Origin of the sequence: Rothia sp. HMSC068E02, assembly GCF_001813565.1 — a bacterium.
Lineage (GTDB): Bacteria > Actinomycetota > Actinomycetes > Actinomycetales > Micrococcaceae > Rothia.
The window spans coordinates 1-57,671 of the sequence record NZ_KV812862.1 but is presented as its reverse complement, the minus strand read 5'-3'; the positions used below and the strand labels follow the sequence as shown (position 1 = coordinate 57,671).

Genomic DNA, 57,671 nt, shown 5'->3' with positions numbered 1-57,671 from the left:
CTCGTCGACGGCATCGACATGGCACGCGGCGCAAAGGTCTCCGGCGCACGCTTCTACTTCCTCAAGGGCCAGGTAGCACGCCTCGAACAGGCACTCATGTGGATGGCGCTCGACCTCGCAACCGAGCACGGCTTCACCATGATGACCACCCCCACCCTGGTACGCCCCGAAATCATGAACGGCACCGGCTTCAACGTCAAGCACGACGACGAAATCTACCGCCTCGAACGCGACGACCTGTACCTGGTCGGCACCTCCGAGGTGGCGCTCGCCGGCTACCACACCGACGAAATTCTCGACTTTGAGAAGGGTGCGAAGAAGTACCTGGGCTGGTCCTCCTGCTACCGCCGCGAGGCAGGCTCCGCAGGTAAGGACACCCGCGGCATCATTCGCGTGCACCAGTTCAACAAGGCTGAAATGTTCGTCTACTGCCCCGTCGAGCAGGCAGAAGAGATGCACGCAAAGCTGCTGTCCCTCGAAGAGGAAATGCTGCAGCGCTGCGGCCTCGCATACCGCGTAATCGACACCGCCGCAGGCGACCTGGGCACCTCCGCAGCCCGCAAGTTCGACTGCGAGGCGTGGGTCCCCACCCAGGGCACCTACCGCGAGCTGACCTCCACCTCGAACTGCACCACCTACCAGGCGCGCCGTCTGAACATCCGCGAGCGCACCCCGGATACCGTGGATGAGGCAGGCAACGTGCGTAAGGGCCGCACCCGCTCCGTAGCGACCCTGAACGGCACCCTGGCGACGACTCGCTGGGTGGTTGCCATCCTGGAGACTCACCAGCAGGCTGACGGCTCTGTACGTATTCCTGAGGCTCTTCGCCCCTACATGGGCGGCGCTGAGGTCATCCCGGCTATCGCTGAATAAGGGATGCCTGCTGGAGTGAGTCTCCACTCCGGCGGGGGATTTGGTGCCTCGCGCGCTCGGAATCCCCCACCTCCGTCCCACCAGCAGGCTGATGGTTCTGTTGTGATTCCTGAGGCTCTTCGCCCGTATATGGGTGGCGCCGAGGTTATCCCGGCAGTCGCTGCTGAGTAATCTCACAACCAGCTGAAAAACCCGCTCACCGCGTAAACGGTGGGCGGGTTTTTGCGTATCCTGGTAGTCTAAGAACTATGCCTCTTTACCGTAAACTCCTTGGTGTTTCTGCGGCGGCGGCGCTGACCGCCTCCGCCACTGGTGCCCGCAAGAAGGCGCGCCGACGCGCTATCGAACTGGGTGCGCCCTTCGGCGTTCTGCCGACCCTGCCTACCGGCCCCAGTCGTCGCGTGGGCGTGGTGTACAACCCGAGCAAGCCCGGCGTTGCGGTGGCTATTGAGATTCTGGAACGTATCCTCGCGGCGAACGGCCACCCGAAGGCGCTGGTGCGCACCACCCGCGTGGACGAGCCCGGCTCAGAGGCCGCCCGCGAGCTGATTGCCGAGGGCGTTGACCTGCTGATTGCCGCAGGTGGTGACGGCACGGTGCGTGCCGTGGCGGCGGCGCTGGCGCATCACGAGGGGCCCAAGCCGCGCCTGGGTATTCTGCCGATGGGCACCGGCAACCTGCTGGCGCGCAACCTGTACATCCCGGTGAGTGACGTGGCGGCGTGCGTGAATATTGCGCTCAACGGCGCGGGTCAGGACGTTGACGCGATTGAGATGACGACTACGGGCACCACCGGCGAAGAAACCGAACACACGTTCTTTGTGATGAGTGGTGCCGGCTTCGACGCGCTCGTCATGAACGACACGAACGAGGAGATTAAGGCGAAGTTCGGCTGGGTGGCGTATGTGCAGTCCGGCATGAAGCATATGCTGGGCAGGTCGCATCCGGTGCGCATCAGCGTGGACGGTGGGGAGCCCCGCATCCTGCCCATGCGTTCGGTGCTGGTTGCGAATTGCGGTCGCCTGCAGGGCGGTATTCGCCTGGCGGATATGACGGATGTGCACGACGGCAAGCTTGAGGTGATTGTGGCGTCCCCGCGTGACCTGGTGGAGTGGGGCCTGCTGATGGCGAAGGTTACGCGCCGTACGATTCTGGGTTCGCCGCGCATTGAGCTACCGGTGATTCGCCACCTGGTGGGGTCCGAGGTGGTGCTGGAGTTCCCGGAGGGTGCGCAGCCGGTTGAGGTGGATGGCGACCCGGCGCCGTCAGCGTATCGCATTAGTGCGCGCGTGCTACCTGCCGCCGTGGAGGTGGCGGTCCACCCCGAGGTGCTCTAGCCGGGGTGGCGAAAGGGGGGAGCACCCCAAATCGTCTATATATGACATGGATTATGAAAGAAATCGCGGATTTTTTCACTATTTCCTGAAAATCAGGAGGATAATGAAAAAAACCGCGATTTTTTACACCATCAAGGAGGGCACAGGTGAACACCACCGGCACAAGGTACCGCACCCTCAAAAGCATCTTCCACGAACGCGGCAAAGCCGCCGCACAAACCGAACTGCAGGCACGCCGCAACGGCCACTCCACCTACCTCCTCAACGAATTCACGGTAGGGGAGCACCCCCTGTTCTACCTGGCAGACCGCACCGCGCTCGCATCCTTCGAACGCATCATGCGCCGTGAACGGCACATCGAACAGCTGAGCTCCCAACTGCCCAGCATCGCCATGCAAAGCTACCTACTCGACCTGGCAGTACGCAGCATCGTGGCGTCCGACCGTATCGAAGGTGTGCACACCACACGCCAGCTCATCTCTGAGGCGCTCACCTCCGGCGACAGCGAGGACCCCCGCGCTAAGCGCGCCGTCGAATTCGTGAACCTCCTCAAAGACCTGGGGGCAGGCCGCCCACCCTCCACGGTTGAGCAGGTGCGCAGCCTCTACGACACGCTACTCGAAGGGCACCTCGCGGAAGAAGACCGCCCAGACGGGGCTCTATTCCGCACCAAACCCGTGGTTATTCACGACAACACCCGCGAAATTCACCGCGCCCCCGACAGTGAAGCAACCATCATCGCCAACGTGCAGGCGGCGCTCAACCACGCCCTCAACCCGAACGTGCCGGCGCTATTCTCCGCAATCGCCACGCATTTCATGGTGGAGTACACGCACCCTTTCTACGACGGCAACGGCCGCCTGGGCAGGTACCTGCTGGTAGCCCACCTGGGGCAGACGCTCACCCGGCTGACGACCCTCACCCTGCCGAGCACGCTCAACATTCAGAAGAGCCGCTACTACAAGGCGTTTAGCGCGGCGGAAGAACCCCTCAACTACGGTGAGGTGACCGGTTTTCTGCATGTTTTTCTGGGGCTGATCGAGCAGGCTCAGGAGCACCTGGTAGACGAACTGGAGTCACGCGACCGTGCGTGGCGTGCCCTTGGCAGGCGTATCGCTGAGCTGGAGGGCAACCGCACCTGGACGGGTGGCACCCCCGGGCTGACTTCGAAGAAGTTTGATGATGTTCTGCGGCTGCTGTACCTGCTGGGGCAGGTGCAGATTTTCCGTGCGCCAGTCGCCCCCACTTCGAGCGAGTTGCAGGAGGCGCTGGGGGTTACGGCGCCGACTCTGCGCGATAGGCTCAAACTGCTGCAGGGGCTTGGGTTTGTTGAGGGTGTGAAGGCTGGCCGCACGATGCGCTGGTCCCTCACCGAGGCGGGAACCGCCCTGCTGGGCCTGCCCGCCGTTGATGACGACGAAGAATAGCCCGCGAGCATAAGAAGCAGGGGAGGGGCCGCACCAGAATGTATCCCGCCTATAACTGGCAGAATCGTGGAATCCATCTTTGCAGTAGCGGAACGGGCCGGTTGCAGACATAAGTATCGGTATGTGGTAATCCATCTGCTCACGCCACCATTGTGTAAGGCTCCTGTAGTCGCCGTGTGATTCATCCCATGTCTGCTACATTAGGGTCAGGCGACATAATGCTTCCGGGTGCTTCCACCACTCAGAACACCAGAAAGTATTCTGGATATCTATTTTGCGGTTTAACGAGGCCGTACACCTGAACTCGAATACCGAATGACTGGAAATGTAATGGTGATTAATCACAAGCGACGGGGCGAAGCACAGAGCGCTCCTAGCCTGCATCTGAGAGACATGCCCATCGAGCACTTGTATGTACGCTATCAAAGGATAGCGCGGAACCTGCCGAGACGGATCCGCTGGCTTGCTTTGGTATTCGCGCCAACGAGCACGAGTTTCACCGTCTTCACCGCTGGCCTACTGAATGTTGCAGGGGCTCTGATGATTACGGCAGGTATCGGCCAGGTAACGTCAGGTGAGAGGACCCCAGGCAGTGCTATTTGGTTACTCATCTTCGCTTTCCTGGCTGAAAGCCTAGGGTACTGGGTGAAGGAACGCCAAGAGCTTATTCTCACGATCGCGGTTCGACAGCTCACATACCGCCGTTTCCGGGACATCTTTAGTAGGTCATCCCATCCGCCGGAAGCTCACGGGCATGTTCTCACATACCCAGGACAGATCAGCCAGTTTGCCTTCGTTGTTGATTTCGCCGTTTCAACCGTTCAGATTATTGCCTTTCTCGCGGCTTCGCTCGCGCTATATGGTGCAAGCGGCGCCATCGCTACGTTGCTCATCACTGGATTGGTATTCGTCAGCGTCCGTCTCATCAACTTGGTGGGCCGACTATGGGAACAGTACGTCGCTCTAGAGGGAGAGCGTAGGCAGTGGATCCAGCGTGTAGCAAACGCGTTGCCTCGAGGGCGAAGCATCCCCAGCTGGGGTACCGCCCTGGACAAGGTCGCTAGCATCCGAAACACCGAAGAGCAGCTTCTGCGCAGACGGGTCCCGTTGCAGGTCCTGAATGGATTCCTTGAACGGGGAGCACTAACTGCGGTGCTCGCTGTGGTTGCGGTTCTCGGCGCGTGGTTCTGGCCATCCGCTCATTTCGGTGTTGGAATTATTTTGGCTGCCCGCTACCTGTACGCAGCGGTGCAGAACAACATCGTAAACTATCGGGTTATTCGGCTCGCTGTGCCAATGATGCGTGAGCTCGACAAGCTCGAGTCGTCTCCAAATTGCACGGTTAAACAGCAGGACTTGGTGGGGCAGCCTTCAAATTCTAGAGAGGTGCTTGCATCTACGTCTGAGCGCGCTGAAGCATTGCGCACATCCGTGACCACCCCCGATTCTGCTTTCGTACCACGCAACCCGGAAGTGTCCCATTCGGTGTTGTCAGCGTGGCGAGCTTCTGCTTCGCCACATCAGGTATCCCGGTTCACTAGCCTCGCTTTAGGTATGGGGCTCACTGAGGATGTGATCGGGCGGTTCTGGCAAGACGCAACAACCTTGTCGTCAGGAGAGAGACACCGTGCTGCTGTCGCTATCGTTTTGGCAGACAAACCGGACTGGCTAATTTTGGACGATACGTTCGCAGCGCTTGATCCTGTAACACGAGAAGTGGTTGCCGAGAGGATCTTAGAGTGCGTGCCAACGTGCACACTTCTGGCAAGCTCGGAGGAGTACGTACCGAGTGCCTTCACCTCCGGCAATGATGCGAGGGTAGACCCTCTTGAGTTGCAGGCTCATAGCCCCGGGGCAGCTAAGGAGGCAGATGCTGGTTCGACGGATGTGAGCGAGGGACAGGACCTTCCTGACCCTGAGCCGAAGCGTGCCACATTCCGACGATCGGCCCTGTTGTTGTTTGGACCGCATTTGGTGTGGATTACGTGTGGCGCCCTACTCTTGAGCGGATCCGAAGTTGCTTTTGCATTGACGATTGCTCACAGTGATGGGCTGTCTGCTCAGGTTGCTGGAGTGTCAGCTGCTTGCGCACTGGCAGCAATTGTTGGGTCCGTCATGTTCTTTGGCCCGCTCTACTGGGCTCCCATCGCTAGGCTGAGCGATTTGCACGACCGGATTATACGGAGGCTCGATCGATTCGCTAGTCCTAGAACAAGCGGTGCGGTCATGGGGCGGATGGGTGAAGACTTCTCCGACCTTCAGATGTCGGTGCCTAGCGCCCTGGGTTCGGTATTTATGGTCATTCTACAGACCTTTATGCTCATCGGAGGCGCAGTGGCTGGCGCCCCGCTGTTCATAATCGTTGTGTTGGCGGTAGCACCCCTAGCGATGCTTGCTATGCGTCAGGGTTCAAAGTGGATTCTCCCTGCCTCGACGACGGCTGCCAATCGCCGAGGTGACTTCATCGGGGTGGTTGGTGCCCAGGCTGGCTTACACGCTGCGCCCGTCAGTGCAGGGCTGCGTCGGGCTGGAGAAGAAGCCTACGCTCATTCGGAGGCTGCATACGTCAGCAGCTCGATTCAGTTGGCGAACGCCTACGCACTGCGTACGGGACTCATTCAGTTGCTTGTGTTGTCACTGAATGTTTCTGCAGCGGTATTGGCACTGATGGTCGAAGGATCGAACTCAGTGGTTGCTCCCGCGGTCGTAATATATTTTGCAGTAACTCTGTCATCTGGCATCCAATCTACGGTGGAGACGCTGCAACAGGTTGGTGTAGTCAGCTTGACTGCGGAGCGTGTTCGGATGCTTGAAGAGTACCGGGCCGACCGTTCTTATCCGCCCGTGCGGTCTGCTGACCTGGCTCTGCTTGAGAGCGTTCTTGACTCTGGGTGTTCTATGGTTGCCTTGATTGGACCAACTGGCGCGGGGAAGTCCGTCATGCTTGATGCTCTATACCGCCGGTATCCCCAAGGCGAAGTGGTAATCGTACCAGATATCGATCCGTTCGCATCTGAAGCATCGAATTCGAGCGGGCTCATGCTTGCGCGTTCCGTGTTACGTGAAGGCGCTGCCCGGCTTGTGTTGCTTGATGAGACCTTGAAGAGTCTCACTCCGTCAGAGGAGCGCACTGAGCTCGAATCGATGGCGTGCGCTATCGAGGGCAGTGACAAGCAGGTTGTGATTGTCCTTCACTCGCGCTCTAACCTTGATCGTTTCAAAGAAGTGGTGAATTTAGATGCGTGAGCTGACCCAAGTACTACGTTTTTCTCCAAGAACTATCGAGGACGAAATGCGAATCTATAGGGCCAAACCTATAGCCTGGACCGATTCGTCGGTGGCAGTTCTGAACGAGTACGGCGCCACACTGTGCACACCCGCCCCTCCTGCCCCCGATAATGCCCCGATACTGCCCGCGACAAAAACCCCCGTTAAAAACGCGGTCGGGGCCGTCTCGCACGCAGGCTCGAAAAGTGCGAGAATGGAGCAGAAAAGAAAACTACGAAAGAAGATACTTTCATGCTTATTCTCGTTGTGAACGCCGGTTCTTCCTCCCTGAAGTACCAGGTGCGTGACACCTCCCTGCCCGAGGCAGAGCAGATGCTGACCTCCGGCCTCGTCGAAAACATCGGCACCGACGTGCCCAACCACGAGGTCGCATTCGACATCATGTCCGAGAAGCTCGAGCCCGTCCTGGCAGGCCGTGAGCTGCAGGCAGTCGGCCACCGCGTGGTGCAGGGTGCAGAGAAGTTCACCCACCCCGCCCTGCTCACCGAGGAAGTTGTCCAGCAGATCGACGACCTCTCCCCGCTGGCACCGCTGCACAACCCCGCACACGCTCAGGGCATGCGCGCAGCAATGCACAAGTGGCCCTCCCTGCCGCAGGTTGCAATCTTCGACACCGCGTTCCACTCCACCATGCCCGAAGAAGCATGGCGCTACGCAATCCCCTACGACCTGGCTGACAAGTACAGCATCCGCCGCTACGGCTTCCACGGCACCAGCCACGAGTACGTCTCCCACGTTGCAGCTGACATGCTCGGCATTGCACGCGACGAGTTCAACGGCATCGTTGCTCACCTCGGTAACGGCGCGTCCGTGACCGCTGTGAAGGGCGGCAAGTCCGTCGACACCTCCATGGGCTACACCCCGCTGGCTGGCCTGATCATGGGTACCCGCTCCGGCGACATTGACCCCTCGGCACTGACCACCATCCTGTCCCGTGAAGGCATTGACGGTGAACGCCTGGACACCATCCTGAACAAGGAGTCCGGTCTGCTCGCACTGGCTGGCTCCAACGACATGCGTAAGGTCGTTGAGGCTGCACAGTCCGGCGACGAGCGTGCACAGCTCGCACTGGACATGACCTCCTACCGCCTGATGAAGTACATTGGCGGCTACAACCTGGTTGTTGGCGGCGCGCAGGCGCTGATCTTCACCGCTGGTATCGGTGAGAACTCCGGCGACTTCCGCAAGCTGGTCCTGGACCGCCTCGGTGCTCTCGGTATCAAGTACAACGAGGAGGAGAACGCTAAGCGTTCCCCCGAGCCGCGCGTGATTTCCACCGAGGATTCCGCTATCAAGGTGCTGGTCATCCCCACCAACGAGGAGAAGGCTATCGCTGAGGCTACCGAGGAACTCGTCAAGAGCCTCTAAGCCCCACGCACCCCGCCGTGTAGGCGGCTCAGCGTAAAGTAATCCGCCGTGGTACCCATTCCGTATGGGTGTCGCGGCGGATTTCTTATGCCCGCAAGGCGGTGCGCCCCGGGGTCTCTGCGCTGTGTGCCCCGGCGCTGTGTATTCCGATGCCGTGGCGTACCGTAGCGTCGCGAATGGGCATTCTATGAGAAAAAGCGCATTCACATTCACTAGTAAGTGCCCAAAAACGATAGAGTGGAATCAGATAACACTCGATACGAAGCGGACGAGACATGACTCAACCCCCTGAAAACCACCAGCAGCCCGGCGGACAGTTCAACGCCCAGCCCGGCCAGCAGGCATTCCACGCCCCCGGTGAGCCCCTCCCGCAGGACCTCTCCGCCGGCTGGCTCCCCGAAGACGAGCGCCAGAAGCCGGTCAGTCCCCTGCCCCAGCCGAAGCTCTTCGCCTACCAGTCGATGCTGCCGCCGAAGGTGCTGCACGCGCTGCGTCACCCCTCCGAAATTCCGTGGCTGGTCGCCGCCTACGCGGTCACCGCGGTCGGCTACATTGTGCTGTTCATGGCGCTGGCTGACCTGTTCAGCTCGATGATGCGTTACGTCTTCAGCTCAACCGGTGAAGGCTCGGTTCGAGTACCTTCCGGTAGCACCTCCGCAAGCCTGGAAGACCTGATTTTCCAGACGGTTGGTCTGCTCATCCTGGGCCCGATTGCCATCTTCATTGTTCGTGCAATCTACTACGCGCAGCAGCGTGTTCGCGGTGTGCGCATCACCCCGACCCAGTTCCCTGAGGCGTACCAGATGCTCGCCGAAGCAGCTGAGGCGGCAGGCCTGCGCCGCGTGCCGGATGCGTACGTCATCCTCGGTAACGGCGTGATGAACGCTTTCGCGGCAGGTCACGGCTTCCGCCGCTACATCTGCCTGTACTCTGACCTGTTCGAGATCGGCGGTAAGTCCCGTGACCCGCAGGCGCTGCGCTTCATCATTGGCCACGAGGTGGGCCACATCGCCGCAGGTCACGTCGGTTATTTCCGTCTGATTTTCACCACGCTGTTCAACCAGATTCCGGTGCTGTCGAGTGCGCTGTCCCGCTCGCAGGAGTACACCGCCGACAACTTCGGCTACCGCTTCTGCCCCGAGGGTGCTGAGGGTGCTGTCAAGGTGCTTGCGGCAGGTAAGTACCTGAACAAGCAGGTCAACTTCGATGAGCTTGCCGACCGTGCCGTCACCGACCGCGGCCTTGCCGTCTGGTACGTGAACCTCCTGGCAAGCCACCCCATCCTCACCTGGCGTGCGCATGCGCTGCGTGACCGCACCCAGCCCGGCCGCCTGTTCTGGCGCCCGACTGAGAACCCGGTCAAGGACGCCGCACCGCGCGTTCCTGTCCTGATTCCGGCGGCGGAGCCGGTGCACATGTGGCCCGACCCGATTCAGTCCACCGAGTTCATGCGTGAACACCAGGATGTTTGGGCTGACCACACCCTGGAAACCGTGGATGTGTACTCCAAGCCCGAGAACGCCCCCGAGTTTGATGCGAACTCTACGCTGTTTGCTGGCTGGCTCACCGAGCAGGCTCGTGCCTTCCACGGTCAGCGTTGGGATGCGTACGCTGCCGCCGGTGGCGTGCCGGCACCGGGTGCTCCCGGTGGCCCGCAGATGCCCGCACCGGGTCAGCCCGCACCTAATCAGCCTGCCTACGGTCAGCAGCCCGGCTTCGGTCAGCCTGCCGCAGGTCAGAATGGTGCGGCCCAGAACGGTGCAGGCCAGCCCGCCCCTGAGCAGTCCTCTAATGGTCAGCCTAACGGACAGTCTTCTAATGGCCAGTCTGCTCCTGAGCAGTACGGTTACGGCCAGTACGGTAGCGGCTCCTCTGAGGGTGGCTCGTACGGTTATGGCTTCGACGGCGATAAGAAGTAGCTAGTAGCCGCCCGGGCGCTCTCTAAGCGCCTCATCTGGGCCGCACAGCTCAATAACCTTCACGAACCCGTCGGGGTGCCTAGGCGCTCCGGTGGGTTCGGTTGTTAACCGCCTCCTCACAGGCTCGCAGTAGGTTGCTACAGCCGCCCGTAACCTTCACCTCCGCCCCGCCCTGTAGCTGAGATGTACCCGGCACCCCGGCACCTTCACATAGGCGCAGGTCTAGAATGGACAGCATGCTTTCATCACTTCGCTCCATCAAACTCGACCCGCTGCTGACCATGCTCATTAGCGCGGTCATCCTCGCAATTATTGTGCCGGCGCGCGGCGACTTCGCCGAATGGTTCAGCACCGGAACGAAGTTCGCGGTCGCCCTGCTGTTCTACCTGTACGGCGCTCGCCTCTCCACCGCGGAGGCTATTCGCGGCCTGACCCACTGGCGTCTGCACCTGATGATTCTGAGCTGCACGTTCGTGCTGTTCCCCCTGGTCGGTTTGGCGCTTTCACCGCTACGTCTTGTGCTCGGTGATGGGTTGTACATGGGCATTCTGTTCTTGACCTTTGTGCCCTCGACCGTGCAGGCGTCGATTGCGTTCACCTCGATTGCCGGCGGTAACGTGGCGGCGGCGATTGTGAGCGCCTCGCTCTCTTCGATTGTGGGTGTGGTGGCGACCCCGCTGCTCGCCATGATGCTGATGAACACGGGCCATATTGAGTTCTCCGGAACGGTCTTCCTGGACATTGCCATTCAGCTGTTCCTGCCGTTTGTGCTCGGTCAGCTGACGCGCCGCTGGGTGGGGGAGTTCGCCAAGAAGCCGACCACCAAGTGGTTGGATAAGTTCTCGGTCATGATGATTGTGTATTCGGCGTTCTCTGCCTCGGTGGTGCAGGGTGTGTGGACGCGCGTGGCGTGGTGGCAGATTGTGCTGCTGGTTGTGCTCATGGCGATTATTGTGGTGTTCATGCTGTGGCTGACCGACCAGCTGGCTAAGCGCCTGGGGTTCAACCGTGCCGACCGCATTACGATTCAGTTCTGCGGTTCGAAGAAGTCGCTGGCGGCTGGCCTGCCGATGGCGATCATTATTTTTGGTGCGGGCTCGCTGGGTCTGATGATGCTGCCAATCATGATTTTCCATCAGGTTCAGTTGATGATTTGTACCTGGCTTGCGGGCCGCTATGCGCGCTTGGATGTGGTGGGTGCCGCCTCCGCGAAGGAAGTTCAGTAGGGGCTTGAACCCTATCTGCCGGGGTGCTCGGCGGGTGCTATTGGGGGCCTCTGAGCCTGTGAGATAAGCCTCTGATGAGGGGTTTTAATGGGTTCTTTGGGACTGGATGACCTGTCTATGAAGTGATATAGCGCGCATTCATCGAAAAACTCTCTGACTAGTGCATTTGTGTGCAAAATATGGTATTTGTACTGGTCAGTTGGTTTTCTGTGGGTTATGTGCACTCTATTGCATCAAAGTGACCGGCGAGACAATCAACACTATCGGGTGTTGAGCGGCGAAAAAGCCCCAATTTTGCCCTAGAATATTTTGTCGATGGGTTAGACAGATTTGCATCCTGTATGCAAGAATTTATGACTCATGTGGGAATGGTTGAGATTCACTCCCTCACACCGCCCACGAGCATTGATGCAGCGGATTCACTCCCCGCCCGCATCCCACACCGGAAGAGACTCACTCCCTCAACCGGAAGGAAGCTCAAAACCATTTATTCACTCAAACACAACTGGATACACTCAGCTTAATGACGCGCTTAGATTCTATCTATGCGCTAATCGCTGTCTGTATCCGCCAAGAAAGAGGACACTCCATGGCTACCATCATGAGCGTGAACGTATGCGATTCCAAGTACAACGCTGACCCCACCGGCGTACGAGACTCCACTAGTGCTATCCAGAAGGCTATCGATGATGTTGCTGCGCAGGGCGGCGGCTCTGTGGAGATTCCCGGCGGCATGTACCGCGTCTCCTACCCCTTCATCGAAATGAAGCACCGCGTCGAGATCTTCGGCCACGGTCAGGCAACCCGAATCGTCGCTTTCACCGACAAGGGTATTCCCTCCACCAAGAACGGTAGCTACGAATGCACCGGCGTTTTCCACACCGGTAGCTACACCACCCCCATGAGCGGTGGCACCAACCAGAACAAGCCCATGCGTATGGGCGTGCGTGACCTGTTCATCCGCACCAACAAGTACAACCTGCCGCTGGACTCCAAGAGCAACCAGATTTTCCTGGAGAAGCACACCCAGCCCGTCGACAACGTTGCAGGCGTCATCTTCCACACCCGCATTGCGGACGCTAACCCCGGTGAGCCGGACGCAGTGCCCACCCTGTCCAACATCGAAATCTGGGACACCGCCATTGGCGTTGCGATCCTGGGCCTGGACGACCAGGGCATGAAGATTGACAAGCTGCGCATCCGTCAGACCCTGCGTCAGGGCCTGCTGGTCGGTAAGCCCGTCGGCCACCCGCTGCGCCCCCGTGAGGGTGACACCCCCGGTGCGGCAGATAACAAGTTCTCCATGATTGACGTTTCTGACGCAAACATGAGCTTCGGCACCTACGCGGGCATCGAGATTTACACTTCTCAGTCCAAGTTCGAGGCGTCCACCAGCTGGTTCAACAAGCGTAACCAGGGTAAGAACGCCCTGTACGAAGTGAAGACCCGCCACGTGGGTGCAGGCTGGTTCATTCAGGGCACCCGCAACATGTTCATTGGCTGCACCGCCCAGGAGAACGCCGGTCACGGCTGGCTCGTGGAGTGGGGCAACAACCAGTTCATTGGCTGCCTGGGCGAGTCCTCCAGCTTCCAGGATGCTGTTACCGGCGCTGCTCGAGGCGACGAGGCAGCGAACTGGTACATTGGCCGTAACGCACGCGGTAGCCGCTTCGTGGCTCCTCGCTCGCACAACCCTTACAGCTGGGCGAAGGCTTCCCTGTACGGCTTCTACATTGAGAACAACATTCGCGATATGCACATTACGACTGCGTCCGCGAAGGATGACCGTATTGGTGATAACAACATGGTTGGCCGCCGCGTTCACGTGACCGGCGCTATGGGCGATAATGTGCTCATCGAGGTGGACCACATCCGCCACGCAACCTTCGCGCCGAAGCAGCTGGAGAAGCGCGGCAACGGCGTGTTCATGGGCTAACCCTCAAGGGTTAGGCTCTGCGAGCTGAGGCTCGTGATCACAAAATCTTAAAACGTATACGCCTGAGGGGCGGGGAGTAATCCCCGCCCCTCGGCGTTTAAACACCTCATGAGAAAATTTTTTAGTTAGATAGTGTCGTGATACACACTCAAATATATTACACTTAAGTGCATGAGCCCAGCCTGGCGTACAACCAGACTGGACTTATCTGTATTTGGACTGGTCACGGAAGGCAACACGGTCTGAAGCAGTAAAAATGTTGGCAGTATCCACTGTTTAGGTTCCGTGCGAGCATCGTTGATTGCATGACCGCAGGCGCATTGAGCGCTCAGGCATAACTTGGCAATCACCAATAGTTTCTAGTTAACACACGATGAAGGGTGTGACATATATGCTTCTTGACGCGCACGATATTACCTACGCGTACGGGGCTGGGAAACCCGCCCTCACCGACGTTCATCTCCAAGTTTCTTCCGGAGAAATTCATGGATTGATTGGACCTAACGGCTCTGGAAAATCCACGCTCATGAAACTGATAAGTAACCTCCTGCACTCCAAGAAGGGTGATATTCAGATCAGCGGTCATGAGCACCAGAGCCTTGCTGCTCGCACCTCCTTGATGTACCTGGCAAGTAACGACTATCTACCGGAATTCCTGACCGGTATGGAGTACCTGCGTTTTATCCACTCTCTGTACAAGGAGAAAGTGGATGAGAATGCTGTGGCGGAGTACTTTAAGCGTTACCAGATGACAGGTCGACAGCATGATCTGATGGAAGACTACTCCCACGGCATGCGCAAGAAAACTCAGCTCATTGCAGCGTTGCTATTGCGTCGACCGCTTACTCTCATTGATGAGACGCTTAACGGAATCGACATCGATGCAATTTACACCTTTGAACGAGATATGCGCACATTACGCGATGAAGGGTGCGGAATCCTGCTGTGTAGCCATGATTTCACGCTTCTAGAAAGGTGCGCAGACCGTGTTACCTTCCTCCACCGCGGCGTAGCGCTCGAGGATGACGCTACCGACGTTCTTCTAGAGCGCTATGGAACTCTCGATGCTATGGTCCGAAAAACTGTGGATGAAATCGAGGGGGACCTATGAGGTTCAGCGCGGTATATCAGCTCGTTCACTTCTATTTCCTCTTCCTGCGCCGCCGTGTTTTAGGAAGGGGAGTTCTGGCAAATCGACCAATTCGTTACGGCGCATTTTTTGGTGTCTTAGCGCTATACGCAGGATATGTTCTGCTGAGTATCAGCGTTGTTAGGCAAACATTTAATAACCCGGAAATAATAGCGCCGATTCTGGAAGGAATGGGTATCTCATCTATTTTTTGGGTTGCCGCATTTTACACAATTGTGCGAATCCTATTCCTGAAAGCAGATGAGCTAACAGAACTTACGTACACTCTTCCCGCGACCAATAAAGAACGTCTGATTGCGAGTGTTGTATTCGAGATGCTTCTTGTCGGAACAGCTACTATTGCTCTTTCAAGTGCGCTGGCTATTGCTTGTAGCATTGTCGTGGGGTGGAAAGCTGCGGAGCTCTTCCTCTTTGGTGTTGTGTCACCGGCTCTTGTTACTTACCTGATTCTGCTAGTAATTCATTTGGGAGTAGAGCAACTCCTTGCCCTCGTGGGAATGGCACGTTTGCGCGGTCTTGTGATTCCTGCTCTTCTTGCAGGTCTTATGGCTGTTGCATTTAGCCTGATGCGCGACCAGAGCATCGAATACATGCGGATTCGTTTGCTCGAAGATACGGCCCCATGGGTGCCACAGCTGGCGTTTCTCCGTATTGAGGAAGCTATCGGAGGGCCGCTAGGAGCAGCGGGTGCTGTACTCGCCTTGCTAGGAGTATGTGGACTGCTACTAGCTCTAGCTATAGCAATTGCGCCGAAGGACTACACTCCGCTCAGGAGCTACTTCCTTGCTCTGCCTGGAAGCCTTGCTAACACGCGATTTGGCGCTTTGGTGCTGATGCAGTTCCGTAGCTTCGAGAACCAGTTTGTGCTGGTATCTGCTGTGGTGGCAGCTTTCGCAATTCCTTGGAAGAGCTGGAATGCGCCTCCGGCGTACATTATGCTCCCGGCTTTCTTGGGAATCTACGCGTATGCATCTTCTGAACCCCTGCGTCGCCTTACTCCGTTCCGCCAATCGGCAGGTGTGTTTTACCTTCAGCTGATCGGTTCGCAGGCAACTATCATGCTTGCGCTAGGTGCAGTTCTTGGAACAGTTTATCTAGCGCAAGGAGGTCAGCTATCAGATATCCTGACCGTTTTTGGGTTTGGGCTGGTATCTATCGTCATGACTAATCTTGTGGGTATTATCTTCCCGCCTGAAAAGGGAAATCCATTCTCTGTGGTTATTGGTGTGATTCTTCTGCTCTCGGTGGTGGCAACTTTTGCTTTGGGCCTGAATATGTTTGGGCTCCCAACGGAGGTTAACGTGACCATCATTGCGGTGCTTCTTGGATTCGCCGTGTTCTTTAGTGTCTTGGGAATTTCCCGTAATGAAAAAGGAGTGCGCCATGAAATGGTTCACCTATAGTATTTATTCGCTTGCTACTGCTGCAGTAGTCACCGTATTGGTAGTCGCCGGAAGTACCATCTATACGCTCTTTAGCTTGGGCGAGAATAGTCCTATGGGAGAGGCGTTCTTTGGCGCGATGCTCTTGGAGTCAATTGCACTCCCGGGCGGGGGAGTTCGCATGCAAATGAGCATGGTAAATCCTGCACCTGTCGTAGTGACGCTCATTCTCTTGACTCTCTTTATCTTTGCTGTGGTTGTGGCGTATAACCGACCGTCGGCACGCCGTGCTCAGTCTGAAAAATAACCCGCTACAGGACCAGCAATAACGTTTGAGGGGCGGGGATTACTCCCCGCCCCTCGGCGTTTAACCCGCACCCAAAACGGCCGAAAAACTGTAGAAAAACGGGGTAGGGGAGCAGGCATCACAGTGCCCGGTCATCGCCTCCACACGCCCAATGCGGTACCCTTGAGCAGAAGGCAGGTCTGCCGGTGCACAGACTCGCACACGCCAACACACCCGCAGAAATGCGCCCAACACACCGCACCACACAAACTCAACACTGCACCCACGCAGCACCGTATTCACCGCATACTGCCGTATTCACTCAATTCACTCACCACGCCGCCTTCAGCACCGAACGCGGTATCCATCGAAAGAATTGAGCCCCTCATGCCCGATACGCCCATGAGCATCAACGCCATCAACTACGGCGCAGACCCCACCGGTGCCAAAGACTCCACCGTAGCCATCCAGCGTGCCGTCGACGCTGTCGCCGCACGCGGCGGCGGATCCGTAGAACTACCCCGCGGCATCTACCGCGTCTCCTACCCCTTCATCGACATCAAGCACCGCGTCGAAATCTTCGGCTACGGCTCCTCAACCGTCGTCATCGCGCACTCCGACCGCGCCATCCCCACCACCGCCAACGGCCACACCGAATACACCGGCGTGTTCCACGTCGGCAGCTACACCACCCCCGTCTACGGCAACTACAACGCCAACAAGCCCATGCGTATGGGCGTACGCAACCTGCACATCCGCACCAACGCCGCAAATACCCCCATCAGTAGCTACCCGCTCGATGCGCACACTGCCCCGCTGAATAACGTCGCCGGCGTCATCTTCCACACCCACCTGACCGGCGACCTGCTCAACGAACCGGACATCGTGCCCGTTATCGCCGGTGTGGAAGTCTGGGACACCGCCATCGGCGTTGCCGTGCTCGGTCTGGATGACCAGGGCATGAAAATTGACGACGTGACCATCCGCCGCACCCTCAACCAGGGCCTGCTGCTCGGCAAGCCCGCCGGTCACCCCCGCCGCCCCAACGAAGGCCAGAACTCCGGCGCGGCAGACAATAAGCTGCGCGGTATCGACGTTGCCGAGGCGAATCTCAGCGGCGGCTCCTACGCCGGTATCGAGGTGTACGCGGCGCAGGCTAAGTTCGAGAACTGCTCCAGCAACAGCAACCACCGCACCAGCAACAAGTACGCCCTCTACGAGCCCGCCACCCGCCACGCCGGCGCAGGCTGGATCGTGCAGGGTGAACGCAACATGTTCATCGGCTGCACCGCCCGCTCCAACGCGGGTCACGGCTGGATCGTTGAGTGGGCGCACAACGTCTTCATCGGATGCGAAGCGGAAGGCTCCAGCTGGGCTGGCACCGTCAGCGGTGCCGCCGGTGCCGACGAGGCCGCCAACTGGTACATCAGCCGTAACGCGCGCGGTACCCGCATGGTCGCGCCCGTCTCCTACAACCCGCCGGAGAAGCCTGCCTCCCTGTACGGCTTCTACATTGAAAACAAGATTTACGACCTGCGCATCACTGAAGGTACCGCCAAGGACGACCGCATCGGTGAGGGTAATATGCTCGGCCGCCGCGTGTACATCACCGGCGAGATTGGCGCGAACGTGGTCATTGAGGTTGAGGAACTGCGCCACTCCACCTCGCCCGCCGGTCAGCTCACCAAGGAAGCTTATAACGTGATGCGCGGCTAGTAGAGGCTGACGGTCGCTACTAGACACGCCCGAACCGGTTCGGGACTTTCCTGTGAATCGTGAGGGAGGCGCGTGTGCCCTAGTGGGCGCGTTATACCGCTATATATCAGCTAAAAATCAAAGCAGCTGTGAATGGAATACATACCATTCGCAGCTGCTTTGTCGTTTAGAACAATGTTTAATTTTTAGTTGATAAAAGTCTCAATTAAATATTGAATAAAATATTAATATGTACTTTAAACTTTCTATGGCGGTGTAAAACAGTCCATTCACTGTGCACCGCCATAGCCGTGCGACAGTATGTGGAACACGCACATCATTGGTGCACACCAAAACCGCGTATCGCCGCACGTCAGCCCCTATTCATTGCCGCTTCTCACTATTCCTCAACGCACTCCTTTCCCCTTTTCTTATTCGCTCCATTGGCGACCCCGCGGTCGACCCAAAAATCGGTTCCTTCCGGCCGGTTCCCAACCACAATTACATAAGGACAGCCCATGCTTCCGGTTATCTCCCGAGCACTCACACCCACCACTCGCGCACGCCGCACCTTCGCTCTCGCCCTCGCCCTCGCCCTCGGTGCCGTACCCGTCACCTCCGCGGTGAGCGCACAGCCTGCCGCCCACGCTGCAGAACCCGCAGTGAACCTGCAGCTCGTCATCAAGACAGAGCAGCCCAAGGACGATCCCAGCTACGTAGAATGCGTCGCCAACTTCCTTGGCACCATGAGTGCCACCCCCGGCGTGTGGGCGGTCTGCCACGGCTACCTCGACAGCGAAGAATACACCGTCACTCGCCGCCACAGCACCGCAACCGTCACCCGCGGCCAGCTGGTGCGCATGCTCTACCGCATGGCGGGATCGCCGACCGTCAAGAACCTGCCCAAGACCTCCCCCTACAAGGATGTGGCAACCACCGACCCGGACTACCCCGCCTACATCTGGGCGGCGGACGCGGGCATCACCTCCGGCTGGGATGACGGGCTCTTCCACCCGGACGACTACGCCACCCGCCACACCCTCGCCGCGTTCCTCTATCGCGCCGCAGGTAGCCCCGACGGTGCCGCGCGCCTGCGCCAGATCCGCCGTCCGCTACGTGCCGAAGTCAAGAAGACTGAGCAGTTCAAGACCGAAAACCGCTGGGCAGCCCGCACGCTCGGCGCCTACCCCGAAGTGGACCGCGACGGTGACGGCGCGGCAGACGTGGTGGACCCCGCCAGCCCCCTGTACTTCTCCGACGCCCTGTACATGCTCAAGGCGTACGGCGATAAGGGCCTGAAGGTTGTGGGCACTCCCGCCGTTGACTAGGAGTAATACCGACCAGATTCAGTGCTAACTAGATTCAGCGCTGACTAGCGCATATATTCACCGCCCGCCGGTGCGACCCAATGGGTTACGCAGGCGGGCGGTGTGCTGTTCTGGTTGATTGCGAGCGCCCATGCCGCCGCGCAATCGCCTCCGCGCAATGAGAGGCGCCTGCTCTGCACCCGCTAAGCTAGAAGGCATGAAGATTGCCACCTGGAACATCAACTCAATCCGCGCCCGTGAGAACCGCGTCGAAGACTGGCTCGACGAACACGACGTTGACGTGCTCGCCCTGCAAGAAACCAAAACCAAGGACGAAACCTTCCCCTTCGACCTCTTCGAATTCATGGGTTACGAGGTTGCGCACTTCGGCCTGAATCAGTGGAATGGCGTGGCAATCGCCTCCCGAGTTGGCCTCGAAGATGTGCAGCGCGGCTTCGATAATCAGCCGCACTTCGGTAAGCCCGGCGAACCCGAGGTGCTGGAGGCGCGCGCGATCGGTGCGACCTGCGGCGGCGTGCGCGTCTGGAGCCTCTACGTGCCCAACGGCCGCGGCCTGACCGACCCGCATATGGACTACAAGCTCCGCTGGATGGAGGCGCTGCGTCAGAACGTGCACAACGAACTGGCTGCTAACCCGCAGTCGCAGCTCGCCCTGGTCGGTGACTGGAACGTCGCCCCCGAAGACGCCGACGTGTGGGATATTGACTACTTCCTGCGCAACGAAATGACTCACGTTTCCGCACCCGAACGCCGCGCCTTCGCCGCCCTACTCGAAGAGGGCATGGTGGATGTAGTACGCCCGCACACTCCGGGCGAGTACACCTACTGGGACTACCAGGCGGGCCGCTTCACCAAGGATGAGGGCATGCGCATTGACTTTCAGCTGTTCTCGCCTGCGCTTGCCGCACGCGTGGAACGTGCCTGGATCGATAAGGTGGAGCGCGCCGGTGAAGGCGCAAGCGACCACACGCCGGTCGTGGTTGAGATTGCCGACTAAACGGAGCGTATAGCTTGCCGTAGAACCGCGTGCAGTAAGGAAGCGGGGGAGGGGTCCCTCGCCTCCTTGCTGTATCTGCTGGTGCTTCTGCCCTGTGTTTCTGCGTGCCTGCCCCTGGGTTTCTGCCAATATTTCAAGGTTTTCTGTGTGGCTTAGTTGAAAAGTTCGGCTAGCCGAACTATTGTTAAATTCCGCCCGGGACGACAGGCAAAAGCGCATTATGATGCCTGCGCAGACACAACCGTGTCCCTAGCGTCCCGGCGCGGCAAATTCCACACATCAACCACATACTCAAACCCGTGACTTCCAATGAAGGATGCCTCATGAACGCTCTCACCCCCGCAGGCAGCAACGCACGCCGCCTCATCCAGGCGCTCTGCGCCGCCCTCGCACTCACCCTGCTACTCGTACTCACCGGCTGCGGTAGCACCGCCAGCACCACCGAAGGCGCTAAGAGCAGCAGCGGCAAGAAGACCGTGCTCACCACCTTCACCGTGCTCGCAGACATCGCCCGCAACGTGGCAGGCGACGACCTGAATGTCGAATCCCTCACCAAGCCCGGCGCCGAGATTCACGAGTACGAGCCCACCCCCTCCGACCTGAAGAAGGCGCACGCCGCCGACCTGGTGCTCGACAACGGCCTGAACCTCGAATCCTGGTTCGCGAAGTTCGTTGAAGAATCCCATGCTAAGCACGTGACCGTCTCCGAGGGGGTCACGCCCATCTCCATTACCGAGGATGCCTACGAGGGCAAGCCCAACCCCCACGCCTGGATGAGCCCCAGCAACGTACAGAAGTACGTGGACGTGATGATTCGCGAATTTAGCGCCCTCGACCCGAGCCACGCCGCCGACTACAAGTCCCGCGGTGAAGCCTACAAGAAGCAGCTGCAGGGCGTGCGTGACGAGCTCGTCAAGGAAATCTCTACCCTGCCCGAGAACCAGCGCGCACTGGTCACCTGCGAAGGCGCCTTCTCCTACCTGGCGGCAGACGCGGGCCTGAAGGAAAAGTACATTTGGGCGGTCAACTCCGAACAGCAGGCGACCCCCTCGCAGATTTCCTCCGCGATCGATTACGTGCGCGAGAACCAGGTTCCCGCCGTGTTCTGCGAATCCACCGTCTCTGATAACCCGATGCGCCAGGTCGCAGACGCCACCGGCGCACGATTCGGCGGCGTGCTCTACGTGGACTCGCTCTCCGAGGCGAACGGCCCCGTGCCCACCTACCTGGACATGATCCGCTACGACGCACGTACCATCGTTGCGGGCCTCAAGGGCAACTCCTAAACCCGGCATAAACCCCGAATAAACCCGGCATAAACCCGGGCCAACCCCGGCATCGAAAACCCTGGGTAAACCCCAAACCCCCGATAGGATAGGAGGGGCGTCGCCTTCTTGGCTCCGCTCCTCCCACGCCGTTAACACTCGCTCACACAGCACCCACTCAGCAACACGCAAGCAAGTACACCCGCCCCACGCATACGGTGACCACCAGAAAGAACACAAGGAATGAGCACTCTTCTCAGCTGCGAAAATGTGCACGTGAACTACGGGCCAGTCCGCGCCCTCACTGGCGCATCCTTCACCCTGGACACCGGGCGTATCTGCGGCCTGATCGGCATGAACGGCTCCGGCAAATCCACCCTTTTCAAAGCCATCATGGGGGTCGTACCCATGCACGCCGGCAGCATCACCCTCGACGGGCAGCCCGTCGGCGGTAACCGTGGCAGCCGCGGCAAGAACGCGCACCATCACCGCGCCGGGCTCGTCAGCTACGTGCCGCAGAGCGAAGAAATCGACTGGACCTTCCCCATCTCCGTGCGCGAGGTGGTCAGCATGGGACGCTACCGCAACCTCGGCATCACCCGCCGCCTGCGTGCCGCAGACCGTGCCGCCGTGGATGAGGCGCTCGCCCGCGTGGAACTGACCGACCTTGCCGACCGTCAGATTGGGGCGCTTTCGGGCGGTCAGCGTAAGCGCGCCTTCGTGGCACGCGCTATCGCTCAGGGCGCCCAGCTGCTGCTGCTGGATGAGCCTTTCGCCGGCGTGGACAAGCGTAGCGAAGCGATGCTCATTCAGGTCATCGAACAGCTGCGTGACGAGGGCGCGACCGTGCTGGTTTCCACGCACGACTTGGCGAGCCTGCGCCAGTTCGCCGACGAGGCGCTACTGCTACGCGGCGATATTCTGATGCACGACACCCCCGAGAAGGTGCTCGCCCCCGAGAACCTGGTGCGTGCCTTCGGCATGGAAGTGGACGCCGGCGCGCCGGTCGCTGCTACCGGCACTACTGCAAACAGCTCTGCGGAAGGGAAGAACTAAATGGACATCCTCAACTTTCTGGTGGAGCCGCTGACCCTGCCCTTCATGCTCCGCGCGTTCGTGGTCACCGTCATAGCCGCCGCCGTCTGCGCCCTGCTCTCCTGCTGGCTCGTGCTGCTCGGTTGGTCGCTCATGGGTGACGCAATCTCGCATGCGGTGCTACCCGGCGTGGTGCTCGCCTACATTTTCGGTGCGCCCTTCGCAGTGGGCGCGGTCATTGCCGCACTCCTGGCTGTGGCGCTCATCGGCGGGGTGCGGCGTAGCGGCCGCGTGCGCGAAGACGCCGCGATCGGCATCGTGTTCACGACCATGTTCGCGTTCGGTCTGGTGCTGATTTCGGTCACGCCGTCGAATACCGACCTGAACCATATTCTCTTCGGTAACGTGCTGGGCGTGTCCTGGTCGGACGTCTGGCAGGTCGCTATCCTCGCGGTGGTGGTTGCCGCCGTGCTGCTGGTCAAGCGCCGCGACTTCGTACTGTACGCCTTCGACCCGGGCTTCGCGCAGGCGGTGGGGCTGCGTCCGCGTCTGCTCGGCGCGCTGCTACTCATTATGCTGGCGCTGACCTCCGTGGTGGCGCTGCAGATCGTGGGCGTGGTGCTGGTCGTGGCGATGCTTGTCATCCCCGGCTCCACCGCACGCCTCATTACCGACCGGTTCGTGCCGATGCTCGCGGTGAGCGTGGGAGTCTCCCTGCTGGGCACGCTGACCGGCCTGTACGCCAGCTACCACGCGGATGTATCCCCCGGTGGTGCCGTGGTCGTCACGCAGGGCATACTGTTCGCCCTGGCGTACGTGTTTGCCCCGCGCTACGGTCTGCTGGGCAGGATGCGTGCCCGCCGACTCAGCACTGCCGCAACGAAAACTGAGCCCTCAGCTTCCTAAAACTAACTCAATACAGCGCTAGGCGGAGGCCCTTTACGGGACCTCCGCCTAGCGCTATTTTCTGAAATTCTAGGGTGCCTCTACCGCCCTGCGCCTAGCGCACCGTGCGGGACACGAACAGGGAGGCGGTCGCCTCCGCACCCAACGGAATAATGGTGCCGCCGGGCTTCACCGCGCCAGCCGCGTCCGTCTCGTGCAGGTTGCCGGAACCGGCACCGACCACGCTCACGTTCACCGCCTCCGAGAAGGGCGCACCCTCCTCAATGTGTAGGCGCACGCCGGGCACAAAACCGTGGCCCTGCAGGTAACGCAGCAGGCGCGGGTCATCATCGTTAATGCGTTCGAGCACGACTGTTTCGCCGGGTTCGCACTGGCTCAGCGGCACGGTCTGCGGAAAACTAATATGCCCCGAAGAATCCGGAATCGGGTCGCCGTGCGGGTCGCGGGTCGGGTGCCCCAGCAGGGTGTCGATGCGGTCCACCATGAAGTCGGATACCGCGTGCTCCAGAACCTCCGCCTCGTCGTGCACACGGTCCCAGGTGTAGCCGAGCGTCTCCACGAGGAACGTCTCAATGAGGCGGTGGCGGCGGATCATTGCCAGCGCGTAGGAGCGGCCGGTTTCAGTAAGCTCAATAGCGCCGTAGGGCTGATGCTCGATCAGGTCGGCGGCGGCGAGGCGCTTGAGGCCGTCAGATACCGAAGAAATGCGCAGGCCCATGCGTTCTGCCAGGGCGGATGCGGTGGCAGGGGTTTTGGTCCATTCTTCGAGGCTCCAGATTTCCTTGAGGTAGTTCTGGGTGCTGACGGAAAGTTCTGAAAGAGGCATAAAGATAAGTCTACCTTTTCTCTGGTTTTGCCCGCCGAGTTGCAGGGTATTCAGCGCGGGCTTAAAAAGCGTCCCGCCCGGATAGTTCACCCCTGGCAGGGGGCGACCATCACGGGCGGGATCAGGTGTTCGGTTCCGCGCCGGCAGGTACAGAAGGCTGGCAGGTACCAGGTACGAAAGGCTGGCAGGCGCGAAAGAATGAGGGATGCGCGGCGGCGGTTAGGTGGCGCGGCGGCGCGAACGGTCAATACGGGTCAGCAGTTCGATGAGCGCACCGCGTGCCGCCTGCTCCTCGTGCCAGAGGGAGCGGACGAGGGTGCGGCTGACTGCCTGGGTGGTGATGCCGAGTGCGGTTGCGGCGGCCTTCTGCTGGCCGCGCACGCCGGGTACAAGCAGGTTTACTACGCGCCATTCGGCGTCGGTGCGGTCGGCACATACGCGGTAGAGCAGGCGTGCGGAGCCTGCGGCGAGGTCGGCGAGGTGGCGGTTGTCGGCGCTGACGCTGATGCAGCGTACGGGTGCGCCTCCCTGTGCTTCTTCGACGGCGAGGCGTGAGAATTCGAGGGCGTCGCCGGTGCAGTCGGTGGTGCTGACGGCGCCGAGTGCGCCTGCGAATCGGGGGATGTTGAGCTCGCCGATTCCGATGCCGACCCAGAAGCCGTTATCGCGCGCGGCAATGAGCGCCGCGTGGAGTGCGTCGCTGGCGCGGTCGAAGGCGCCCTGAATTTCGTCAGGGTATGTCTGGGCGAAGGCAACACGCGGGTTGAGCTTTGCGAGTTCGTCCGACAGTGCAGTGAGTGAGTGCTGTGCGGAACGTTGAATAAAGGTTAGAACGAACACCTTCCTATTATGCCGTAAAACCTTCAACAAGCGGCGTAAGGTTCGCCGTAATACCGGCAACATTTAAACCCCTAAAAATGCGCATTGATAAGGGGAATTATCGTGAGCGTGCACTGTGTGCAGAAATCCTCGAAAGGACGTAGAACACCCCCGAAAGGAAAATAATTTTCATGCAAGTGCACGTTGAATTATTCGCTTTCGGGGGCGTTGAGTGGAGTTGATAGACGGGGCTACCGCGGAACTACTGTGCGTTCGTTACCTGCGAGATATGCGGCAGCTGACGCAGCGGCTTCTGGAATACCATCACCACCAGCGATAGGAAAATGAACACCGCGTAGAACAGCGCCGTGTACGTAATACCCCAATCAACAATGAGGAACCCAGCCAGCAGAACAGCCAGCGGGGTCAGCGCCATGTTCGGGATACCCTGCACCGAGTGCACGCGACCGATCATGTGCTCCGGGGTGGACGCGTTAATGTACGCAATGATGCTCGAATTGAAGGAGGGGAGCACAATACCCGCCAGCACAATCAGCAGGCACACCGCCCACAGCATCGAATGAACCACCGGCAGCAACAGGTAGCAGGCCGACATGATGGCCAGGGAGGTGATACCCAACGGGCCGAGCGCAAACTTCTCGGTCAGCGGGCCGACCAGGAACGAGCCAAGCAGCACACCCACACCGAAGGCGCTCGCAAAGATACCGATGAAGAGCGGGTGTGCGCCCTCCAGGGTGTAGTAGTAGATGAAGGTGAGCGGAATGCCGACCGTTCCAAAGTTTGCAAGTGTTGAAACGAATGCAATGGACACCAGCACCTTGTTCTTCAGGATGTACTCGAAACCGGCTTTTGAGTCCTGCCAGAAGCTGGTTTTCTCGCCTTCCTCCTCTTCTGCGGGGTGCCGACTAGCGCCGTAACTCTTGGGTGCGACGATGAATGCCAGCAGGTTGACGACCGCGTGAACTGCGGTCATGAGTACAGTCGAGAAGCCGATAATGATGCCTGCGACCGGGCCGCCCAACAGGTTAGCGGTGGACTCGCGCGTCTCACCCATACCGGAGGCGTACCCCAGATGTTCCTTGGGGACTACGCGGGTGATGATGGACTGTTCACTCGGGTAGTCGAAGGTGGAAATGATGGCGGCGAGAGAAATCGTGATCACCAAAACGTAAATGTTGGTGACGTTGAAAACGAGGTAGAGAAGAATCGCTATCCAGGACAGTGACTGACCGATACAGGACAGCGCCAGGCACTTTGAGGGGCCGATTCTGTCGACCCATGTTCCAGATACTGCTCCGGCGCAGGTGGCGAGAACACCTGCGACGAAGAGGGTGATACTCGCAGCTTCGGGGGAACCGGTCAGCGCCAGGATAATGATGGGCGTGGTGATATAGCTCATCGAGTCTGAGAGCTGGTTGGCTCCAATGGCGAAGAGAGTATTTCGAAAATCTCTATTCTTGAGTAGTTCGGTGTTGACACTCATGGGGGACCTCCACTATGGGGTTTATGGTGTCGCGCGGCGTGCAATCCGTCGTACGTAGTTCATTGTGCGCAATTCGTAGCGCGCAATCGTATGAGTGAATACCCCGACAGTCGGCTGTGCCTGTCTGTATTTGCCTGTATTCGTCTGTTTTCGCTTGTTTTTGCCTGAGTCCGCCGGTCATCACGGGCCCGCCGGTCATCACGGGGTGGTTGAGGATGCACGGGGCGGCTCATCGGGAGCCCCCGCACAAATAGTGTGTCGCGCGGTACTTTAGATTCTATAAGAGATGTGAATCATATACATGAACGCTAGTTGAAAAACTTTCCTCATTTTGAGTATTGACATTAGGGTTAGTTTGACTATAATTCATTTTTGGTGGTTCCACCCGGCTAAACCCTGACTAAACCCCGGCCGAACCTCAGCTAAACCCGATTCCGGGCACGCCAAAAACGCCCCCACTAGGCAGCCCCGCAACGTAGCTGGCGGGGGAGTGTAGAAGAGCGCAGAATAAGGGCCGCACTAGGGGTGCTACTCCACCAGGCCCGCGAAGCCCGACAGAGCCAGCACCTCCTCAACATCCTGCGGCACCGAACGCGCCACCCACGGCGAATGCACCAACACCGCCTGCCACTGACCGCGCGACACCGCCACATTCAAACGATTCGGCGACAGCACAAACCCGGCACCGCGCCCAGAATCAACCCGCGACGACGCCAACGACACCAACACCACCGCAGCCTCCTGACCCTGGAACTTATCCACCGTACCCACACGCACGCCAGCACCCGAAGAATCCGCCAAACCAGCAGCAATCAGCGCCTCACGCACACAATCAACCTGCGCGTTATACGCCGCCACCACAATGCAATCCTCCGCCGCCAACGGGCGCGGCTCAGCACCAGCCGCCGGAACCCACTCACGACCCAACAACTCGCGCACGCAATCCACCACCGCCTGCGCCTCCTGCACAGAACGCACCGAACAACCCGCATGCTCCACCGGATACGACACCACACCCGGCGCAACACCCCGCAGGGCGCGACCAGCCGTCGCCGCCGCGCTCGCCAACGCGCCATCATACGACAGCCACGAAACCCGCTCGCACAACGCCGAATCCATACGCCACGACTCACCCAAGAAATAGCCAAAACGAGGATCCAGCGCCGCCGCACCATCAGACAACCAACCCAGCGCCGAAACATCCACCGGGTACGGGTGCACACCCGTCGACACCTGCGGCAACTGCTGCGGATCGCCCAACAGCAGCACCGAACGAGCCGCACGAGCCGCCGCCACCGTATTCGTGAGCGAGAACTGGCCCGCCTCATCAACCACCAGAACATCTAGCGACCCGGCAGGCACGCGACGCTCACTCACGTAATCCCACACCGTACCGCCAAACAGCAGGCCGCCCGCACCAGAAATCAGCTCCACCAGCTCAGAATCAGACACCTCAGACCACGGGGCGTCCGGAGTCACCGACTTACCGCGCAGACGCACCGCACGCGAAACATCAAAACCATCACGGGCACAGCACGCCAACATGAGATTCTCAATCACCGCATGCGACTGAGCCACCACGCCCACCTTCGCACCCTCAGCCACCAGACGCGCAATCACATGCGAGGCGAGGAAGGTCTTACCCGCACCCGGAGGGCCCTGAACCGCCACATAGGAATGGTCGAGAGCGCGAACCGCCGCGTGCACGGCATCCACCGTGGGCAGGTCAGAGGCGGAAAAATCAACCTCAAGGGGTAGATTTTCTGCATTCTTGGCGTTCGAGGCGCCCTTCTTCAGGCGCGGCGCGCGGCGGAACAACAAATCCGTGGAGGCACTCTCCACCCCCGTCAGCGAAGCCGCCGCATCGAGCACGCTCGGCAGGGTGCTGGGGGAGGAGGGGGTATTGGAGGGCTTGGAATCCTCGCCGGGCACGGGGCCATTAAGCACGGGGTCGCTCGGCATGAGGGTGCCGTTGAACAGCAGCCCGTGCACATCAGCCTGCAGAGCCGCCTCAATCGTCGCCGTAGACACCGGATCGCCAGGACCAATACCCGAAGGCAGGGCACCGTGCGGCTCATCCTTCACGCGGATGCGCTCCTGCAGAAGCACCTCCAAGAACTCGCCAGCCGACTCTGCGCCAGCCTCTTCAGGGTCCGTAGAATCCTCGGAACCGGCACGGAAACCACCCTGCGCCACAGCCAGCACACGCATGCCAAAGAAACCGGTCGCCGCCAACTCGGCGGGCACACGCTCACCCGGATTCGACGCACGGAAATAATTCAGCTGCGACTCCATGCGGTCCAGCGCAATCTGCGGGCTCAACCCCGCCTCATACGTACAAAAAACCGCACGGTCAGAGGGTGCAATCACCAGGCTCGGATCAGCCTCAATTCGCGCACGCAACAGGCGCACCTGCGCGCCGCGCACACGATACCAGCCGGGGGCGTCTTCAACCTTGGTGGGCTCTTTCATTGTGGCGGCAAGCGCCTCCAGGTCTGCGGGGGTTCTCAGAAGAGCATGCGCATGCTCCACCGAAAGCACCTGCACCCGATCAAGGTACGCATAATCGCGGCTCGCCACCCACGCCGTCGGACCGTCCTCCAGACGGCGAATGTGCTCACGCCAGAACGGGGCACGCTCGCGGCGATGATAATTCGTCATGGACAGCAGCATTGCCGCCTCAAGCTCACCGGCACCCCAGCCATGCTCCGCCGCGTGCTCCTCCAGGGAGGCGAGCTGGGCATCCAGCAGGCACTGCAGGTGGTACTGTTCGCTGTCGTTCTCCACCGCGGCGGGCACCCGGTACATGACCGGGTGCTCCTCAGTTTCCGGATTCTCGGCGGTATCTTCGGCAATGTCTTCGGTGACGAGCTCCGGGGCGTCGGTCGCGAGGGCAAGAGATGCCGTCGCGTTCAGGCACGCCGGGCACTCGTCGCAGGTCAGAAAATAGGGGATGCGCTCGGCAAGTTCCGCCGGTTCTACACCCTCGTTCAGTGCCTGGGTGAGCAGCAGGAGACGTTGCTCTTGCAGGCGAATTAGCGGCAGAATACGCGCCGAATCAACCCGGTGAGGTTGAGGAACGGGGGAGTGGTGCTCAGTGGGCTCCGATTCGGACTCCGCGCCGTGCCCCAGATGAAGGTCGAGGCGCGCGGCATTCTCGGCACTCTCGGCATTCTCGGCGCTCTCGGTTGCACTAGCGGTCAGTAGGTGTGCCGCCAGGGCACCGCGCAACAGTGCCCGATGCGCCGCCTCACCCAGGTGCGGGGTGCAGACGATTCGGGCGGTATTGCTCTCGGCGGTGCTGTCCGTAGCCGGGCAGTCGAGGCGGTCGAGCTCCACCGTGTAGGTCAGCCCCGCCGCGGAGATCGCCACCAGGGGCACCGGGTGCGCTGTGCCGCCCGCATGCTCACTGCTAACTACTCCACTGCCGACTACTGCACTGCCGACCATTCCGCCCTCGGTTAGCACCCGCAGGCACTCGCGGTACGCTTCGCGGGCGCGCTCCAACTTCTCGTGGGTCGGGTGGGCAGACTGCTTCTGCGCACGCTCCCGAAGCTCGGTGTAGAGCCGCAGCTCGCAGGCGGAGGTAGCGGTCAGATCAGCGAGGGTGAAGGTAAGGTCCATGGTGACTTTTCTGCTGGAGGAGAGAAACAAAGCGGGCGTGAAACCCTGCCGGGTGAGCGGGCGCGAGTCCCGGTTGAGGAGTCTGTCGGCACCCCGTGCCCCTCTCACCCCGAGAGGTTGATTTTCAGGTTTCACGTGAAACATTACAGAAAATCAACCTAAGTGGGATGATTTAGGGGGGATTTCGGGGCTATCCGGGTGAACACACTAGGAGACTGCACTCGCCGCGGCCGCGGTAGAAACTGCCGCCGCGGGCGCCGCCGAAGCGCTCGCCGCTACCGCAGAGGGGCTGGCAGAAGCACTCGGCGCAGTCGAACGGTTCGCAATCGCCGCCGCCGCCGCGTCCACGCGTTCCTTCGCGGCGGGCAGCGCATCCGCACCGCCCAGATCGTTCAGAATAATCGCGAAAATCAGGCGGGTGCCGTTGGGTCGGGTCGCCACACCGCACAGCGAAGACACCGTGTACAAGGTGCCGGTCTTCGCCTGCACAAAAGTGCGTGCGTGCACGGCGTTCGCCGCACCAAAACGACCGGACAGGGTGCCGCTCACGCCCGCGACCGGGAACGTGCTCATCAGCTGCTCCGCATGCTCATCAGCATTCAGCAGAGCCACAACCTGCACGAGGGTTCGGGCGGTCACGCGGTCCGTCAGGGACATGCCGCACACGTCCGCCTGCACCAGGTTTTCAATGTTCACGCCGGCATCCACGAGCGCCTGGCGCACGGTCTGCTGTGCCGCCTCGCCGCTGCCTTCCTTACCTGCGGCAACGGCGGCGCAACGGCCGAGCACCTCGGCGAGAGCGTTGTCGGATTCGAGCATCATGTGCTGTGCCTGCTCCAGCAGGGTTGCCGACTCGACCGCGGCGATTTCGGCTGCTTCCGCGGGGGCGGTGCGGCGCTCCGCGAGGGTGAAGCTCATGCCGGACTCCTTGCCGGCGGTGTTGAGTGCATCCACGAACGCCTGCTGGGCGGCAACCGCCGCATCATCCGGGCGTACCGGGTTGCTTGCGGTGGACTTGCCCGGCACCGTGTGCGATTCGAGCGCAATGGGGTGAATGGGCGTGATCTGGCCGGACGCCACATCGGCGGCATCCCAGCCGGGGTTCACGCCGGGGCCGCTGAAGAAGGTGCCGTCAAGGTAGACGGGCAGCGCCGCGGTCGGCTTCTCGCCCTGAAGAAGCGCCTTCACGGTCAGCTCGGCGAGGGTGGTCAGGCCTGCGCGTCCGACAATCTGCTTCGGGTTGGAAGCGCCCGCACCGAGCAGGGTGTCGCCGCCTGCCATGAGGTACAGTCCGGCGGAGTCGCGGGTGACGCGGGTGCGCAGGCGCGCCTGCAGGTTCGCGTAGTGGTTGAGTGCGAACAGGGTCAGCACCTTAAAAGTGGAGGCGGGCACGCGCGCGGTGTCGGCGTTGGCGGCGTACAGGTCGGCGGGCGCGGTGGTTGCCTTAATGCTGGGCAGGTTGCCGTCCATGCCGGTGACGAGCAGGCTGTACTGCGGGTAGGTGCCGTCCGCGAAGAGCGCGGTGAGGGCGGCACGTAGCTGTTCCTGCTCTGCTTCGGGCAGTGCGGGGGCGAGGGTCGGGGTGGTGCTCGGGGTTGGGGAGGCGGTCGCCTCGGCGGTGGCGGTGGGGCTGCCGGTTGCGCTGCCGGTGGGGCTTGCGGAACCTTCGGGGCGTTTCTGTTCGGTTGCGGCGGATCCGCAGGCGGTGAGGAGGAGCATGCCGCCGAGGGTGAGCGCGGCGCGGCGGGTGAGGGTGGTGGTCTGGGCGTTGTGCTTGTTGGAAGGCATCTTTTGAGCATAGCGGGCAGATGGGGTGCCTATCGAATTTATGCGCCGGTGCTGGGATGCTCATGCCGCGCTCCTGCTGCCCCTCACGAACCCTATCTGGGCTGCCCGGCATGGCGGCGGGGTGCGGCGGCGAGGTGTGCTGGCGGGCGTGGGACTAGGCGGAATGTTAACTGTGGTGTGAGCGTGGTAAATTACGCTGGTTTTGGCGCCGAATACGCGGTTTCGGTGTGCGTGAACGGGTTACAATGGGTGAGTTCAACACCTAACTTTCGCACCTTGCGCGCCGAAGTCGCCGCGAAAGTGACTCTAACTCACGAGAAAGAAGGTTCCGATGGAACTCGACGTCACTATTGAAATTCCCCGCGGCTCCCGCGTGAAGTACGAAGTGGACCACGAGACCGGCCGCCTGCGCCTGGACCGTGTGCTGTTCACCTCCATGCAGTACCCCACCGCTTACGGTTACTTCGAGAACACCCTGGGTGAGGACGGCGACCCGCTGGACGCAATGCTGATCCTGGACGTTGACGTTGTTCCCGGCGTGCTGGTTGAGTCCCGCCCGGTCGCAGTGTTCAACATGACCGATGAGGCTGGCGGCGACGCTAAGGTTCTGTGCGTTCCCACCGACAAGCGTTACGACCACATCAAGTCCCTGGCTGATGTTCCGGAGCAGCTGAAGGCTGAGATTCAGCACTTCTTCGAGCGTTACAAGGACCTGGAGCCCGGCAAGTGGGTTAAGGGCGAGGGCTGGGAAGACCTGGCTGCTGCTGAGAAGATGGTCCAGGAGGCTATTGACCGTTTCGCAGCTGAGGGTCACTAAGCTGCCGCACCGTTAGGTGCACCCGGTTTTGGAGGGGGCGTGTTCCCCGTGTCTGGTTCGTGCGATTTTTCGTGCGTGCTGGAGGCGGTGGGCACGCCCCCTTTTGTTGTTGTGTCTTTCGCCGCATCCGCCTGCACGCCAGGTGTAGTTGATTGCGCAGGGTGCAGGTTCTGAGTATGGTCAAAGAAATTCACTCTTCTTCCAATCTCACACCTTTCACCGAGGATAGAAAAATGAAGAAAAACCTTTCGACCCGGGGCGCGGCGGCACTGTTGGCACTGGCTATGGGCTTCATGGGTCAGGGCGTGGCCCAGGCTGCGCATATTGATCCGAAACCTGCACCGCCTACTGAAGAACCCAAGGCTAATGTCAACTGTTTCGAAATGTACGGCGAATACGGCAGGAACGCTATGAACAGTTGGCAGTGGGCGGAGTGTACCGGCCTGATTACGAAGAAGCAGGTTGTTGGGCTGGCCCGAATCAGTGAAGATAAGTTGCCGAACGGGGTCATGACCATTTCGCGTGGTCGCTTGCTGGAGTACCTGTACCAGCTGGCTGGCTCACCCGAGGTGAAGAACCTGCCGGAGAAGTCCCCGTACACCGACCTAACTCCGGGCGATGCGCGCTATAAGGTTGCTATCTGGGCAACCCGCGTGGGTTTGACCACCGGTTGGTCTGACGGCTCCTTCCACTATGACACTCCGGCGAGCCGTGGCGCCTACTTTACCTTCCTTTATCGTGCTGCGGGTAGCCCCAAGGTGGCTCTGGAATCTCTGGATAAGGCGAATGCTGTGCGTGCGGAGAAGGGTGCTGCCCCCATTAAGGAGGGTAGTGAGTTGCATCGAGCAATGAGCTGGATGTATCAGCATGCGCTGGCGAAGGGGGAAGAAGTCCGGGCGTATGACACTGGTTTCCTCACTAACGGGTACACGCCGTGGGATTTCAATGAAACACCAGATTTCTATTACGCTTCGTACCGCACTATTTTCACCCCTCTCATGGTTCTTGATTACCATGAAGAGCTGGCACCGATTGTGGCTCGTCTGCAGTCGCTGTCCTAGTGGCAGGTGAGCGGAGGGCTTGCTGGGGGCGTGTTTCCCGTGTCTGGTTCGTGCGATTTTTCGTGCGTACTGGAGGCGGTGGGCACGCCCCCTTTTGCTGTGCTCCTTGATTGTGTTCGGAGGTTCCTTGGAAGGACATGTGTAACCGAACTATTCTTCGGAAAACAGCCTCGGAGGGCTTCTTGGGGTGCTAATATGGGCATATTACGAAGAATAGTTCGTATAATCTGAGGTTCTGTAGCGGTGAGGAGGGGACATCCATGGCATTCGACGCAACGGGGTTCGCACAGGAATTTGGTGCGCAGGTTCGCGCCGTCCGCAAGTACGAAAAAATCACCCAAATGGAGTTGGCGTGGATGGTCGGGCTCAGCGATAAAACAATCCGCGATATTGAGCGTGGGTTGCCCGGCCCGTCAATTGGTGCGGTCCTCAAAGTCGCCCAAGAGCTCGGTATCGAGCTGGCTATCACCAACCCCCTCACCTAACCCCTCCCGCACACCTATATAAAGGAACCACCATGCAGAATGGACGCGCAGGACGCCTGCACCCCGCCGTCGGCACTGCCCGCCGCCACCTCGCCGCCGCCCTCGAAAAGCTCCTCGGCGCCGGAAGTATCAAAGCCACCGGACGCTCCCGCACCGCCTCCACTGCGGACGCCGCCGATCTACCCCTGCTCCTGGTCGCCTGCAGCGGCGGCCCCGACTCCCTCGCCCTGGCGGCAATTGCCGCGCACTTCGCCCGCCGCGGCGACGTGCGCGTAGGCGCCATCATCGTCGACCACGGCCTGCAAGAAGACTCCGCCGCAGTCGCCGCGCAGACCGCGCAGACCCTCACCGACCTGGGGCTTCACCCCGTCATCACCGAAAAAGTGCAGGTTCCCGTCGGGAACATGGGCCCCGAAATGGCGGCGCGCACCGCCCGCTACACCGCCTTCACGAAAGCCGTCGAAGCCACCGGCGCCCGCGCCGTACTACTCGGCCACACCCTCGACGACCAGGCAGAAACCGTGCTACTCGGCCTAAGCCGCGGCTCCGGCACACGCTCCCTTGCCGGTATGCCGCCCGTACGCGTCGAAAGGGGCGTCACCTACCTGCGTCCCTTCCTCGGTCTGCGCCGCACCGACATGCTCGACATCTGCGATGCCGAAACCCTCACCCCCTGGATCGACCCGACCAACACCGACGAAACCCTCATGCGTGCCCGTATCCGCCACAGTGTGCTGCCCTACCTGGAGGAGCACCTCGGCGGGGACGTCGCCCGCTCCCTGGCGCGCACCGCCGCGGTGGCCGGCCCCGATGCCGAATACCTCGACGAGCAGGCACAGGTAGTCTACGAGCAGGCGCTCCTACCCGCCGGAACCACCGTGCGTGGCATCGAACGTGAGGACGCCGTGCTACTGGACCGTGCGCAGGTGGCGGCGCTACACCCGGCGCTTCGATTGCGTGTGCTTGCGACCGCCTGCAAGACCGCCGGGGGAGAGAACCCCGGCTTCGAGCGACTGCAGGCGCTGGACTCTTTCACCGCCGAATACGCGGTAGCTGGGCCCGTTCAGATGCCCGGTCACGTGAGCGCGTACCGCCGCCGCAAAATTGTGCATCCGGCAACCGGTGAACGCCTGGACGTGCTCGTATTAGTGCCAACTCGACCCTAACTAGGTGCCCAGCTAGATGCCCGCGGAGCATCCTCAGCACACACTATCTGCGTGGTGAGGTGCGCCGCGGCGCCGTTTTAAGCCATACTTAAGGCGAACACCATCCACATTGTCCGCTGTGGGAAGGCATGAAACCCCCGCACCCGGGGCCCCCGGCGGAGGCGCAGAGCGTCTAAAAGAATACGAAGGAATACATCGTGCAGGCTATCGACGTGCAGGACGATATCAAGAACGTTCTCTTCAGCAAGGAAGAGATTAACGCGAAGGTCGCCGAACTGGCGGCGCGCATCGACGAAGACTACGCCGGTAAGGACGTGCTGTTGGTGGGTGTTCTCAAGGGCGCCATCATGATCATGGCTGACCTTTCCCGCGCTCTCAAGGGCCACTACACCATGGATTGGATGGCTGTTTCTTCTTACGGTTCCGGCACCAAGTCCTCCGGCGTTGTGCGTATCCTCAAGGACCTGGACACCGACCTGGTGGGCCGCAACGTCCTGATCGTTGAAGACATCATTGACTCCGGCCTGACCCTGGCATGGCTGCAGCAGAACCTGATTTCTCGCGGCGCAGCTTCCGTTGAGATTTGCACCCTGCTGCGCAAGCCCAAGGTCGTCAAGGCTGACGTTGAGGTCAAGTACGTCGGCTGGGACATCGAGCCCGAGTTCGTCGTTGGTTACGGCCTGGACTTCGCTGAGAAGTACCGCAACCTGGACTGCGTCGCAACCCTGCACCCGCACGTTTACTCCTAAGCCTTCACCTCAGCAACCCTGCTGTAGGTGGTTACGCCCCGCCTCCTCACGCTTGTGGGGGAGCGGGGCGTTGCTGTACCCGCCGGTGGATGTACGTGGAGGCGGATGTACCCGCCGCGGAAGATGCACTTTCACCCCCGCCGAGTGCTACAACCCTTTAGCCCGCAGGTGAAATAGAGAAGCCCGGTACCTAGCCGCCCGCCGGGGTAGGGTACATTTAAGGTTGCATCGTTGGGTGTTCCGGCTGGCATGCCGCAACCCCCGATGGGTTACAGCCGCAACGTAAGGACAAAGCATTGGCGCAAACCCCCAATACTCCGCAGAAAGGCTCGGAGGGCTTCCTGAAGAAGCTGATTAACGGCCCCTGGTTCTGGCCGGGTGCAGCTCTCGTAATCATGCTGGCTTTCCTCATGGCCTCCTTCTTCACTCAGCCCTCGCGTCAGGTGGACACCAACGTGGGTCTTCAGCTGCTCAACGACCACCAGGTCAAGAGCGCAAAGATCTACGACGGCGACCAGCGCGTCGAGCTGCAGCTTAAGGACGACTACAAGAAGGGCAACGACAACTACGGTAAGTCGGTGCGCTTCTACTACGTGCAGCCCCGCGGCGACGAAGTTGCTAAGGCAATGGAATCCGCCGAGCTGGAAAGCTACACGGACCAGCCGGTTGAGCACAGCTTCCTGGGCTCCCTGGTGTCCCTGCTCCTGCCGATTCTGATCTTTGGTGCGCTCTTCTGGTTCCTGATGGGACGAGTCGGAGGCGGCTCCTCCGTCATGAGCTTCTCCAAGTCCCGCGCGAAGAAGTTCACCAAGGACAAGCCGGATGTGCGCTTCAGCGACGTTGCCGGCGTGGACGAGGCGCTCGCCGAACTGGAAGAAGTCCGCGAGTTCCTGGCTGAACCCGAAAAGTTCACCCGCCTGGGTGCAAAGATCCCCAAGGGCGTGCTACTGTACGGCCCTCCCGGCACCGGTAAAACCCTGCTCGCCAAGGCTGTGGCGGGCGAGGCTGGCGTGCCGTTCTACTCGATTTCTGGCTCTGACTTCGTTGAAATGTTCGTGGGTGTGGGTGCGTCCCGCGTGCGCGACCTGTTCAAGGAAGCGAAGAGCGACCCCGCCGCCATCGTCTTCGTCGACGAGATTGACGCTGTTGGCCGCCGCCGCGGCGTCGGCATGGGCGGCGGTAATGACGAGCGTGAGCAGACCCTGAACCAGCTGCTGGTTGAGATGGACGGCTTCGACGGCAACTCGAACGTCATCGTCATTGCGGCAACGAACCGACCCGACGTTCTGGACCCGGCGCTGCTGCGTCCCGGCCGTTTTGACCGTCAGATTGGTGTGGACGCCCCCGACATGCAGGGCCGCGAACACATCCTGCGCGTTCACGCCGCAGGCAAGCCAATCGCTAACACCGTTGACCTGGCTCAGGTTGCTAAGCGCACCCCCGGCTTCACCGGTGCTGACCTGGCGAACGTCATGAATGAGGCGGCTCTGCTGACCGCCCGCGATAACGGCAACGTGATTGACGACCGCGCTATCGACGAGGCGATTGACCGCGTCATGGCTGGTCCGCAGCGTTCCTCGCGCATCATGAACGAGCACGAGCGTAAGGTCACCGCATACCACGAGGGCGGTCACGCCCTGGTCGCGGCGGCACTGCGTAACTCCGCGCCGGTCACCAAGATTACGATTCTTCCGCGCGGCCGCGCCCTGGGTTACACCATGGTCATGCCGCAGGACGACAAGTACTCCACGACCCGCCACGAACTGCTCGACCAGATGGCGTACGCGATGGGTGGCCGTGCGGCTGAGGAAATCGTCTTCCACGATCCCTCGACCGGTGCCTCTAACGATATTCAGAAGGCAACCGACACCGCCCGCAAGATGGTCACCGACTACGGCATGAGCGCCGTGATCGGTTCCGTGAAGCTCGGCGGCGAAGACACCGAACCGTTCCTCGGTGGTGGCGGCGCTTCGGCACGCAACTACTCCGACGCAACCGCGGCGAAGGTCGACGCTGAGATTCGTGCCCTGCTGGAGCAGGCGCACGACGAGGCATTCCAGATTCTGCTGGAAAACCGCGATATTCTGGACCGCCTGGCGTTCGCCCTGCTCGAGAAGGAAACCCTGCTCGAGAACGAGATTGCCGAAATCTTCAAGGATATTCGCAAGCGCCCCGAGCGTGAGTACTGGTACTCCAAGCCGACCCGCGAGCGTACCGACATCCCGCCGGTGAAGGCACCGAGCGAGCTGGCGAAGGAAGCCGAAAAGTCTGAGGAAGCACCTGCCGAGGCGCCGACTGTTCCGGTAGCACCGGCTGCACCCGCGCAGCAGGCCCCGGTAGCACCTACGCAGCCGTTGCCGCCTCAGGTGCCCCTCAGCGACCCGGACGCCGACCCGACCGTCGCAATGCCCACCCAGCAGTACCCGAACTACCCCGCCCCTCCGGCACATCGCCCGGAGAGCGGCACCCCGAATCAGAATGGAGCAGAGAATGAGCGAGGCTAAGAACGCTGTTGACCAGCCGCGTATTGAGGCTGCCGTCCGCGAGATTCTGCTCGCGATTGGTGAGGACCCGGACCGTGACGGTCTGCAGCAGACCCCTGCACGTGTGGCGCGTGCCTACGCGGAATTCTTCTCGGGTCTGCACCAGGATGCCGGCGAGATTCTGGGTACGACCTTCGACATTGCCCACTCTGAGATGGTGCTGGTGAAGGACATCCCGTTCTACTCGACCTGTGAGCACCACCTGGTGCCGTTCCACGGTGTGGCGCATGTGGGTTACATTCCGGGCCCGGACGGTAAGGTGACCGGTCTGAGCAAGCTCGCCCGCGTGGTGGATTTGTACGCTCGCCGCCCGCAGGTGCAGGAGCGTCTGACTACGCAGGTGGTGGAGGCTCTGGAGGAGCATCTGAACCCGCGCGGCGCGATTGTGGTGATTGAGGCTGAGCACATGTGCATGTCGATGCGCGGTGTGCGTAAGCCGGGCGCGAAGACCGTGACCAGCGCGGTGCGCGGTGCGCTGATGAACGGCGCAACCCGTGCGGAGGCGATGAGCCTGATCTTCTCGCAGCGCTAAGCGCATGCAATGAGCATATAGCTATACGCCAGGGGGCAGGATTCTAAGGAATCCTGCCCCCTTGCGCTATACCCCTGCGCTGTGCGGTCGCATGTGTTGGGCCGCATGACGAGTGCCCTTGCGTAGAGGGCGTCATCAGCTGTAGAGTAGTACCACTAGTACCGGCACCACTCCTTCGGGAGTACAGGACCGGTCTTCTTTTTGTTAACGCTACGTACAGTGCTCTTCACGTACCGTTGTTGATGAATATATGACTGTTCCTCTCCTCATCAGGAGCGAAAATAACCGTGGCCGGTTCCGCCCATCAGGGGTCTGGAGCCGGTCATCGTTTTTAAACGATGACCTTAGTAAGACAGAGATGACTTACATGCCGTGTAGTTATACCCTTAATATCCTTATATTGATATTATTAAAGAGTTCCGATGATGAAATGATATCAAGCGATGGATAGTGCATGTCTTCAATCGTAAAGCCATTTAAAACATATGAACAGCAGGTTGGAATCTTGCGGCAGCGAGGTATGCTCGTAGGTTCTCAGGAACATGCCGTTCACGTCCTTGAGCGTGTTAGTTACTACCGTCTGAGTGGTTACTACTATTCGTTCCGGCGACCGGCAGGAAGTGGGCGGCGCTCGGATACTTTCATGCCCGGAACTGTCTTTGAAGATATCGTGGCCCTGTATGAATATGACCGTAATCTTCGGTCTATTGCGTTTTCGTACTTCTCGCAGTTTGAGGTGTATTTGCGGTCCCGCCTAGGGAATTTACTGGGGGAAGTAGACCCTCTCATATACGAGGATGAAGCCCGGTGTGATCTTCAAGGTAGTAAAAGGCGCACTGCTTGGAATAGATTCACGAGAAAAAGCGAACAACTTATTCGTACTTCTGAGGAAGAATTCGTGAAGCATCACCGTGAGCAATACGGCGGGAAGTTGCCTGTGTGGGTAGTGGTGGAAGTTCTAGATTTAGGGGCTCTGCAGAATCTGTATTTGGTCTCCCCGCCAAATATTCGGCGAGATATCGCGAAAGCCCTGGGGTGTACTGACCCCCAACTGGAAACCTGGATTAACTCGCTGCGGGTAATGCGCAATATTTGTGCGCATCAAAGTAGGTTCTACAATAAGCTGCACCCAGAGCCTCGCTTACCGCGTGTGTTGAGAGGTGGAAGAGTTGAGAGCCCTGAAATCCGTGAGGTTGTTGACCTATTTGGTGTGCCACAGGCTGAAGAGAACCATAAGATGTGTAAAACCTTCGGCATGCTCACCCTCCTCAAATATCTGATGGACCAGGGTGGAATCGGGGATACGGAATCTCTAACGCAGATTCTGAAGGAACGTCCTAATATTTCCGTTCCTGGAGTTGATATCTCGCGTGCTATGGGTATACCGCGAGGTTGGGAAGAAACCCGTTTGTGGAGCTAAAATCTTCACTGCTTATAGACACGCTGAAAGGGGCGGAGGTGAAAACCTCCGCCCCTTTTTCGCATAGCCAAAGTGCTCTGAGAATGTATTCTGAGCCGGTACCTTCCGCGGCTGTGGCAGCGCCGGTAGTGCCGCACCGCAGAAGCTAGAAGAGCCCCGCCGCTAACGCTGCAGGCTACCCTTCGCCTCGCTCGGATTATCCCAGCCCAGGGCAAGAGTCGCAATCAAGCCCACGGCAATGAAACCGCAACCGGTCGCGGTGCCGAAAGCAATCCAGCGCACGGCGGGAGCACCTTCAGCAAGCACAATAGTCACCAGCGCGGCAAGAGCCACCAGGGAAAGGATCCAAGCTCCAGTCTTCATATTCACAACGAGTCACTTCCTAGAGTATGTATGTGTGGGTGCGCGCCACCGACCGGGAACGCGCCAGGCACGGTATGCGTGCCCTCCCAGCATACCCTTAAATAAGTATCTGTAATGCAAATATTGCATGTTGTGTCCCCAAAATCGTCCCGTCGCTGTCCCAACCCCCGCCTCAATCCCCCTTCCAATCACAGCGGCAAACATGGGAGCACCACAGATTCGGTACGATAAATTTATGACTGAATCCACACACACCACCCGTGTAGCCCCTCTGCCCTGCGACGCGCTCGCCGCCGAACGCACCCTCGTGATGGGCATCCTCAACGTCACCCCCGACTCCTTCAGCGACGGCGGCCAGCACTACGCCGCCACCGACGCCATCGCCCGCGCCGCCCGCATGATTGCCGAGGGCGCCTCCATTATCGACATTGGCGGTGAGTCCACCCGCCCCGGTGCCGTGCGCATCAGCGTGGAGGAGGAGCAGCGCCGCATCCTGCCCGTCATCGAGGCAGTCGCGCAGATGGGCACCACCATCAGCGTTGACACCATGAACCCGCAGACCGCTCGCGCCGCCATTGCCGCCGGTGCGCACATCATCAACGATGTGTCCGGTCTGAACGTGAGCAATGAAATGATTGAAACCGCCGCTGAACTGCAGGTGCCGTACATCCTCATGCACGCCCGCGGCACCTCCCAGACCATGGACAGCCTGGCGGAGTACCCGCGCGGCGTGGTCACCGAGGTTGTGGAGGAGCTGACCGATCTGCGTGAGCGTTTCCTTGCCGCCGGTGTGCTGCCGCAGAACCTGATTCTTGACCTGGGTCTGGGCTTTGCGAAGGGCGGCATGCAGGACTGGGAGCTGCTCGCCGCCCTTGACGAGCTACAGGGCTTGGGCCACCGCCTGCTCATTGCTGGTTCCCGCAAGCGTTTTATCGCGAACGCCCTCACGGCGGCGGATATGGCGCTGGCTGAGCGCCTGAACGCGAGCGGCTTCACCGCAACCGATGCGGGCGAGGCGGAACGCGAACTGTGGCAGTCGCTGTCGGAGCCGCGCCCGGCTGAGCACCGTGCGGCAGCCTCCGCGGCGGTGACCGCCCTGGTGGCGGCGCGCGGCGTGTGGGCGGTGCGCGTGCACGACGTGCCCGCCAGCGTGGATGCGGTGACGGTCGCCTCCGCGCTGCGCTCCGTAAGCTAAGGCTCTGCCAGCTAGAACCACTACCCACAACCTCCGACTACCCGAATACCCTCTAGGAGACCCCCCCCAATGACCCAGGCAGATTACGCCCACCGCGACCGCATCACCCTCACCGGCATTACGGCCAAGGGCTACCACGGCGTGCTCGACTTTGAGAAGCGCGACGGCCAGCCCTTCGTCGTGGACGCGACCCTGTACAGTGATTTTTCCGCCGCAGCCGCCACGGATGACCTGACGAAGACCACGAACTACGCGCTCGTGGTTGACCTGATTCACCGCCACGTGACGAACGGTTCGCTGGACCTGATTGAGACCCTTGCGGTGAACATTGCCGAGGGTATCCTTGCGATGTTTGAGCTTGTGGAGGCGGCGGAGATTACCGTATCGAAGCCGCAGGCGCCGATTGAGTTGCCGTTCGGTAACGTTGCGGTGAGCGTGTTCCGTGAGCGTGCCGCGGAGCGTGTCGTGGAGGGCGGCCGCTAGTGGCTGGCACCCAGACAACCGATACGCAGAAGCCCAACACCCTGAAACACCGCGCGGTGCTGGCGTTGGGCTCGAATCTGGGCGAAAGCGAAGACACCCTGGAGCGTGCCGTCGCCGACCTGGTGGCGGGCGGCGTGCAGCTGGTGCGCGCCTCCGGGCTGTACCGTACCGCCCCGGTGGGTGGCCCGGTGGGTCAGCCGGATTTCGTGAACGCGGTCATTGAGGTGGCCACTGACCTGGGCGCCTACGAGCTGCTGAAGCTGTGTAATGCGGTGGAGGCGGCGCATCACCGTGAGCGCCTGGTGCGTTGGGGCCCGCGCACCCTCGATATTGACGTGATTGACTATGACGGCGTGATCTCTGAGGATCCGGTGCTGACTTTGCCGCATCCGCGGGCGCAGGAGCGTGCTTTCGTGCTGGTGCCGTGGGCGCAGATGGACCCGCAGGCACACTTGACGGTGACCCGGCGTGCGGAGCCTTCGGGGGAGCGGCCGGATGAGGTTCCTGCGCCGCTGAGCCGCGAGGTCGTGAACGTTGCGGAGCTGTCCCGCACGCTGCTTGGGGCGGATGAAGACGCTATCAGCTATATGCGTGAGATGCAGGTACCTGATCAGCCTTAAATGTGGCACTCTGGAAGGTAGAGGAACCTACCGAAAGGAAACACCATGAAGCCCCTGAGTTATCGGGCGATTATTGTGGCGGCTGTGTGCGGTGCCGCTGCCGCTCTTATGGTGAATTCCGTGATGATTGGCGCCGGTTTTGGTGAGATGAATTTTTCGTGGATGCTCGGCGCGGTGTGCCTGCTGGTTGCGGCGGGTGCCGTGTGGCTGGGTGTGCAGGTGGCTCGTTATCGTCGTATTCAGACGCGTGAGAAGGTGCCGCATATGGGCCCGATTCTTGCGGCGCGTGCGGTGGCGTATGCGCAGGGTTCCATCATGACCGGTGCCCTCTTGACGGGCTGGTGCGCTGCGATTCTTGGTTACCATGTGGCGATGGTGTCTGCGCGCGGTTTTTCGGTGGTCTTTTGGGAGGTCCTTGTTAATTGTGTGGGCAGTGTTGCCCTGCTGATTGCTGGGCTATGGGCTCAGCATTGTTGTCGTATTCCGCCGGAGGATGATGAGGATGCGGCCTCCTCTTCCGGTGCTGTAAAGCCGCGAGAGGGAGGAACCTATGTCGGCTCCTAACCAGAATAGTTATTCGCCAAATGGTCGGTACGGGCAGGACGCTCAGAACGGCCAATACGGTCAGTATGGGCAGAGTCAGCCCGGTCAGCCCGGTCAGCAGGGTCAGTACGGGCAGAACCAGTATGGGCAGTACCAGCAGGCGGCTTACGGTCAGCCTGGTGCCCAGCATGGACAGCAAACCCAGCATGACCAGCAGGCGCAGTATGGACAGCAAGCACAGTACGGTCAGCAGGTTCCGCCGGCTGCCGCGTACCCGAACGCGCCTCAGCAGGCACCTTCTCAGCCTGCGCAGCCGGTAAGCCCCCAGCCGGTTACCTCGCAGCCCGTGCCGGAGCCGCAGTGGGTGCCCGCCGCCTCCGGCTACCTGACGGTTCGTTTTGTTCACACTATTTCTGCTTTGGTGTTCCCGATTCTTGCGGGTGCGGCTTTGTATTGTGCGGGTGCGTTCTTTGGCGGCCCGGAGGTGCTACGCATCGTCGGCCTGGTGGTGGTCGCGGTGTTTGGTCTGTGGGGTCTGTGGTGGATTCTGACCACTCCGCGCCGTACTCGCGCGCTCGGCTACGCGCTGGAGTCGAATCATCTGATGGCTCGCCGCGGTATCGTGTTCCGTTCGATGAGCTCTATGCCGTACGGGCGCATCCAGTATGTTGATGTGGATTCTGGTCCGCTGGAGCGCATGTGCGGTGTTGCCCGCCTGACGGTGCGCACGGCGGGTACGACCACCGGCACGATGGTGCTGTTCGGTATTCCGCTGAACGTGGCGGAGGAGCTGCGTGCGGATCTGGTGCGCCGCGCCGATGAGCGAATGGCGGCACTCTAATGAGTACCCCGGTTCCGAATAATAACGCCCCGAACTCTCAGGAGCAGAAGTGGTGGCGTGCCGATATTCGCACGTTCATCATGAACCTCTGGTTCATTATTCTGTTGGCGTTTGGTTTCTTCCAGAGCATTATCCTGAATATTTTGACCACCCCGCCGAACGAGTGGGGCGCGCGCCTGACGCAGGCATTTGATGAGAACAGCAGCTACTTCAGCGCAACGTACTCGCAGCTTATAGGCTTCGCCGTGCTCGTGCTGATTCTGGTTGCTGGCTCGATTGACTGGTGGTTTACCCGCTACAGCCTGGACGATTTGGCGATTCACCGCCGTAGCGGTTTTCTGTTCAAGAAGAACCGCACGATTCGCCTGGAGAGCGTGCAGAGCGTGGACATTTCGCGTCCTCTGGTGGCGCGCCTGCTGGGTGTGTCGGAGCTTCGTTTTGAGGTGGCTGACGGCTCTTCGGAGGCGCTGCACATCAAGTACGTTTCCGCCCGCAAGGCGGAGGTTCTGCGCCGTACCGCGATGGCGAGCATCAACCTGTTGCGTTCGGAGGCGGCGGGCCGCCCGGTCGACGTGCTGCCCGAGAGCATGCAGATTTCGGCGGAGCGCATGCCGGACGCGGATCAGCTGCATCAGCCGTTCGAGGCATCTTACGAGGCGTCCTATGGTGCGCCCATACAGAGCGGCACCCAGCCCACTAATCAGCAGATGGCACCTCAGCAGGGCGGCTACTCGCAGCCCGCACCCGAGCAGGGCATCCAGCAGCCCGGCGCATCCCGCCGCGGCGCTCGCATGCCGATGCCGGTCGCGGCTGACCCCTCGCAGCCGCCGATTTTCCGCATCTCGAATGTGCGTCTGATTGCCTCCATCATGCTGGAGCACCTGGTGTGGCTGGTGCCCGCCGTGGCCCTCATGGTTGGCATTGCCGTCTTCGCCGCGATCATGGGTGGCGAGAGCCCGTTCCTGATTTTCATGGCGTTGCTACCCGGCACCTTCGTACCGCTGCTCGGTTACTTGGGTACGTTGTGGGCGCGTTTTGACGGTGCCGCGAACTTCAAAATCACCCCCAGCGGTCAGGGTGGCGTGACCCTGCGCTACGGTTTCACCGGCACGCACACCCAGAACGTGATGGTTGAGCGTATTCAGGCACTCGCCGTGGAGCAGTCCATCCTGTGGCGTGCGTTCGGCTGGTACCGCATCAAGATGACCATTGCCGGTATTGGTGTTGAGCAGAACGATAACCAGAAGCTGGTGACCCGCAATATTGCCCTGCCGGTTGGTAATAGGCAGGAGGCACTGATGGTGTTGCGTCTGCTTCTGCCCGCCCTGGATGAGTTGCAGGCGCAGGTGCTGCTGGATACCGCCGACGGTTCGCTGAAGCGTCAGCAGCCGCAGGTTCCGGCAATGATTGTGACGCCCTCTTCGGCGCGTTGGATGGACCCGCTCACCTGGAAGCGTAACGGCGTGACCACGGTCGGTTACACTGCCGGTTCGGCGCGGGCGACCACCCGCATTGATTCTGATGCCGCGCGGGCGATCGTTGGTGAGCATACGCGGGGCGACCTGCTGCTGATTCGTGGCGGCTACTTTATCCGCACGCTGTCGATTGTTCCGGTCAGCCGTGTGCTGAGCGTGAGCCGAGGTCAGGGTCCGCTGCAGCGTGCCTTCGGATGCGCGAGTGTGCATTTCGGTACGGTGCCCGGCCCGGTGCGCACGCTCATGATGCACTTGCCGCCGCGTGTCTGCGAGGACCTGGTGTGGTTGATGACGGTTCGGCTGGAGGGTATTGAGCCTTACTACCGCGTACCGGTGATGAGTGGGCGTCCCTAAGCCAGTCCGTCAGTTGAGCTTCCCCGCCGGGTTAGCGGGCAGCAAAACTGCAGATCGCGCCCTGCCGTCAGTGTTCTTCGTGACACCGACGGCAGGGGCTGCGTAAAAGGGAGAATATACTTAAAGCCGTGATACAGCATTCAAAACCTGCGCGTTTAGGCATTGGAATTATTTCCGCCGGGAGGGTCGGATCCGTCCTCGGTGCGGCTTTGCGCGCCTGTGAGCACACTATTGTGGGCGTTCACGCGGTGTCTGAGGCTTCTCAGGAGCGCGCCGCGATGCTGCTTCCCGATGTGCCGCTGCTGCCGGTGGAGCAGATTGCTGAGCGTAGCGAATTGCTGATTCTTGCGGTTCCCGATGATGAGCTGCCGGGCCTCGTCACCTACCTGGCGTCCTCGGGAAGTATTACCGCCGGTCAGATTCTGGTGCACACCTCCGGCCGTCACGGCACTGAGGTTCTGGCACCGGCGACCGCGCTGGGCGCTATCGGTTTGGCGATTCACCCCGCCATGACGTTTACCGGCATGTCCGTGGACCTGCAGCGCCTGAACGGCACCTGCTTCGCCGTGACCGGGCCTGCACCGTTCATCCCGATTGCTCAGGCACTCGTGGTGGAGATGGGCGGTGAACCCGTGCACGTTGCCGAGGCCGACCGAGCGCTCTACCACGCCGCTCTAGCGCACGCCGCGAACCACCTCGTGACCATCCTGGGTCAGTCCCAGCAGATGCTCGCCTCCATCGGTATTGAGGACCCGGCACGCTACATGGGGCCGCTCGTGCGAGCCGCCGTGGACAATGCGCTCGCCAGCGGTGAGGGTGCTCTCACCGGGCCCGTGGCACGCGGAGACGCCGGCACCGTGAAGGCTCACCTTCAGGCTCTGAATGAGTACTCAGAGCATGAGAAAACAGGTGATATTACAGACTCTTATGCCGCTCTGGCACACGCAACCGCAAAAAGAGCGCATAATAGAGGTTTGTTAAACGATGAACAACTGGGACGAATTGAGAATCTGCTGGGTGAGTCTTCGGACCGCAACCACCCCGGCGATATTGATGATTCAGCCCCCGAAAACAAGGAGTTCTCGTCATGACTGAGACTTCGATGCCCCGAGTCGTGACCACCATTGCGGATTTCCGCACGGCAATCACCGAATCCCTTGCCGCAGCGCAGGAAGAACTGGACCGGGCAGCCCGCCAGGAGGCGGAGCAGAACGGCACCGCAGTTCAGTACAAGAACGCATCCCTGGGCTACGTGCCCACCATGGGCGCCCTGCACGACGGCCACGCAACCCTGTTGCGTCGCGCCGCTGAACAGAACGATGTAGTGGTCGCCTCCATTTTCGTGAACCCGCTGCAGTTTGGCCCCGGCGAGGATTACGAAGCATACCCGCGCACCCTGGAGGCAGACGCTGCCCTGGCTGGTGCCGCCGGTGTTGACATTATTTTTGCCCCCGAGGTTGAAGAGATGTACCCCGACGGTGACCCGCTCATCCGCATTTCGAGCGGCGAGCTGGGCACCAAGTTTGAGGGTGCGACCCGTCCGGGCCACTTTGATGGCGTGCTGGCCGTGGTCAATAAGTTCTTCAACATTATTCGCCCCGCAGCCGGTAACCACCCGGTGAATGCGTACTTCGGTCAGAAGGACGCTCAGCAGTACATCCTGATTCAGCGTATGGTGCGCGATTTCAACCACGACGTGACCATGCGCCCTGTGGCGATTGTTCGCGAAGATAACGGCCTGGCGCTGTCTTCGCGTAATAGCTACCTGTCGGATGAGGAGCGCGAGTCTGCCCTGGTGCTGTCCCGCACCCTGGCGATGCTGCGTGAGAATTCGCTGAACCGTGGCTTCCACGAGATTGATTTGGACGGTGCGCGTGAGCGTATCAACTCCACTCCGGGTGTGCGCCTTGACTACCTGGAACTGGTCGACCCGATGACTTTCGGTGAGCCGACTGAGGAGTCGGAGCGAGTGCTGGCACTGGTTGCTGCGTTCGTTGGCCCGACCCGCCTGATTGACAACATGGACCTGCGCTAAGCGTTCGTTCGTTTAGAAGAGTCCCCAACACACTACACAGATAGGTATCACTGTGAGCACTGAGCACACTGCCGCACCGGCGATTGCTGATATGTCCGAGCAGATGCAGATTCGCCTGGAAAAGCGTGCGAAGCTGATCGAGTCGGGTCGCGAGGCATACCCGGTGGGTCTGCTGGATTCTGAGGGTAACCGCGTGGAGCCCAACCACATTGAGGATCTGCGCGCCGAGTACGATCCGAAGCTGGCTGCTGAGGAGCTGAAGGCTGGCGACGAGACTGACCGTGTGGTGCATGTTGGTGGCCGCGTGGTGTTCGTCCGTAACACCGGTAAGCTGTGCTTTGCGACCCTGCAGGGTGGTACCGAGGGTAAGCGCATCCAGGCGATGCTGTCGCTGGCTGAGGTTGGCGAGGAGTCCCTGGCTGAGTGGAAGTCCCTGGTTGACCTGGGTGACCACGTGTTCGTGACCGGCCGCGTGATTGTTTCTCGCCGCGGTGAGCTGTCCATTATGGTGACTGACTGGAAGATGGCGTCGAAGGCGCTGCGCCCCATGCCGGTTCTGCACAAGGACCTGAACGAGGAAACCCGCGTTCGCCAGCGTTACCTGGACCTGATGGTTCGCGATGAGGCTCGCGAGCTGGTGAAGAAGCGAGCCCTGATTACCCGCACCGTCCGCCGCGTGCTGGAAGATCACGGCTACATTGAGGTTGAGACCCCCGTTCTGCAGCTGGTGCACGGTGGCGCGACGGCTCGCCCGTTCCGCACCCACCTGAACGCTTTTGACCAGCCGATGACCATGCGTATTGCGACCGAGCTGCCGCTCAAGCGTGCAGTGGTTGGTGGCATTGACCGCGTGTACGAGATTGGTCGCGTGTTCCGTAACGAGGGTGTGGACTCGACCCACAGCCCCGAGTTCACCACCCTGGAGTGCTACGAGACGTATGCTGACCAGTTTGTGATGGCTGAGCGCATGAAGGAGATTATCCAAAGCTGCGCGAAGGCTGTCGGTACCGAGCGTATTGAGACTGAGAACGGCACCATTGACCTGTTCGGTGAGTGGAAGTGGGTTGGCGTGTACCCGGGCCTGTCTGAGGCTGTGGGCGTTGAGATCACCCCCGAGACTGACGCTTCGGTTCTGCGTGAGATCGCTGAGAAGCATGAGGTGGACATCGACCCGAAGTGGGACGCTGAGAAGCTGGTGACCGAGCTCTTCGGTGAGATTGTTGAGCCGACCCTGGTGAACCCGACTTTCGTGTACGATTACCCGCCGAGCGCTCAGCCGCTGGCGCGTCCGCACCGTTCCGGTGAGCCGCTGATTGAGGCGTGGGACCTGATTATTGGCGGTATGGAGCGCGGTACTGCGTTCTCCGAGCTGATTGACCCGGTTATTCAGCGTGAGCGCCTGACCGCTCAGTCGCTGCTGGCTGCTGCCGGTGATGACGAGGCGATGGAGCTGGATGAGGACTTCCTGCGCGCCCTGGAGCACGGTGCACCCCCGATGGGTGGCCTGGGTCTGGGTATTGACCGTCTGATTATGCTGCTGGCGGGCGATCAGGATCCGGAGCGTCCGGGTACTGTGGTGCGTCAGCCCGGTATTCGTGAGACTATTCTCTTCCCCTTGATGAAGCCGGAAGCCTAAGCTTTAGCTTCGCCTTGAGAGGCGATAATGCGGCGGGTGCCGCGGATACGGTGTGTATCTGCGGCACCCGCCGTTTTTGCGTGCACTCTTTTGCACGGTGTATAGCTCCCGAGGTGGGATTTTCTGTTTATTTGCACAAGTCAGGGGCTTTTTTCGGTGCTTTTTTGTTCTATTCTGGTGCTGATTTATGCTGCTCTATTCGTTCTGGTGGGGGTTTCTGCTCTTATGCATGAACGCGTTACATAGAAAATAATGAGGGGTTGGGAGATAGCAGAATTTCGCTTTTGAATAGAGCTGAAATGTATGGTGCGAATGGTCTAATGTGCAGGCTCGTGCGGGCGCTATATTTCACTCAGATTGTCGGGGACGCCGGGGTACATTATTAGGTGTCTTTGTCTCTGGGGGGCTGTGTCTGCTGCCTGGAAGAATCCAAAGTATTTGCACTCTAAACTTCACTTTAATGTTCTTGTAGCGAGTGCAGATTTAGCGGGGATGCACAGAAGCGATATATCGCTGCGGGTGATTGGTGCATTGTTTCAATGCTCAGAATATTTTCGGAATTTTTAATACAGTTCTGTTACTATATGAAAGAAAATTAGTACATAAATATATCCGGCACATTATTTTCTCAATCCCGATAGAGGCTTTTGAGTTTACTCCACAGGATATATGCAACAGATGAGGAGGTGCCTCAATGGCACAGAAGGTTCGCATCATCCTTGAAGACGATCTCGACGGCGGCCCCGCAGACGAAACTATCCGTTTTGGCCTGGACGGCGCTCACTACGAAATCGATCTGTCCTCCGCAAACGCAGCTCGCCTGCGTGACGCTATCCGCCCCTTCGTAGCGAAGTCCCGCCGCGTGCAGGGCACCGCTACCCAGCGCACCCGTGCTCCCCGTGGCACCGCTGCTCCGGTTAAGCGCAACCCCGAGACCGCAGCAATCCGCGAATGGGCTAAGGCTAACGGTCACAAGGTTTCTGACCGTGGCCGCATCCACCAGGATGTTCAGGACGCATACTACGAAGCAATGAAGGCTCAGGGCTAAAGGCTCTCAGTATTCACGTTGTCGGAGGGTTTAGTGCTTTAGGGTTCTAATCCTCCGGGCGCTAAAGGCGGATGGTGTTCTCACTGTCCGCCTTTAGTTTTGCCCCGGTATTTCTTGATATGAGTTGCATATCTGCTGGGGGTGGTGGGGTGTTTTTATATCACCCACCCCAATTAACTATTTACATGTAAAATATATTGATCCTTTGCTGATGCCCGCTTCTGAATTATTAGGAGGAAGATCCGAGAATCGGATGCGCAATATGGTGTCGAGTTCAGGCTCCCCATTTAGATTTCATGCATCGGCAGGAACACTAAAGGTAATGGTGCATTAATCTCTTCAAAGCGGGGGATATGCACTGTGATATTCATGCGATCGTTGCGTTGGGTATTCCATCGAAGGGGCTGGAATGTACTGACTGAAATTTTCGAATAATTGGGAGCCCTGCATCTTCGGTGGGGCTTTCAGAACTTACGGATTATCTCTTGATGGGGCGCCGAAATGATGCGGGAATTATCCGGAAAATAAGCGCCGCGTTATCCGGCAAATATTTTTTGCGAATTATTGAAATTTCTCACTTAAACATATAAATTTTTAAAAATTTCTGCAATATATTCATGCACGTGCAGGAAACAAGCGGTTTAGGTGTTGGTCTATGTGGGTTCTTGTGTGTTCGCCCCTCCCGCAAACCCTCGTATCGGCACCGTAGACCCTCGGAACCCACTTGTAGCACCTGTCCGCGGTACATCCGACGGCAATATGCGCACACTCTGCACAGGAAACCCCGGGAAAAGCAGCCAACCCCGGGAAAAGCAGCTAGGACCGGCAAAAGTAGCTAGCCCCGGCAAAAACAGCTGGCCTCGGGAGAAGCAGTCAGCACCGACAAAAACAGCTAGCACCGACCTGGCGGCACCCATCCACCTTCAGGTAGGCTCACCTGCGTGAGCTAGACCCCTCAAAACTACCCCTGCACCCCGCCAGAAGCCCCGAAACCGCGCCTAAAACGCCCCGAACAGCTCATCTGTTCTCTTGATGGCGAACAGACGCCCATCAGCCCGCCCTTTCAGCCGCGCTCAACGTACTCTTGTATCAATAGGAAAATGCAAGGAGTGCGTAAATGTTTGAACGCTTTACCGATCGAGCTCGGCGTGTTGTGGTGCTTGCCCAGGAAGAGGCACGCATGCTCAACCACAACTATATCGGTACCGAACACCTTCTGCTCGGTCTGATTCACGAGGGCGAAGGCATCGGTGCCCGCGCCCTGGAATCATTGGGCGTTACCCTGAACGCAGTACGTGAGCAGGTTCAGGACATCGTCGGCCCCGGCCCCCAGGCGCCTAACGGCCATATCCCCTTCACCCCGCGTGCGAAGAAGGTTCTCGAACTGTCCATGCGCGAGGCTATTCAGCTGAACCACGGCTACATCGGCACCGAACACATCCTGCTGGGCATGGTTCGTGCAAACGAGGGCGTGGCAAACCAGGTGCTGGTCAAGCTGGGCGCTGAGCCCGCTGCCGTGCGCCAGGCTGTTATGGACCTGATTTCCGGCTACCCCGGTAACAACTCTGGCGATAAGGAAACCGCCGGCGTGGGTGCAGGTAACTCTCGCGAAGGCACTCCCGCGGGTTCGACCATCCTGGATCAGTTCGGCCGCAACCTCACCGCAGCAGCGCGTGAGGGCGAGCTGGACCCGGTCATCGGCCGCCACAAGGAGATGGAACGCGTCATGCAGGTCCTCTCCCGCCGTACTAAGAACAACCCCGTGCTGATTGGTGAGCCCGGCGTCGGTAAGACCGCCGTCGTGGAGGGCCTGGCACAGGCTATCGTGCACGGTGACGTTCCCGAAACCCTCAAGGACAAGCACCTGTACACCCTGGACCTCGGCTCCCTGGTCGCAGGTTCGCGCTACCGCGGTGACTTCGAAGAGCGCCTGAAGAAGGTCCTGAAGGAAATCCGCTCCCGCGGCGACATCATCCTGTTCATTGACGAGATTCACACCCTCGTTGGTGCAGGTGCCGCAGAGGGCGCGATTGACGCTGCCTCCATCCTCAAGCCCATGCTGGCTCGAGGCGAACTGCAGACCATCGGTGCAACCACCCTGGACGAATACCGCAAGCACATTGAGAAGGACGCCGCTCTGGAGCGCCGCTTCCAGCCGATTCAGGTTGAGGAGCCCTCTCAGGAGCTTGCCGTGCAAATCCTCAAGGGTGTGCGCGATAAGTACGAGGCGCACCACCGCGTCACCATTACCGACGAGGCCATTGAGACTGCCGTGAACCTTGCGGCACGCTACATCTCTGACCGCTTCCTGCCGGATAAGGCTGTCGACCTGATTGACGAGGCGGGCGCACGTCTGCGCATCAAGCGCATGACCGCACCCCCGGAAATCAAGCTGCTCGACGAGAAGGCAGCCAAGTTGCGCCAGCAGAAGGAAGACGCCATCAACTCCCAGGATTACGAGAAGGCCGCAGGCCTGCGTGATCAGGAGCAGAAGGTCCTGGCTGAGAAGGAAGAAGCCGAGAAGGCATGGCGCGAAGGCGGCGACGCATTCGGCACCGTGACCCCCGAGGTTATTTCTGAGGTTCTGGCCGCTTCCACCGGTGTTCCGGTCTACAAGATCACCGAGGAAGAGTCCAGCCGCCTGCTGACCATGGAGCAGGAGCTCCACAAGCGCGTTATCGGCCAGGAGCACGCTATTGCGGCACTGTCCCGCGCTATCCGCCGTACCCGCGCAGGTCTGAAGGACCCGCGCCGCCCCGGTGGTTCGTTCATCTTCGCCGGCCCGACCGGTGTGGGTAAGACCGAGCTTGCCAAGGCACTTGCCGAGTTCCTGTTCGGCGATGAGGATTCGCTCATCACCCTGGATATGTCCGAGTACCAGGAGAAGCACACCGTCTCCCGTCTGTTCGGTGCGCCTCCCGGCTACGTTGGCTACGATGAGGGCGGCCAGCTGACCGAGAAGGTCCGCCGCAAGCCCTTCTCCGTGGTCCTGTTCGACGAGGTGGAGAAGGCTCACGCCGACCTGTTCAACTCGCTGCTGCAGATCCTGGAAGACGGTCGCCTGACCGACTCGCAGGGTCGCGTGGTGGACTTCAAGAACACCGTCATCATCATGACCACCAACCTGGGCTCGCGTGACGTGAACCGCCGCATCCCGGTCGGTTTCCAGGCGATGGACGACACCGCAGCCGACTACGAGCGCATGCAGGCACGCGTGATGGAGAACCTCAAGGAGCACTTCCGCCCCGAGTTCCTCAACCGCGTGGATGACATTATCGTCTTCCCGCAGCTCTCCGAGTCTGAGATTCTGCAGATTGTGGACCTGTTCGTGGGTCGCCTGGCTAAGCGCCTGGCGGAGCAGGATATGTCCATTGAGCTGACCAACGCTGCGAAGGTCCTCATGGCGGCTAAGGGTTACGACCCGTCCATGGGTGCTCGTCCGCTGCGCCGTGAGATGCAGCGCAACATTGAGGACGCCCTGTCTGAGAAGATCCTCTTCGGCGACATCAAGCCCGGTGAGAAGATCACCGTGGACGTTGAGGGCGAGGGCGACTCCGCGAAGTTCGTCTTCTCTTCTCAGCCGATGAAGGAGCTGGCTCTGGACTCGGTGCAGGAGCTGAACGAGGATGCCGCAGAGGCTCCCGCAGCTGAGGCACCTGCTGCTGAAGGTCAGGGCAATGACTAAGCTCTGGAATAAGTCCTAGGTAACTAGGCTTAGCGCACTAAACGCCTGAGGGGCGGTACCGAAATTATCCGGTACCGCCCCTCAGGCGTTTCTATTATAAGCCCCAGGAGCCGCCAGGAGCCTTTCTGCGGCAGGTACTAGAGCGAGACGAGCACTGCACCACCCTGGGCGACTTCGCGTGCCAGAGAGTCCGCCAGAAGCCCTGCGTAGCAGCGCTGCAGCTGCTCGGCGGCGGGGGAGAGCGCATACAGCGCCTTGAGTGGGCGGTGCACCGCGGCGGGTGCATCAGCCGGGAACGCAAAGTCAGGGGAAGCCGTATCGCTAGCCGCAGCTACACCCGCGCTCAAAATCAGCTCGCGTTCCACCGGCTCATGCGCCGCACGCAACACCGCCATGACCGCCCCGCGCACCTGGCGGTCCGTGCCGTGCCAGCTCTGACCCTTGGGGGTGTAGTCCGCCTCCGGCTTGCCCGCCGCAACCCAGGCGCACAGATCCTCCACCGGGCACAGTTCGCAGGTCGGGGACTTTGCCGTGCAGACCAGCGCACCGAGCTCCATGGTCGCCGCATTCCACAGGCAGGAGGTGGGGGTATCGGCGGGCATGAGCGCCTCCGCCAGGCGAGTCTCAGCCGCCGTCAACGAACGCGAGGGTAGCGCCTTACCGGATACCGCGCGCGCGTGCACGCGGCGGATATTCGTATCAATCACCGTCGCGCGTAGACCGAATGCGAACACGCTAATCGCCGCCGCCGTGTAGGAGCCCACGCCCGGCAGAGCCAGTAGCGCCTCGTAGTCGGCGGGAACCTCTCCGCCGTGCTGCTCCACAATCGCCACAGCGGCACCGTGCAGACGCTGCGCGCGGCGCGGGTAACCCAGGCGGCCCCAGGCGCGCACCGCCTCCGAGGCGGGCTCGGCGGCAAGGTCGGCGGGGGTGGGCCAGCGGAGCATCCACTCCTCCCACACGGGTAGAACGCGCTTGACGGGGGTCTGCTGCAGCATAAACTCGCTGACCATTACGCCCCAGGGGGTGCATTCGTCACGACGCCACGGCAAATCGCGTGCCTGGTCGAGGAACCACTGGTTAATGCGTTGGTGAAGCGCTTCAACATTGGTTCCTTCGGGGAGGTGCTGAGTAGGGGTGGATGCTTCTGTGGTCATCCGAAAAGCCTACGCCACAGGGCATATATTCCCAAAACTGCATGAACAGAGTTCACTGTGATTCTCAGGGTTAAACCCGGTATCCTTAAGAGTATGTCTGAAAATGGTCCCGTTCTGCCTCCCGAAGTCTACCGCCGCCGTCGCATCGTGGCGGTTATTGCTCTGCTCGCTATTATTCTGCTGCTGGTTGCCGGCGTGACCTCCATGGTCGGCATGATTAACGGCAAGAAGGAGGCTACCGTAGCCTCCACCGCGACGGCTTCCGGTGCACCCTTCCAGAGCTTCAGTGCTCGCCCCTCCGAAACTGCTTCGGCAACCCCGTCCGCTAGCGCGACTGCCTCGGCTAGCGCTACTGCTTCGGCAACCCCCTCGGTGACCGCTTCTGCGGCACCCACTGCAAGCGCGACCACCGCTACCCCCGTAGCAACCCCGACCACGCCCGCGCCGACTCCGACTACCCCCGCACCCTCGGTGACCACTGCGGCTGCTGTTGCGGCGTGCACCGCGAACGACCTGAAGGTGACCGTCACCCCCGCGAAGCGTACCTTCGCGGCCGGTGAGCAGGTGTCCTTCCACGTGACCTACACGAACTCCTCGAAGACCCCCTGCGCTGTGGGTGGCGAGGGCGCGAACACCGGCGTGGACCTGAACATCACCTCCGGTGCGGCTCAGGTGTACACCCGCAGCCTGTGCGCGGCGACCGCCGTTCAGAAGTCTGAGGTGGCCGCAGGTGCCGAGGGCGCAACCGACCTGGCGTGGGACCGTAAGATCAACGTGCTGGGTTGCTCCTCCGCTTCGACCGCTCAGAAGGGATCTTACTGGGCGACTGCCACGGTGAATGGTGTGACTTCGGCTCAGGTGAACTTTGTGATTCAGTAGTTCACTTCTATAGTTTTCGCCCGTGAATGGGCACGCAAAAGCCCCCGTGCTGGATATGAACTGCCTCCCGTTTCTTGGACAACGAAAATAAAGTCCAAGAAACAGGAGGCTTTTCATGTCTATAAATCTGGGAATGAGACACGATCGTCTGCTTCGGAAACAGGCAGCGCAAATGTTTGAGAAAGGATTAGGCTATGGTTTAACCGCCAAAAGGCTTGGTATGTCTGCCGCGACTGTGAGAGAGTGGCAGAAAATGTACCACGTCATCGGGAAGGACGGGCTTCTTGCCATGGGAGTAAAGCACACCAAATACGACTATGAGACCAAGGTCGCCGCAGCGGCGGCTGTGGTTGACGGTGGGATGAGTAAGCCTGAAGCGATGATGCGCTTCGGTATTGCAAGCGCAACACCGTTAAAGCAGTGGTGCAGGCTATACCGTGAAGGCGGTGCGCAGGCGCTTAAGCCTAAACCTAAGGGCAGGCCGAAGGGGTCGGTGCGGGCGGTGCCGCCAACGCGTGAGGAGGAACTTGCCGAGCGTGTGCGCAAGCTTGAGGCGCAGGTGGCGTACCTCAAAAAATCGATTGCCCTGAAGGCGCAGAAGCGCT

General features: G+C 60.2%; 45 protein-coding genes (1 of these 45 running past the window's edge). 38 read left to right on the top strand and 7 right to left on the bottom strand.

Features of this window, described 5'->3' with window-relative positions; all coding sequences use genetic code 11:
• The 17 genes from serS to HMPREF2919_RS00145 all read left to right on the top strand — a co-directional run.
• Positions 1-873: the 3' portion of a serine--tRNA ligase gene (gene serS / locus HMPREF2919_RS00225; protein WP_049337800.1), read on the top strand. The gene continues 435 nt to the left of window position 1, outside the view; the window shows 873 of its 1,308 coding nt (coding positions 436-1,308); its start codon lies beyond the left edge, outside the window; the stop codon is at positions 871-873.
• Positions 874-1,121: 248 nt separating this feature from the next.
• On the top strand, positions 1,122-2,210 hold the full coding sequence (locus tag HMPREF2919_RS00220) for a diacylglycerol/lipid kinase family protein (RefSeq protein WP_070665604.1): 1,089 nt from the start codon (positions 1,122-1,124) through the stop codon (positions 2,208-2,210).
• 146 nt (positions 2,211-2,356) lie between these two features.
• Positions 2,357-3,637 carry a Fic family protein gene (locus HMPREF2919_RS00215; protein WP_049349870.1) on the top strand — a complete coding sequence of 427 codons (1,281 nt, stop codon included), beginning with the start codon at positions 2,357-2,359 and terminating at the stop codon, positions 3,635-3,637.
• Between the two features lie 393 nt (positions 3,638-4,030).
• Positions 4,031-6,883: a hypothetical protein gene (locus tag HMPREF2919_RS00210; protein ID WP_246824031.1), complete on the top strand. Its 2,853-nt coding sequence runs from the start codon at positions 4,031-4,033 to the stop codon at positions 6,881-6,883.
• Positions 6,884-7,156: 273 nt separating this feature from the next.
• A complete protein-coding gene (locus HMPREF2919_RS00205; protein WP_049352711.1) occupies positions 7,157-8,293 on the top strand; it encodes an acetate/propionate family kinase in 1,137 nt (378 codons plus the stop codon).
• Positions 8,294-8,568: 275 nt separating this feature from the next.
• Positions 8,569-10,212 (top strand): M48 family metallopeptidase, encoded by a 1,644-nt coding sequence (locus tag HMPREF2919_RS00200; protein ID WP_049352713.1) that lies wholly within the window; start codon positions 8,569-8,571, stop codon positions 10,210-10,212.
• 227 nt (positions 10,213-10,439) lie between these two features.
• Entirely contained in the window at positions 10,440-11,438 is a 999-nt protein-coding gene (locus HMPREF2919_RS00195; protein ID WP_371325814.1) for a bile acid:sodium symporter family protein, read from the top strand.
• A gap of 589 nt (positions 11,439-12,027) precedes the next feature.
• On the top strand, positions 12,028-13,374 hold the full coding sequence (locus tag HMPREF2919_RS00190) for a glycosyl hydrolase family 28-related protein (RefSeq protein ID WP_070665598.1): 1,347 nt from the start codon (positions 12,028-12,030) through the stop codon (positions 13,372-13,374).
• A 391-nt stretch (positions 13,375-13,765) separates the two neighbouring features.
• Positions 13,766-14,485 carry an ABC transporter ATP-binding protein gene (locus tag HMPREF2919_RS00185; protein ID WP_083308716.1) on the top strand — a complete coding sequence of 240 codons (720 nt, stop codon included), beginning with the start codon at positions 13,766-13,768 and terminating at the stop codon, positions 14,483-14,485.
• A complete protein-coding gene (locus HMPREF2919_RS00180) occupies positions 14,482-15,927 on the top strand; it encodes a hypothetical protein (RefSeq protein WP_070633640.1) in 1,446 nt (481 codons plus the stop codon). The genes HMPREF2919_RS00185 and HMPREF2919_RS00180 overlap by 4 nt, the downstream gene beginning before the upstream one ends.
• Positions 15,908-16,213, top strand: coding sequence for a hypothetical protein (locus tag HMPREF2919_RS00175; protein ID WP_070665595.1), 306 nt, complete (start codon positions 15,908-15,910; stop codon positions 16,211-16,213). Before HMPREF2919_RS00180 ends, HMPREF2919_RS00175 begins: the two co-directional genes overlap by 20 nt.
• Before the next feature lie 366 nt (positions 16,214-16,579).
• Entirely contained in the window at positions 16,580-17,908 is a 1,329-nt protein-coding gene (locus HMPREF2919_RS00170; RefSeq protein ID WP_070634660.1) for a glycosyl hydrolase family 28-related protein, read from the top strand.
• 497 nt (positions 17,909-18,405) lie between these two features.
• A complete protein-coding gene (locus HMPREF2919_RS00165; RefSeq protein WP_070634659.1) occupies positions 18,406-19,215 on the top strand; it encodes an S-layer homology domain-containing protein in 810 nt (269 codons plus the stop codon).
• Between the two features lie 196 nt (positions 19,216-19,411).
• Positions 19,412-20,212 (top strand): exodeoxyribonuclease III, encoded by an 801-nt coding sequence (locus HMPREF2919_RS00160; RefSeq protein WP_070634658.1) that lies wholly within the window; start codon positions 19,412-19,414, stop codon positions 20,210-20,212.
• A gap of 323 nt (positions 20,213-20,535) precedes the next feature.
• Positions 20,536-21,498 carry a metal ABC transporter substrate-binding protein gene (locus tag HMPREF2919_RS00155; RefSeq protein WP_070634657.1) on the top strand — a complete coding sequence of 321 codons (963 nt, stop codon included), beginning with the start codon at positions 20,536-20,538 and terminating at the stop codon, positions 21,496-21,498.
• 222 nt (positions 21,499-21,720) lie between these two features.
• Positions 21,721-22,533: a metal ABC transporter ATP-binding protein gene (locus HMPREF2919_RS00150; protein ID WP_070665592.1), complete on the top strand. Its 813-nt coding sequence runs from the start codon at positions 21,721-21,723 to the stop codon at positions 22,531-22,533.
• Entirely contained in the window at positions 22,534-23,418 is an 885-nt protein-coding gene (locus HMPREF2919_RS00145; RefSeq protein ID WP_012902755.1) for a metal ABC transporter permease, read from the top strand.
• A 94-nt stretch (positions 23,419-23,512) separates the two neighbouring features.
• On the opposite strand, the gene HMPREF2919_RS00140 is transcribed toward HMPREF2919_RS00145, so the two are convergent.
• The 5 genes from HMPREF2919_RS00140 to dacB all read right to left on the bottom strand — a co-directional run bounded on the left by HMPREF2919_RS00140 (position 23,513) and on the right by dacB (position 31,979).
• On the bottom strand, positions 23,513-24,244 hold the full coding sequence (locus tag HMPREF2919_RS00140; protein WP_005504316.1) for a metal-dependent transcriptional regulator: 732 nt from the start codon (positions 24,242-24,244) through the stop codon (positions 23,513-23,515).
• 219 nt (positions 24,245-24,463) lie between these two features.
• Positions 24,464-25,084, bottom strand: coding sequence for a hypothetical protein (locus HMPREF2919_RS00135; RefSeq protein WP_005507641.1), 621 nt, complete (start codon positions 25,082-25,084; stop codon positions 24,464-24,466).
• A 241-nt stretch (positions 25,085-25,325) separates the two neighbouring features.
• Complete coding sequence (locus HMPREF2919_RS00130; protein WP_070665589.1) at positions 25,326-26,567, bottom strand: MFS transporter; 1,242 nt, start codon at positions 26,565-26,567, stop codon at positions 25,326-25,328.
• Positions 26,568-27,095: 528 nt separating this feature from the next.
• Entirely contained in the window at positions 27,096-30,191 is a 3,096-nt protein-coding gene (locus HMPREF2919_RS00125; protein ID WP_070665586.1) for a DEAD/DEAH box helicase, read from the bottom strand.
• A 207-nt stretch (positions 30,192-30,398) separates the two neighbouring features.
• Positions 30,399-31,979: a D-alanyl-D-alanine carboxypeptidase/D-alanyl-D-alanine endopeptidase gene (gene dacB / locus HMPREF2919_RS00120; protein WP_049352723.1), complete on the bottom strand. Its 1,581-nt coding sequence runs from the start codon at positions 31,977-31,979 to the stop codon at positions 30,399-30,401.
• Between the two features lie 331 nt (positions 31,980-32,310).
• Here dacB and ppa point away from each other — a divergent pair, with 331 nt between their 5' ends.
• The 8 genes from ppa (at position 32,311) to HMPREF2919_RS00080 (ending at position 40,752) form a co-directional block, all read left to right on the top strand.
• Positions 32,311-32,796, top strand: coding sequence for an inorganic diphosphatase (gene ppa / locus HMPREF2919_RS00115; protein WP_005504328.1), 486 nt, complete (start codon positions 32,311-32,313; stop codon positions 32,794-32,796).
• 233 nt (positions 32,797-33,029) lie between these two features.
• Positions 33,030-33,857: an S-layer homology domain-containing protein gene (locus HMPREF2919_RS00110; RefSeq protein WP_070665583.1), complete on the top strand. Its 828-nt coding sequence runs from the start codon at positions 33,030-33,032 to the stop codon at positions 33,855-33,857.
• A 260-nt stretch (positions 33,858-34,117) separates the two neighbouring features.
• Positions 34,118-34,342 (top strand): helix-turn-helix domain-containing protein, encoded by a 225-nt coding sequence (locus HMPREF2919_RS00105; protein ID WP_005504337.1) that lies wholly within the window; start codon positions 34,118-34,120, stop codon positions 34,340-34,342.
• 32 nt (positions 34,343-34,374) lie between these two features.
• Positions 34,375-35,508: a tRNA lysidine(34) synthetase TilS gene (tilS, locus tag HMPREF2919_RS00100; RefSeq protein ID WP_070634653.1), complete on the top strand. Its 1,134-nt coding sequence runs from the start codon at positions 34,375-34,377 to the stop codon at positions 35,506-35,508.
• A 197-nt stretch (positions 35,509-35,705) separates the two neighbouring features.
• The gene (gene hpt, locus HMPREF2919_RS00095) at positions 35,706-36,257 is read left to right on the top strand and encodes a hypoxanthine phosphoribosyltransferase (RefSeq protein WP_005504342.1); all 552 of its coding nucleotides are present in this window, start codon (positions 35,706-35,708) and stop codon (positions 36,255-36,257) included.
• Between the two features lie 296 nt (positions 36,258-36,553).
• Positions 36,554-38,761: an ATP-dependent zinc metalloprotease FtsH gene (gene ftsH, locus HMPREF2919_RS00090; protein WP_070665580.1), complete on the top strand. Its 2,208-nt coding sequence runs from the start codon at positions 36,554-36,556 to the stop codon at positions 38,759-38,761.
• Positions 38,748-39,332, top strand: coding sequence for a GTP cyclohydrolase I FolE (gene folE, locus HMPREF2919_RS00085; protein WP_005507626.1), 585 nt, complete (start codon positions 38,748-38,750; stop codon positions 39,330-39,332). Before ftsH ends, folE begins: the two co-directional genes overlap by 14 nt.
• 454 nt (positions 39,333-39,786) lie before the next feature.
• Positions 39,787-40,752 (top strand): Abi family protein, encoded by a 966-nt coding sequence (locus HMPREF2919_RS00080; protein WP_049340464.1) that lies wholly within the window; start codon positions 39,787-39,789, stop codon positions 40,750-40,752.
• A gap of 162 nt (positions 40,753-40,914) precedes the next feature.
• Here the strand turns inward: HMPREF2919_RS00080 and HMPREF2919_RS00075 are convergent, their stop codons facing one another.
• A complete protein-coding gene (locus tag HMPREF2919_RS00075) occupies positions 40,915-41,115 on the bottom strand; it encodes a hypothetical protein (protein WP_371325813.1) in 201 nt (66 codons plus the stop codon).
• A 235-nt stretch (positions 41,116-41,350) separates the two neighbouring features.
• On the opposite strand from HMPREF2919_RS00075, the gene folP reads away from it, so the two are divergent.
• The 11 genes from folP (at position 41,351) to HMPREF2919_RS00020 (ending at position 55,030) form a co-directional block, all read left to right on the top strand.
• Positions 41,351-42,310 (top strand): dihydropteroate synthase, encoded by a 960-nt coding sequence (folP, locus tag HMPREF2919_RS00070; RefSeq protein ID WP_049349891.1) that lies wholly within the window; start codon positions 41,351-41,353, stop codon positions 42,308-42,310.
• A 69-nt stretch (positions 42,311-42,379) separates the two neighbouring features.
• Positions 42,380-42,793, top strand: a complete 414-nt coding sequence (gene folB / locus HMPREF2919_RS00065) for a dihydroneopterin aldolase (RefSeq protein ID WP_012902770.1) — start codon at positions 42,380-42,382, stop codon at positions 42,791-42,793.
• Positions 42,793-43,413: a 2-amino-4-hydroxy-6-hydroxymethyldihydropteridine diphosphokinase gene (folK, locus tag HMPREF2919_RS00060; protein ID WP_049349892.1), complete on the top strand. Its 621-nt coding sequence runs from the start codon at positions 42,793-42,795 to the stop codon at positions 43,411-43,413. Before folB ends, folK begins: the two co-directional genes overlap by 1 nt.
• Positions 43,414-43,458: 45 nt before the next feature.
• Positions 43,459-43,977, top strand: a complete 519-nt coding sequence (locus HMPREF2919_RS00055; RefSeq protein WP_070665577.1) for a DUF3180 domain-containing protein — start codon at positions 43,459-43,461, stop codon at positions 43,975-43,977.
• The gene (locus HMPREF2919_RS00050) at positions 43,964-44,797 is read left to right on the top strand and encodes a PH domain-containing protein (protein WP_049352733.1); all 834 of its coding nucleotides are present in this window, start codon (positions 43,964-43,966) and stop codon (positions 44,795-44,797) included. Before HMPREF2919_RS00055 ends, HMPREF2919_RS00050 begins: the two co-directional genes overlap by 14 nt.
• The gene (locus HMPREF2919_RS00045) at positions 44,797-46,626 is read left to right on the top strand and encodes a PH domain-containing protein (RefSeq protein ID WP_070665574.1); all 1,830 of its coding nucleotides are present in this window, start codon (positions 44,797-44,799) and stop codon (positions 46,624-46,626) included. The genes HMPREF2919_RS00050 and HMPREF2919_RS00045 overlap by 1 nt, the downstream gene beginning before the upstream one ends.
• Positions 46,627-46,754: 128 nt before the next feature.
• Entirely contained in the window at positions 46,755-47,717 is a 963-nt protein-coding gene (locus HMPREF2919_RS00040; protein WP_012902776.1) for a Rossmann-like and DUF2520 domain-containing protein, read from the top strand.
• Positions 47,714-48,661, top strand: a complete 948-nt coding sequence (gene panC / locus HMPREF2919_RS00035; RefSeq protein WP_049340443.1) for a pantoate--beta-alanine ligase — start codon at positions 47,714-47,716, stop codon at positions 48,659-48,661. The genes HMPREF2919_RS00040 and panC overlap by 4 nt, the downstream gene beginning before the upstream one ends.
• A gap of 52 nt (positions 48,662-48,713) precedes the next feature.
• Positions 48,714-50,297, top strand: a complete 1,584-nt coding sequence (gene lysS, locus HMPREF2919_RS00030; RefSeq protein WP_012902779.1) for a lysine--tRNA ligase — start codon at positions 48,714-48,716, stop codon at positions 50,295-50,297.
• A gap of 694 nt (positions 50,298-50,991) precedes the next feature.
• Positions 50,992-51,345, top strand: a complete 354-nt coding sequence (locus HMPREF2919_RS00025) for a histone-like nucleoid-structuring protein Lsr2 (RefSeq protein ID WP_012902780.1) — start codon at positions 50,992-50,994, stop codon at positions 51,343-51,345.
• Positions 51,346-52,462: 1,117 nt separating this feature from the next.
• A complete protein-coding gene (locus HMPREF2919_RS00020; RefSeq protein ID WP_070593062.1) occupies positions 52,463-55,030 on the top strand; it encodes an ATP-dependent Clp protease ATP-binding subunit in 2,568 nt (855 codons plus the stop codon).
• Between the two features lie 137 nt (positions 55,031-55,167).
• On the opposite strand, the gene HMPREF2919_RS00015 is transcribed toward HMPREF2919_RS00020, so the two are convergent.
• Entirely contained in the window at positions 55,168-56,187 is a 1,020-nt protein-coding gene (locus HMPREF2919_RS00015) for an HhH-GPD family protein (RefSeq protein ID WP_070593064.1), read from the bottom strand.
• Positions 56,188-56,280: 93 nt separating this feature from the next.
• Between HMPREF2919_RS00015 and HMPREF2919_RS00010 the strand changes: the two genes are divergently transcribed.
• Both HMPREF2919_RS00010 and HMPREF2919_RS00005 read left to right on the top strand, forming a co-directional pair.
• The gene (locus tag HMPREF2919_RS00010) at positions 56,281-57,066 is read left to right on the top strand and encodes a hypothetical protein (protein ID WP_070593066.1); all 786 of its coding nucleotides are present in this window, start codon (positions 56,281-56,283) and stop codon (positions 57,064-57,066) included.
• 115 nt (positions 57,067-57,181) lie between these two features.
• A partial coding sequence (locus tag HMPREF2919_RS00005; protein WP_070665570.1) for a helix-turn-helix domain-containing protein occupies positions 57,182-57,671 on the top strand: 490 nt, incomplete at its 3' end.

Coding starts and splice junctions, on each gene's coding strand:
- HMPREF2919_RS00220 (WP_070665604.1), top strand. CDS start 1,122: ATGCCTCTTTACCGTAAACTCCTTGGTGTTTCTGCGGCGGCGGCGCTG.
- HMPREF2919_RS00210 (WP_246824031.1), top strand. CDS start 4,031: ATGCCCATCGAGCACTTGTATGTACGCTATCAAAGGATAGCGCGGAAC.
- HMPREF2919_RS00205 (WP_049352711.1), top strand. CDS start 7,157: ATGCTTATTCTCGTTGTGAACGCCGGTTCTTCCTCCCTGAAGTACCAG.
- HMPREF2919_RS00200 (WP_049352713.1), top strand. CDS start 8,569: ATGACTCAACCCCCTGAAAACCACCAGCAGCCCGGCGGACAGTTCAAC.
- HMPREF2919_RS00195 (WP_371325814.1), top strand. CDS start 10,440: ATGGACAGCATGCTTTCATCACTTCGCTCCATCAAACTCGACCCGCTG.
- HMPREF2919_RS00190 (WP_070665598.1), top strand. CDS start 12,028: ATGGCTACCATCATGAGCGTGAACGTATGCGATTCCAAGTACAACGCT.
- HMPREF2919_RS00185 (WP_083308716.1), top strand. CDS start 13,766: ATGCTTCTTGACGCGCACGATATTACCTACGCGTACGGGGCTGGGAAA.
- HMPREF2919_RS00180 (WP_070633640.1), top strand. CDS start 14,482: ATGAGGTTCAGCGCGGTATATCAGCTCGTTCACTTCTATTTCCTCTTC.
- HMPREF2919_RS00175 (WP_070665595.1), top strand. CDS start 15,908: ATGAAATGGTTCACCTATAGTATTTATTCGCTTGCTACTGCTGCAGTA.
- HMPREF2919_RS00170 (WP_070634660.1), top strand. CDS start 16,580: ATGCCCGATACGCCCATGAGCATCAACGCCATCAACTACGGCGCAGAC.
- HMPREF2919_RS00165 (WP_070634659.1), top strand. CDS start 18,406: ATGCTTCCGGTTATCTCCCGAGCACTCACACCCACCACTCGCGCACGC.
- HMPREF2919_RS00160 (WP_070634658.1), top strand. CDS start 19,412: ATGAAGATTGCCACCTGGAACATCAACTCAATCCGCGCCCGTGAGAAC.
- HMPREF2919_RS00155 (WP_070634657.1), top strand. CDS start 20,536: ATGAACGCTCTCACCCCCGCAGGCAGCAACGCACGCCGCCTCATCCAG.
- HMPREF2919_RS00150 (WP_070665592.1), top strand. CDS start 21,721: ATGAGCACTCTTCTCAGCTGCGAAAATGTGCACGTGAACTACGGGCCA.
- HMPREF2919_RS00145 (WP_012902755.1), top strand. CDS start 22,534: ATGGACATCCTCAACTTTCTGGTGGAGCCGCTGACCCTGCCCTTCATG.
- HMPREF2919_RS00140 (WP_005504316.1), bottom strand. CDS start 24,244: ATGCCTCTTTCAGAACTTTCCGTCAGCACCCAGAACTACCTCAAGGAA.
- HMPREF2919_RS00130 (WP_070665589.1), bottom strand. CDS start 26,567: ATGAGTGTCAACACCGAACTACTCAAGAATAGAGATTTTCGAAATACT.
- HMPREF2919_RS00125 (WP_070665586.1), bottom strand. CDS start 30,191: ATGGACCTTACCTTCACCCTCGCTGATCTGACCGCTACCTCCGCCTGC.
- dacB (WP_049352723.1), bottom strand. CDS start 31,979: ATGCCTTCCAACAAGCACAACGCCCAGACCACCACCCTCACCCGCCGC.
- ppa (WP_005504328.1), top strand. CDS start 32,311: ATGGAACTCGACGTCACTATTGAAATTCCCCGCGGCTCCCGCGTGAAG.
- HMPREF2919_RS00110 (WP_070665583.1), top strand. CDS start 33,030: ATGAAGAAAAACCTTTCGACCCGGGGCGCGGCGGCACTGTTGGCACTG.
- HMPREF2919_RS00105 (WP_005504337.1), top strand. CDS start 34,118: ATGGCATTCGACGCAACGGGGTTCGCACAGGAATTTGGTGCGCAGGTT.
- tilS (WP_070634653.1), top strand. CDS start 34,375: ATGCAGAATGGACGCGCAGGACGCCTGCACCCCGCCGTCGGCACTGCC.
- folE (WP_005507626.1), top strand. CDS start 38,748: ATGAGCGAGGCTAAGAACGCTGTTGACCAGCCGCGTATTGAGGCTGCC.
- HMPREF2919_RS00080 (WP_049340464.1), top strand. CDS start 39,787: ATGTCTTCAATCGTAAAGCCATTTAAAACATATGAACAGCAGGTTGGA.
- HMPREF2919_RS00075 (WP_371325813.1), bottom strand. CDS start 41,115: ATGAAGACTGGAGCTTGGATCCTTTCCCTGGTGGCTCTTGCCGCGCTG.
- folP (WP_049349891.1), top strand. CDS start 41,351: ATGACTGAATCCACACACACCACCCGTGTAGCCCCTCTGCCCTGCGAC.
- folB (WP_012902770.1), top strand. CDS start 42,380: ATGACCCAGGCAGATTACGCCCACCGCGACCGCATCACCCTCACCGGC.
- HMPREF2919_RS00055 (WP_070665577.1), top strand. CDS start 43,459: ATGAAGCCCCTGAGTTATCGGGCGATTATTGTGGCGGCTGTGTGCGGT.
- HMPREF2919_RS00050 (WP_049352733.1), top strand. CDS start 43,964: ATGTCGGCTCCTAACCAGAATAGTTATTCGCCAAATGGTCGGTACGGG.
- HMPREF2919_RS00045 (WP_070665574.1), top strand. CDS start 44,797: ATGAGTACCCCGGTTCCGAATAATAACGCCCCGAACTCTCAGGAGCAG.
- panC (WP_049340443.1), top strand. CDS start 47,714: ATGACTGAGACTTCGATGCCCCGAGTCGTGACCACCATTGCGGATTTC.
- HMPREF2919_RS00025 (WP_012902780.1), top strand. CDS start 50,992: ATGGCACAGAAGGTTCGCATCATCCTTGAAGACGATCTCGACGGCGGC.
- HMPREF2919_RS00020 (WP_070593062.1), top strand. CDS start 52,463: ATGTTTGAACGCTTTACCGATCGAGCTCGGCGTGTTGTGGTGCTTGCC.
- HMPREF2919_RS00015 (WP_070593064.1), bottom strand. CDS start 56,187: ATGACCACAGAAGCATCCACCCCTACTCAGCACCTCCCCGAAGGAACC.
- HMPREF2919_RS00010 (WP_070593066.1), top strand. CDS start 56,281: ATGTCTGAAAATGGTCCCGTTCTGCCTCCCGAAGTCTACCGCCGCCGT.